The organism is Slackia sp. CM382 (assembly GCF_000293015.1).
GTDB lineage: Bacteria > Actinomycetota > Coriobacteriia > Coriobacteriales > Eggerthellaceae > Slackia > Slackia exigua.
Genome location: NZ_ALNO01000016.1, coordinates 170,723 through 228,393, shown reverse-complemented (window position 1 = coordinate 228,393; position 57,671 = coordinate 170,723). Strand labels below are relative to the sequence as shown.

Below are 57,671 nucleotides of genomic sequence, written 5' to 3'. Positions count from 1 at the left end.
CACGATTTGCCTGCGACCGAAACGCATGAGGCAATTACGTGCACGAACTGTCACGCTATGCATTCCAAGCAAACCGACCTCGACGGGGATGCAAAGGCGTACTGCACAAGCTGCCATCATGCCGACGTGTTCGAGTGCTACACGTGCCACCAGCACAGCTAAAAGCGTGAGATTCAACCTTGGCGTGTGCCAAGGTTGAAGCAAAAGCGCACCGCGGGTGCACGAAATTGAAAGGAGAACGCAATGGAAGAGAATGAAATGGGTCTTTCTCGTCGCAATTTCTTTAAGGGCGCGGGCCTTGCCGCAATCGGCGCGGCAGCCGTAACCGGCCTTGCTGGTTGCGGTTCTTCAGGGAACAAAGCCGACTGGATGCCCTCTAAATGGGACTTCGAAACCGACGTTTTAGTCATCGGCTATGGCGGTGCCGGCCTGTGGGCTGCGGTTACCGCGAAAGACGAGGGTAATTCCGACGTTTTGGTCCTCGAGAAGGCTCCGACGCGCGGCGGCGGAAACAGCTCCATCAACATGGGCGAATACACCTGGATTGATGACGTTGATGAGGCTGTGAAATACATTACGGGCTTCACTAAGGGTCATACACCCGAAGATATTGCTCGTGCGTGGGCCGAGGAATGCTACAACAACATGGACTATTGCGACCGTTGGGGAGTGAAAACCGAGAAGAAGAAGGGCACGAACGCCTCTGGTGGAGCGTCAAGCTGCGAATATCCGTGGATTGATGGCGCGAAGGCCATGCATGTGTGCTCGTTCGGCGATGCCACCAAGGGCGGAAACGAGGGTTGGCATACGCTCGACCAGGCTCGCACCGACTTGGGCATTGAAGTGAAATTCAGTTGTCATGATGAAACGCTGATCCAAAATCCCGATACCAAGGAAATCGTTGGCGCCTACACCTACATCGGCGACGATGGCAATCAATATGCGATTAAGGCGCGCAAGGGCGTTATCATGACAATCGGCGGCTTTGAGTTCAATGACGAGTTGAAGAACACGTACTGCAAGTGCTATCCGATGAACGGTTTCTACGGCTGGCCGTTCAACACGGGTGATGGCATCAAAATGGTTCAGGATGTAGGTGCCCAGCTGTGGCACATGAACAACGTCATCGGCTCGTATAACGCCTGGTTCAAGGACTTCGAGTGGAAGTATGCATTCACGTTGATGCCGCAGGCGAACAACTACGTAATGCTCGACCGTTTGGGCAATCGCTGGATCGCTGAGTCGACGTTCTTGAGCCCGCATGTTGGTTGGCATGAGTTCGATAAGTTCAACGATGCGACACTTGCCGACTTCGAACGCATTCCTACGTGGGTTATCCTCGACCAGAACGTTATTGACGCCGGTCCACTTGGGGCGACTGCAGGCGGCGCGCTGAATACGCCGGGCGGTTCTACGACTATTGGCATGACCTTGAGCGACATCCCTGAAGAATGCGGTCAATATCCCGGCTGGAGTCAGGACAATTCGATCGAGATTCAAAAGGACTGGATCCTGAAGGCCGACACCATCGATGAGCTGGTGAAAAAGATGGCCGAAGTCGACAACGCTCCCGATGTCGAGGCCGTGAAGGCAACCATCGAGAAGTATAATGGCTACTGCACAGCAGGTGCTGACCCCGATTTCGATCGTGATTCTGCAACGCTTGCTCCCGTGTCTACGGCGCCATTCTACGCTTACCCACTATATCCCGGCGGCTGCTCCACCCTGGGTGGCCCGAAGAAGGATGTCAATGCGCAGGTGCTCGACATGGATGACAAGCCCATTGGCCGCCTGTATGCGGCCGGTTGCTTCGGCAATATGGCAAGCCACACGTACGGCATCTCAGGCGGCAACAACGCCGAGAACATGGTTTGGGGCCGTATTGCCGCGCGCTCAGCGTCGGCGAACAAAGCTTGGGACACGAAATAATCTAGGCAGCGAGGCTCGCCCTCTTTCGCTTCCTTGAGCTTCGCATGACTTTATTCTTTCCGACGACGGAGGCGGCGCAAGTGCGCCGCCTCCGTCGTCTTTTTTGCCAAAAGTAGGCTCGAATTGTACAGGAGTCTCGTTTAGAATCTTGGCCTTGTCGCTGCGGGGACATCTTCGCCCCGCGCATATGTTGCACATTATGGACCGAGAAACGCGTAAATTGAATTCTCATAGATGATGAATTTTACCTATGAGAATTCAATTTACGGCCGTGCGGCTATCAGCACGTCATGCAACGCCGCACGGCTTGAAATGCAGGCTTCCCTTTTCGGGGAGATTCCTAGTCGATCGGATCGGGACCCTCGAGCGGCAGGTTGTCCGCCTCAGCGGATTCCTTGCCGTCGCCAGGCGCCTCGGTGCCGTCGAACGCCTTCACGGTTTCATGCCCCGGCAGAACGATGTTCATGATGATGCCGACGAGCGATCCGATCGCCAAGCCGGACAGGGAAATCGTGATGGATCCGACCGGGATGACGATCGCGCCCGCTGCGCTGTAGGCAATGCCGATGGACAGCACGATGATGAGCGCCGTGATGACGATGTTGCGGCTCTTGGTGAAATCGACATGGTTCTCGACGAGGTTACGGATGCCGACCGCAGAGATCATGCCGTAGAGGATCAGCGACACGCCGCCGATGACGCATGCGGGCATGATCTCGATGATCGCGGAGAACTTCGGGCAGAACGAGAAGATGATCGCGAACACGGCCGCCAGACGGATGACGCGTGGGTCGAAGACCCTGGTGAGCGCCAGCACCCCGGTATTCTCTCCATAGGTGGTGTTCGCCGGGGCACCGAACAGCGAGGCCAGAATGGTTGCGAGGCCGTCTCCTAAGAGCGTGCGATGCAGGCCGGGCTCGGCGATGTAATTGCGGTTGCAGGTGGAGCTGATGGCAGAAATGTCGCCGATATGCTCGATCATAGTCGCGAACGCGAGCGGCATGATGGTGATGATGGCGGTAATCGCGATTCCGGCGTTGAAGCCGTCGCCGAAGAGGGAGAAGACCGTGTTGTGCCAGAGCACGGGAAGGCCGACCCATGAAGCGTCGGCAACGCGCGAGAAGTCCACCTCCCCCATCGCAGCGGCGACGAGATACGATACGATAACGCCCAGGAGGATCGGAATGATCTTCACCATGCCTTTGCCCCAGATGTTGCACACGATGATGGTGACGATCGCCACGATGGCGATGAACCAGTTCGTCGAAGCGTTCTGGATGGCCGAGCTTGCCAGCGTCAGGCCGATCGCGATGACGATGGGCCCGGTGACGACCGGCGGGAAGAAGCGCATGACGCGTGCGGCGCCGAATGCCTTGAACAGCGCCGAAAGCACGAGATACAGAAGGCCTGCGCAGGCGACGCCTAGGCAGGCGTACGGAAGCAGCTCGACGTTCGCAACGGCAAGATTGCCTGCTTCATCGGGCAGCATCGGCGCTATTGCGGCATATCCCGCGATGAACGCGAAGGACGAGCCGAGAAACGCCGGAACCTTCCCCTTGGAAATAAGATGGAACAGCAGCGTGCCCAATCCTGCGAACAGGAGCGTCGCGGATACGGAAAGCCCGGTCAGGGTCGGCACTAGAATGGTGGCGCCGAACATCGCGAACATATGCTGCAGACCGAAGACGAGCATCTTCGGCGTTCCCAACGTGCGGGCATCGTATACCGCGTCGGGGCTATCCTGGGCGCCCATCGTCGGAACGGTCTTTTGATCCATGCGTGCACATACCTTTCTCTCATGCGGGAAACCCGCCCTTATACACCGATATGAATGAATCCTTCGCATAAAAAAACAGGTTCTCGATTTCCGGGAACCTGTTTTCGTTACCTCATCAGCACCTCTACATCAGCACGAACATGACGGCGAATGCGATGGTCGCCACCCACATAAGCGGCGATATCTCTTTTATGCGTCCTTGGAAGATCATGATGACCACATAGGATATGAAGCCGAAGCCGATGCCGTTTGTGATCGAATACGTCAGCGGGATGCCGATGATCGTGGCGAAGGCCGGGAACGCGAATTCGATCTTGTCCCATTCGATGAGCCCGATATCCGACATCATCAGATAGCCGACGACCACGAGGGCGCCGCAGGTGGCCGAGCTGGATACCATGCCGACGATCGGCGAGAGAAACGCGAAGACGACGAACGCGATGCCGATGACCATGTTGGACAGGCCGGTCCTCGCGCCTGCGGCGGCACCCGATGCGGATTCGACGAACGTGGTGATGGAGCTCGCGCCCATGATGCCGCCCACGGCGGCTGCGGCGGAGTCGACGACGAGGATGCTCTGGATGTCTTCGACGTCTCCGTTCTCATCGACGAAGTCGCCCTGCTGGCCGACGGCCACGACGGTGCCCATGGTGTCGAAGAAGTCGCTCATGAGCAGCGAGAAGACGAACAAGAGCAGCAGGGGCTGCATGAAGACCTCGATGATGGCCATCGTGCCGGTTGCCGGGTCGGTCTGGAACGGCGCGGCGAAGGCGCTGAAGTCGACGCCGAAGTTCCATGCGCTCGGCATGGGAGAGACGCCCAGGGGGATGCCGACGATCGTCGCGACGATGATCGAGATGAGCAGCGCTCCTTTGACGTGGCGCGTCTGCAGGACGACGGCGACGGCGATGGAGATGATGGCGACGATGGACGCCGGCGTCGTGACATCGCCGAATGCGAGGATCGTAGAGTCGTTCGGAACGACGAGCCCCGAACCCTTCAAGCCAATGAAGGCGATGAACAGGCCGATGCCGATGCCGATGGCGCGACGGAGATTCACCGGGATGGCGTCCATGATCGCCTTGCGCAGGCCGCACAGAACGAGCACGAGGATGACGATGCCTTCAAGCAGGACGACGGCCATGGCGACGCGCCAGTCGACGGCGGGAGCGCCGAGGCAGAGCGTGTACGCGACGATGGCGTTGATGCCCATGCCCGATGCGAGCGCGAGCGGCTTATTGGCGATCAGACCCATCGCGATCGTCATGATGGCCGCGCCGAAGCAGGTCGCGGTCAGCGCTGCGTCGAACGGCACGCCGGCATCCGAAAGAATCGCCGGGTTGACGGCGATGATGTAAGCCATCGCAAGAAACGTCGTCAGACCGCCGACGACCTCGTTCGCGACGGTGCTGCCGCGCTGCGAGACCTTGAAGAACGTATCCACTGATACGACCTCCTCTATCCCCTCGTGGATTTCATTACAGCTTCGGAATTCTAACAGAATGGCAACGGGCGCCGTACGTCAGGAGATTCTGTTCACGCAGCGTTCATCGTCCTTCGCTATTTCGCTCCAACGAGCGCTTGACCGAGCAAGCGGCCTGCGGCGACGGCGATACAACAGAAGACGAGGTTTCCCGCTACGCTCGCACCAGCCATCCCCCATGCCCCTCTGTCCATGAGCGAAAGCGTTTCGAGCCCGAAGGTCGAAAACGTCGTGAAGCCTCCGGTGAATCCCGTGATGGCGAACAGACGAGCCGAATCGGCGGCTTGGCTGGACAGCAGCGCGGACAGGATACCGATGACGAATCCGCCCAGGACGTTGACGATAAACGTCGAAAGAGGGAAAGGCCCGATCGTCTGCATCAATGCCTCGTTCGACCCGACGGCGACGCCCATCAGGTAGCGGCATGCCGCGCCGATGCCTCCTCCAACCGCCACCAAGATCACGTTCAATCCCATATCATGGAATCCTTTCGAACGCCTGCACACGCTCTTTTCCGTGCAAAGTTATAAGATAGCTCAGTATGCCGCAGACGAAGGGGTGATCCGCATGGCGAAGGACACGATCGTTGATTTCCTGAAGACGCATCAGGAAGGCTTCGATGCCGTTCCCTTCTCCCCCGTCGACAGCCTCGTGCTCTCGACGCTGTCGTACCTCGAATTCGACGAATATCCTTACGGCGACGCGTCGGCCGCCGAGCGCATTCCGCTCATCGATCTTATGCGGTTCATTCCCCAGGAACGCATCATCCGCCTCGCCTGGCTCAAGGAAGACGGTCTCATGCCTGCATTCGTCGAGGCCGTCATGCGCAGCCATCGCTACGCCGACGCGACCGTGCGCTTCTTCAAGAAGGAAGATTCGCCCGTCATCGAAAAGCAGTTCTGCGCATGCCTCTTCGAATTCTCGAACTGCGCATACGTTGCCTATCGCGGTACCGATGGCACGCTTACCGGGTGGAAGGAGGATTTCAACCTGTGCTTCCAGGACGTCATTCCCTCCCAGCTTTCCGCCACGCACTTCCTCAATGCGGTCGCCTGCGAAATCGCGCCTGATGCGCAGCTGTACATCGGCGGTCATTCAAAGGGTGGAAACCTTGCCGAATACGCGCTCGCCTGCTGCAACGACTGGGTCTACGACCGTGTCGTCGCCGCATTCGACCACGACGGGCCGAGCTTCCTGAGCCCTCCCTCCCCTCGTTTCGGCACCGAAGGATTCCGCGCGCGCATGCAGAAGACCGTTCCGGCCTCGTCTATCTTCGGCATGATCATGGAGGAAGGACGCGCGTACCGCGTCGTCGAATCGAACGCGACCGGGGTATTCCAGCATAACCCGCTGAGCTGGTGCGTCAAAGGCACCGACTTCATCTATCAGGAAGGTCTCAACCAGGGTTCGCTCGTTATCAACGAAACGCTGGACTCATGGCTCTCGAAATGCACGATCGAACAGCGCGCGTTGTTCATCAATACCATTTTCGGCCTTTTGACCTCGAATGATGCTGATTCATGGGGCGATATCGTCGCGGATTTCCGTGCGAATGCGGCCGCAGCCATCAAGGACGGATCCGGAATAGACGCATCGACCCGCGATGCGCTCCAGAAGACCATGCAGTCGCTCGGCGATGCCATAGGAGACGTCGCCCGAAAACGCATGCGGTCGTTCGCCGGAAGCTCGAAGGCGGCCCTTGAGGCTCAGGCCGAAGAAAGAAGGAACCGATGAGACAGAGCGACGCACGTTTCGAGCCGTTCACGCCGAAGCTCATGTGGCAGGAAGCGGCGCCTCATACCTGGCCTGCCGCGATCATTCCCGTGTTGCTCGCCGTGGCCCTCTGCGCCGGCCCGACCGCGCACATAGACGTTATCACCGTCAACGTTCTGCTCGCGATCTGCGTGCTCATGCAAGCGTCCGTCAACACGTTCAACGACTATTACGACTACATCAAGGGCGCCGATACGGTGGAGAACTCCTCCGACGACGCATCCGACGCGATCTTCGTCCATTACAACATCGACCCGAAAAGCGGCCTCGCCTTCGCGGTCGGCCTGCTTGCCGCGGCATTCGCGCTCGGCATATACATAATCGCCATCGCCGGCGCCGTGCCTTTCGCCATCGCGCTCGTCGGCGCCTTCTTCGTCGCTGCGTATTCGGCGGGAAAGACGCCTCTCTCCTACTATCCCGTAGGCGAGGCGGTCAGCGGCTTCGTCATGGGTGGGCTCATCACGCTCGCCTGCGTCTATGTCCTGTCCGGCACGCTTGATTCGAGCGTGCTGCTCTATGCGCTGCCTTGCATCATAGGCATCGGGCTCATCATGATGACGAACAATACCTGCGATATCGAGAAGGATATCGACGCTCATCGACGCACGCTTCCGGTCGTGCTCGGTCGGCAGCGTGCGGTCAAGGCATACCATGCGCTTCTTGCGCTTTGGGTCTCCTGCCTCATCATCCTTTCATTCGCTCACGCCCGAGCATCTGGATACGATTTCGCAGACGCACTCGCGGCTGGGCTCATCACCATTCCCGCAACACTGCTCATCGCCTATCCGACGTTTCGCGCGATCGGGGTGAATCCCCTCATCGCACGAACGCGGGATGCTGCCATGCCCCAGATCCTGAACCTGAACGTGACGCTCGGCCTCGGCTACATCGTAACGTTGCTGATGCCGAGCGTCTTTTCGATCGGCTGGTTCTAGAACCTGCTCCGCCGCCCGCGCGCACGGCGCGCCGCCGCGGCAAGAAGGACGCTTGAGGACAGGAACATTGCCGCGCCTGCGGCCGTCAGTGCCTGGGTGCCGTCGCCTGTCGACGGAATCCTCTGCGAAGATTCGGAATGCAGGGCTCCTGCGTTTTCGCGCGCGAAACCGCAGGATCCGGCACCCGGCTCCTGCGTTGCATCCGCCTGCCGCGCGTCGTCGGAAGCATCCTGTCCCTGGCCTTCGGGCTGTACGCCTTCGCCCGGCGAAGGCGTCGGATCCGGCGTGGGATCGGGGGACGGCTCCGGGTCGGGATCAGGTCCAGGTTCAGGCCCCGGGCCTGGATCCGGCTCGGGATCGGGCGGCGTCGGAGCGGTGCCTCGGTGCAGCGTCAACGTCCCGTTGAACCTGAAATCGTCCGTGGCGAACGGGATGGCGAGCTCGTCGCCGTCCTGGGATCCCGGCCACGAGTAGGTGCCGTCTTCGTTGCGCACAAGCGCGCTCGAAGAAAGCACCAGGGGCTTTCCGTCCTTGTCCTTCAGAGGGCTTTCGAAGGAATCTCCCTCGACGTAGGCCTCCGACTGCTGCATGAGCGCATTGATGGTGTAGCTCCCGCTTGCCGCGATGGCGCGCCCGAGGGGCGAGAAGTCCTTCACCCGATTGCCGGTCAGATAGCAGCTCGTGAGCGTATCGTTTTCGGAAAGCGGCGATATATCCGCGATGCGGTTGCCGCCGAGGAAGGCCTTCGACAGCTCGGGCATGGACGCGAGCGCCTCGATGGATTCGATGGCGTTATCCGTCAGGTCGAGCGTATCGAGCTTCGTGAAGCGCGCAAGCGACGAGATGTCCGCGATGCCGTCATGCGTGAGCCGAAGCGTCTTGAGCCCCGGCATAGCAGGAAGGCGCGCGGGATCGAATCCAGGCGTCCGCTCTATGCCTACGTTGTTCAGCAAGGGTGCCTCGCCCAAGGGCGCGAGCTCGAGGTTTTCCGGAAGTTCGGCCATGGAGATCGAGCAGAGATTCGGAAGCTTCGCGAGGTCCGAAAGCGTCGCGATGCCCGTCAAAGGCTCGTCCTTGGATCCGAGGGCCGTGACCTCCTGAAGCCGGGACTCGGGAATCGAGGAACCTTCCGGAAGATGGAGCGCCTCTGCGACCGCACGCGCGACGATCGCGTCCTCGAATGCGACGCCTGGCTGATCGGGAGGCTGAGGACCGACGTTTTCCCCTTCGAACGTTATGCGCAGCGTGCCCGACAGCACGCCGTCGGCCGAATCGAAGGAGGTTTCGTACGTCGTGTTCTTCTGCGGATGCGTGATCGTGACGACGTTTCCCTCGACCGCAAGATCGTCGGTTGCAACGATGCGTGCTTGGGAGCCGTCAAGGCTGGTCAAGGGAATTGCGATGCTCGTCTGGTCGGTCGTCTTCGCGATCCGCTGATGCAAGGCGCTGATGCGGCCTATGTCCGACGAAGCAAGGACGCTTACGTCTTCGATGCGGTTGCCGTCGAGCACAAGATCGGCGACGGACGCCTTCCCGTCCGCCTTGCTCGCGAAATCGTCGGCGGATATCCGGGCGATGTCGTTATCGGTCAGGTCGAGCTCTTTGAGGTTCCGAAGGCTCTTCGCGAACGATGCCGAATCCAGCTTCTTGTTGACGAGTCCGAGCTTCTCGAGATGCGAGAGCTTCGGCAGAAGCGAGGTGCTGTAGAGCATGCCGTCTTTCAGGTGAAGCGACGTAAGCGCGGGAAGGTCTTCGAGCCCCTTGAGGTTGCCGACGTTCAGGATGGGGTTCTCAGGCGTGCCGAGCTCGTCGATGAGGTGGACGTTCTTGTCGGTGATCTTGTCGTACGGACCGATGCCCGCCTTCGCATGCGCCGCTTCGTTCAGGGCGTAATCGACGATCACGTAGGTGACCGTCGTGGACTTCCTGAGGTTGAAGACAACATGCTCGGTCTTCTTGCCGGGCCCGACTTCGATCTCGATTTCGGTCGGGTCGAGCTCGACGTCGTCCTTCCAATACCCATGGAGCTTCGCGCTCAGCGTGTAGCGTCCGGGAACGAGATGCGCAGGATCGAGTTCCGCCTCCCCCGCTGCGTTCGTGAGGGTCACGTCCACCTGGATGGCCGGATCCTTGCCCGTCGTATCGTTGATCTCGTAGGTGATCGAGCAGAGGTCGTCGGCGCCGACAAGCTCCGAGACGGTTCGCGTCGTGGCATTGTAGGCGCAATCGGTTGCGGTCACATCGATGTCGGACGGCTCGACGCCGGCGGGAACATCGAGAACGTACGACCCATTCCGCAGGCTCACGGGAACCTTCGCCCCCGAGCCCTTGACCGTGGCGACAAGATCTCTGATACCGCTTCCGTCGTCCGTCGCATCGACGAGAGCCTCGTCGGGCGCACCTCCCGACGCTTTGGTCAGAATCGGAGGCTTCGTGTCCACGATGACGGGCTTCACGAGCGTCTGGTATTCATCGCCTGCGAGCGGACGCGCTTTGAGGGCGACGTAGTAGGTCCCATCCTCGACGTTCAAACGCGCATCGTCTATACCGGTCCAGTACAGAAGATTGCTCTTAAGGTATTTGCCGATGGAGGCATAGCCTTGCATGCCTCCGAAGTTCTTCCGGCCTTCCCTTTCGTACGGATTTCCCGTATACACCTTCTCGGTCAGAGCGGCATCGGCATACACGCCGACCTCCAAGTCGCGATAGTTGCGAAGAAGCACCGCAGAGAGCTCGAGGTAGTCGCCCTGGCGGTCTCCGTTCGGAGAGAACGCGATCGTGCTCGAGAAGCTTCGATGCGTCGCCCCTTCGGGCGTGAGCTCGCCGACGACGACGCGCTTGACGCGCCCGAAGCCGCCCTGCTGCTCGACGTTGACGCCGGTCTTGAAATGGGTGAACAGATCGACATCCTTATTCGTGGGATCGGAAGGGGCGGTCTCCAGGCGGTCGTAGAGCGGATGCTTCGAGCCCGTGAAGGTGTCGACGAAGTCCTCGAACAGAGGCACCTTCTCCCAGCTGCCTCGGAACCCGACGAATGGAATCACGAGCTTTGAGGAGTCTTCCCTGCTCGTCGCTATGACATACCCCTCGAGGAAGTACCCGTTGGGCATTTGCGCGGACAGATCGGCCTCAGATGCGGTCACGTCGAATGAGACAGAGGCCTTGCCCGTGCCTCCCTCGCCGATCGAAAGCGTGCCTGCCGCCGCGCTGGAAAGGCGGTTGGGTTCGAAGGTGAAGCGCCCCTCGTCCACACCGTCGGTGCCGACATAGACCGCAAGGTCGTATTCGCGGGCCTGCCCGTCGAGAGAGCGGCCCTCGATGTCGAAGGTCGCCTCGCCCTTCGATAGATTGCCGAGCATGATCTTGGATTCGCCCGTGCGTGGATCGACAAGATACGCCTTGGCCGCAAGGGCGGCGGAAAGATCCATCTGCCCCGCCCCTTGCTTGCGCGGGCTGTAATAGACATCCTCGGCGTTTTTCGTCGGAACCGCCGTCGACATGAGCACGTTCTTGGCCGTGAGCGAGAGATTCGCCTTATCGACCCCCATGTGCGACAGATGCGCCCGCAGCAGCGCGACCGATCCTGCAACCTGCGGAGACGCCATGCTCGTTCCCTGGAGATCCGTGTAGCCGCCGTTGTTGTCGAGCGAGAACACGTGTCCGCCCGTCGCCATGATCTCGGGCTTGAGGTCGAACTCCGGGCTTACGCCCCATGCCGAGAACGAGCTCGGCTTTCCCGCCGTATCGAGCGATGCGCTCACATAGCCTTCGCTGACGCGCCACGTCGCCGCAGGATCGGCCGCAAGGGCGAGCCCGACGTTCTGCGGCACCGCGATGATGCTGATCGCCGTAGTCTCTACTCCGGGCGCGAACAGCTCCGTGCTCTCGGCGTCGTAGACGATGACGCCTGCCGCTCCGGCGGCAAGGGCGTTCTCTGCCTTGGCCTGGAACGTCAAACGGACCCCGTTCTCGGTTCCTCCGCGCTTGACCAAGGCATACTGATTCGGCCCGAACGTCTTTCCTTTGAAATCGGCGGTCGATCCGAAATTGCAGTCGAGTATTCCGTAGTCGGTGTCGAAGGCGACCGGCTTTCCCTTGGGCATGCAGGCGTAGACGCCCTTGACTTCGCCGTCGCCGGACGTGAGGCGCAATGCATTGCGTATGACCATGGAGTCGTTATCCGACGACGCGACCGCGATGGCCCTGCCTGCGATGGAGGGCGAGGCCACGACGCCGTAGTCGGGATCGGTGCTCGGCACGTCGACCGCGCCCAATCCCATGCGCGATTCGTTTCCCGCCGAAACGGCGACCGATACGCCTTGGGCCTGCGCCGCTTCGAGAGCCCGGTCGAGCCCGCGTTCGTTGCCGCTCTGCCCGGCTGCCGGAAGCCCGATGCTCATATTGATCGCATCGACGTCGAGCTTGAGCGCATCGTCGATGGCCTTGACGTATCCCGCCGATCCGCCGGAGTCGTTGTCGCCGAATATCTTCATGATGACGAGCTGCGCCTCGGGGGCGACGCCCTGGACCTTCCCCGAGTTCGCCGCAACGATGCCTGCGACGTGCATCCCATGGTTGTTGCCCGGATTGAAGACGTCGGCATCGCGTCCCGCATAGTCGTACACATACGGAACCTTCGCGTTGCCGTATGCCCCGCCGAGGCCCTTCTCGGATTTCAGACGATCGATATCGGCTTCGGTCAAGCGGCCCGTGGAATCGTCGGTCAAGCGCAGCGCCTCGTGATCGATCTGGGCACCCGAGTCGATGACGGCGACGACAAGGCCTTTTCCCTGGCCGTTCGACGTCAGGTTCCCTTCGGGATCGGCGGCCGAGCGCAGGCTCTGCATGGAAACGGCATCCTCTGCGGGAGCAGGCTCGGGAGCCGCGTATTCATGCTCGACGAAGGCGTTCGCGAGCAACGGGACGTATGCGAGCTCGAAGGCCTCTTCGTAGGTCAGCGTGACGGCGCATCCGATGAACACCGCGTCGTAGGTCTCTTCGGCCTCGACCGTTCGCCCGAGCGCCTTGGAGACGTCTTCGAGCCCCGCATCGCGCACAGCCTGAGCGTCAAGACCGTCTTGCGATGACGCGAACTCGAGGATGACGCGCACGGAATCCGTCGACGACGGTTCGGAGGCGCTTGCCGTGAGCTCGGATGAGAATGCATCGAACCATGCGTGCGGCGCGCCGGAAGCGCTTCCCTTCGCGGCCGGCATTCCATGCGGATCGTCGTCCGCACGCGCGAGTCCGCTTAATGGCGCGGCGCACATAGTCGCCGCGAGTGCAAGGGCCATGAATATCGCGGCCGCCCGTCGAGAGACGCAATCGATCATGCTGGATTCTCCTCGGTATTCCCTGCTTCCTTATAATCCAGCGTGAAATTGTAATATAAGGTTAACTTCTTATGGACAAGAATCTGCTTCGCGCGAGAACCCGAATGAAACGTCAGAGGCCGAGAAGCTCCGAGCCTATCGTCGCCGACGGGCGGCAGCAGGATTTTTCATTCCAGACGCAGGCGAGCTCTTCGAGCGAAACGGCGAAAACGGGCGCGGGTGAATCGGGCGATCGTCCGTCCAACAGGCCTGTTGCAGCGGCAATGGCTCCCCAGAGGCGCTCGGGAGACTTGAAGCGCTCCTTCAAGGCGTCCATGCCTACGTCGCCTGAGCGCTTGGAAAGACGGCGTCCCGTCGCATCGACGAGGAGCGGCGCATGGAAGTACGTCGGTCGTGCATAGGCGAGCGCATCCTGGAGCGCCGCCTGCACAGGCACTGACCTTATGAGGTCGCTTCCACGTACGACCTGGGTGATTCCCTCGTCCGCATCGTCGACGACCACGGCGAGCTGATACGCGAACGCCTGGTCTGAGCGCATCACGACGGCGTCTCCCACATCGCGCTGCATATCGAAGGTCTGAAGGCCCTGGAATGCGTCGTCGTATGAGAACGCACCCTCCCCGACGTAGAAACGCTGGGCGAACGGACGATGCGCCTCGGACGTTCGTCGAACCCGCACATCGTCGGGGAGAAGCCGGCAGGTGCCCGGATAGACGAATCCCTCGCCTGCATGAGGAGCGCTTGCCGCATGCCACGCGGCGCGGGTGCAGAAGCAGGGGTAGGTACGTCCTGCACGACGCAGCCTCTCGAACGCCTCGCGATACGTATCCAGGCGATCATGCTGATAGATAGGACCTTCATCCCAGGTGAGCCCGAGCCATTCGAAATCGCGCATGATCGCATCGGCCCATGACTGCTTGCAGCGCGCCTCATCGAGATCCTCGATGCGCAGCACGAGCGAGGCGCCGGTCGATTTCGCGACGAGCCATGCGACGAGGAAGCTGTAGAGGTTGCCGATGTGCATGCGCCCCGAAGGGGACGGTGCGAACCGCCCCTTTTCCCGACGGCTTGCGCCGTCGATCGTCAAGGCGCCTCCCAGAGCATCGCTCCCGACGATGCCCGAGGGATGCGTGTCGCCGCGCGATACGGGCATGTCAGCCCATCTGCCCGGCGCGGTCGCGCGCGAACGACCTTCCGAGCGAGAACGCCTTGAGGTTCATGTCGACGAACCGCTCGGGCACGCGGCCGCGTATGACATCGAGCCAGACAGCCTCATCGTAGTCGAGGAAGGTGGAAAGCACGCCGAGAAGCACGACGTTGACGCTCTTGACGCTGCCGGCCTGGCGGGCGAATAGCTCGGCGGGCGTGACGAGGGCGCCGAAACCCGAAAGCGTCTTGCGGGCGCCGCGTGGCATGGGGACGCGTCCCGTGAGCGCCGTCAGGGGTTTGATGGTCTCGTCGCTCACGATGGCGATTCCGTCCTGCTTGAGATACGCGATGTTGCGCAGGGCTTCGGTGGTCTCGAACGAGATGAGGAAATCGGCATCGCCGATGTCGGCGACCATGGTCCCGACCGCGCGTCCGACGCGCACGACGGTCGTCACGGCGCCGCCGCGCTGGGCCATGCCGTGGATTTCCGAGAGCTTCACGTCGTCTCCCGACGCAATGGCGGCGCGCGCCAGCAGATCGGCGGCGAGAATGGTGCCCTGTCCGCCGACGCCGCAGAGCAGGATGGTTTTCGCTGAATCGCTCATCGGGCCTCGCTCTCTTTCACGATCACGGAAAACGGGCAGACCTGAGCGCATTGCGAGCATCCGACGCAGAGCGCGGGATCTATCGAGGCCACGTTGGACGAAAGGTCGAAGGAGATGGAGGGGCAGCCGATCTGAACGCACATCTTGCATCCCCGGCAGTCGGGCTTGACGGCATACCTCTCACGCTGCGCGCGCTCGAGCAGCACGCAGGGCGATTTGAAAACGATGACCGAGAGCGCATCGGCAGCCTTTGTCGCACGGACGAGCGCCTCGTGGACGGCTTTGACGTCCTGGGGATCGACGAGCTGAAGGTCTTCGATGCCGATGGCTTCCATGAGCTTCATGAGGTCGAGCTCTCGGCTCGGACGGTTCTGAAGCGTCACGCCGTTGACCGGATTGCCCTGGCGCCCCGTCATGGCGGTCGTACGGTTGTCGAGGATGCAGACGGTGCCTGCCCCCTGGTTGTACACGGTGGAGATAAGCGATGTCAGTCCCGAATGGGCGAACGTCGAATCGCCGATGACGGCGACGACCGGACGATGCTTCGTGCCTTCCATCGCAAGCTCGAACCCGTGCGACATGGAAACCGATGCCCCCATGCACAGGCTCGTATCCATCGCGGAAAGCGGCGCGAGGGCCCCGAGCGTGTAGCAGCCGATGTCGCCCGTGACGATGGCACGCATGCGATGCAGCTCGCGGAAGACCGGACGATGGGGGCAGCCGGGGCACAGCGCCGGAGGGCGTCCGGGTATCCCTTCGGGCGCATCGATGTGCGCCGGCACCTCGGCGCCGAACGCGACGCGGATATCGCCCGGCGTGAGTTCGCCGGCACGCGGAAGCGGGCGCTTCGGCGCAGACGGCACGATGCCTGCGGCCTTGACCGCATCGGAGAGATAGGCGGATGCCTCTTCGATGACGTAGACGTCGTCGACCGAGGCGGCGAACTCATGCAGGAGCTTTTCAGGAAGCGGCCAGGAAAGCCCGAGCTTCAGAACGGACGCGTCGGGCAATGCTTCGCGCACGTGCTGATAGGTGGCGCCGGCGCAGACGATGCCGATTCGAGCGTCCCGTTTCTCCACGACGTTGTACGGGCATTCGTCCGCCCAGGCCCGCAGCGCTTCGTCCCGTTCGATCAGATTCACGCGGCGCGGCCGCGCGAACGCGGGCATCATGACCCACTTCGACTCGTCCTTCGCATACGGCTTCTTCTCGACGTCTGTGCGGGGACCGACGTCGGTCGGACACTTCGCATGGGAGATGCGCACCGTCGAGCGGATGAAGAAGGGCACGTCGAACCGTTCGGACAGATCGTACGCATCGCGCGTGAAGGCGCGCGCCTCGGCGCTATCCGCCGGCTCGAGCAGAGGAATGTGCGCCGCCATCGCGTAGTAGCGCGAATCCTGCTCGTCTTGGGACGAATGCATGCCGGGATCGTCGGCCGCCAGGACGACGAGGCCGCCGCCGACGCCCGTGTAGGCCGCCGTGAACAGAGGATCGGCCGCGACGTTGACGCCGACGTGCTTCATCGTGACCAAGACGCGCGCGCCCGCGGCGGATGCGCCGACGCCGACCTCGACGGCGACCTTCTCGTTCGTGGCCCATTCGGCGTAGACGCCGGGCATCCGCGCGAAAACCTCCATCGTTTCCGTGGAGGGCGTGCCCGGATACGCGACGCCGATGTGCGCGCCGGCCTCCCACGCGCCGCGGGCTATCGCTTCGTTGCCGGAAAGCAGTTCCATGATTCGGTTCCCCCTTGCAAGCACCTTGAGCTAGCGCGTCGGATCCATCGGGGAGAACGCCAGGCTGAACGTGCCGATCTGGATGACGTCGCCGTCGTACAGGCGGGTCTCGCGAACGTTTCGGTTATTGACCCAGAGTCCGTTGAAGGAATCGAGGTCGACAATATGGAACACGCCGTTCACACGCCTGATCTCGGCATGGGAGCGGGATACCGTCATATCGTTGAGGAAGATGTCGCATTGCGGGCTGCGGCCGATGGTGATGACGTCGGCCGCGAGACGAAAGACGTTGCCGACCTGAGGGCCGCGCACGATGCGCAGCCTGGCTTCGTCGAAGATGGGAGAAGAGGCCGACGCCTGGGCATCGGAAGCGATGGGCTTGAAGGCCTGCGTCTTGCCGAGAAGCTTGAATCCGCAGGTCGGACACGCATTCGCCCCTTCGGGCAGAGGCGCCATGCATACGGGGCAGGTTGAGGCCATGAGACTTCCTTTCCTTACAGCCTGAAAGGGTTATCTATCCATGATAGGGGTCGGAACGTTATAGCATGCCGACGCAGCGACGGACGGCTGTCCCTGCAGGTCTGCGACCAGTCGCGCGAACCAGATGCCGAAGCCCTCGAAGATGTTCGGGGCGGCGACGTCCTCGGCGGCGATGAGGTCGACGGATGCGATGCGCTCGGAGCCTTGGAAGAAGTCTATCGCGCCGACCTTGTCGCCCGACTTCACGGCTCCCGACGGCTCGTCGTACGACACGTCTTGGGTGATGGTGCCCGAAGCCGCGAAGATGCGCGTGAGCGCATCGGGATCGGCGACGGTGGCGCGCACGGTCTTATCGGGCCAGGCGGTGCAGGCGACCTCTGCGACGACGGGGACGTTTGCGCCCGAACGATCGAGCGCATACGGCGAATTGATCAGATCGACGTCCTGGATATTGTCGAAGGCCCAGTCGAGCAGCGATGTGGTGGCGTCGAATCGGCCTTCTTCGGTCGAACTGCCGAGCACGACGGTGTAGATGCTGTCTTCCGTGCGCTCGCAGGCGCCGGCGAAGCAGTTGAGGGCGACGTCGCCCGTGCCGGTCTTCACGCCGACCATGCCGTCGTAAACGCCGAGGAGCTCGTCGGTCGAGATGAGCGTGATCGCGCGCTGGGTTCCGTCTTTCTGCGTGACGGTGACGGTGACGTCTCCCCCACCGACGATCGAGCGGAACGTGTCGTTCTGCATGGCATACGCGGTCATCTTCGCGACGTCGTGCGCAGTCGAATGCGCATCGCTCTCGTAGCCGTCGGAATCGAGCCCATGAGGATTCGTGAACAGGGTGTCGGTGCAGCCGATCTCCGCCGCCCTGGCGTTCATCGCATCGACGAAGGCTCCTTCAGGATCGGGCTGGGCATCGGTCACGAGACGCGCGCCCACGGTTTCGGCGATGGCGACGGCCGCGTCGTTTCCCGAGGGGACGAGCAGGCCTTGAAGCGCCGTCTTGAGCGACATCGTGTCGCCAGGCCGCAGCTGGGCGGACGAACCGATCGTCGTGCCCGCCTTGTCGCTCACGGTGATCGTGTCGGTGAGCGATGCGTTGTCGAGCGCGACGATCGCGGTCATGATCTTGGTGATGGATGCGATCTTGTATTCGGAATCGGCGTTGCGCGCGAAGAGCTCGCGCCCGTCGTAGGTGACGGCAAGGGCCGCCTCGGCATCGATGTCGGGGGAATTGTCGATGGAAAGCCCCCGGCTCGCTTCGGTGGAGCCGAGGACAAGGTCGGTCGACGGGCGCACATCGGCCCAGGCAGGAGATGCGATGCCGATCGCAAGAACGAGGGCGGCGACGATGCCAAGCACGCAGCGGCGCATCGATGGGCCGCTGCCGAACGAACGCGCGATCATAGCGAACCCCCGGCCGAAGGTCCTTCGGGGCAATCCTGCGCGTCGGGCTTGGGACCGAACACGGCATTGGCGATGCGCTCGGACCCTGTGCCGACGGAGGCCTTCTCCGTATGGCGGATGATCCCGACCCCGGCGCAGATGTAGTACACGGACGAGATGAGCGATACGGCAAGGCCCGCATACACGAACCAGATACCCCACGAGGATACCTGGCCGTTCAATCCCGGAAGCCAGGAGGCATCCACAAGATGGATGCCTGCGACCTGCGGAATGTTCAGCATCAGGCCTGCGAAGCCGATATAGAGGAGCGTGGTCGCGACCTTGCCGAGCATGATGACGTCGACATGTCGGCCGTAGTGATAGACGAGATGCGCGTCGCCGGCAACCAGAACGAGATCGCGGACCACGACGAGCACGATGATCCACACAGGAAGCCGTCCGAGGATAAGCAGGCAGATGACGCCCGTCACGAGCAGCATGCGATCGACGAAGGGATCGAGAAGCTTGCCGAGCCTGGACACCGCATTCGTCCTGCGGGCGATGTATCCGTCAAGGAAATCGCTCGAAGCGGCGAAGGCGTAGATGAAGGTGGCGACGACGCCATGCCCGCAGAAGAGCACGGCTACGAAAACCGGAATCAAGCAGAGACGGATGCACGATATGACATTCGGAACCGTAAGAACGCGATTCGAAATCTTTTGTTCCTGAGCAGGCATCAGGCTCCCTTACAGGTATCGGGCGAGAAGGCATGCGGCGCATGCAACCTGTGATTCTATCAGGTAAATGAAGGGAAGCCGTGCGATGCGCGGATTAACACCGTCTGGTTACATACGCGAGGAGCCGGCACGCGGCCGGCTCCTCACACGAAACATAGGACGACGACGGGCCTATTTTCCGCCCTCTCCTTCAGCCTCCTTGGCCTTCTCGGCCTCACGTGCGGCCTTCGCGGCGAGGGCGGCGGCGACGCGCTCCTTCTTCTTGCGTTCGCGTTCGGCCTTCTCCTCGGGAGATTCGACCTCAACCGCCACAGGATGCAGGAATTTCTGCTGCGCGGCCTCGAGGCGGGCGGTATGCATGTCAAGCGCGTCGTGCGGACAGGCGCGCACGCATTCTCCGCAGATGACGCAGCTGAACCAGTTGATGGTCCACGATGCGCCCTTCTTGTCCACGACGATCGAATCCGTCGGGCAGACGCGCTGGCAGATCGAGCACAGCACGCATTTCTGCGGTTCGACGTCCACGTGCCCGCGCATCGCGGCGTAAGGTTCGGGGGATTCGAGGGGGTACATGATGGTCTCGGGCTTCTTGAACAGCGACCGGATCGTCATCTTCCCCAGCTTGAAGTTCGGCATAATGCATCCCTACCTTTCCGAGCAGCTGATGCAGGGGTCGATCGTGAGGATGATGTTCGGGACATCGGCTAAGTCGGAGCCCTCGAGCGCCTTCACCATGCCGGCGAGGTTCTGCGTGGTGGGAGTCCGCATGCGCATGCGGTCGAGGTTCTTGGAGCCGTTGCCGCGCGCATAATAGAAGCACTCGCCGCGCGGCTGCTCGAGCAGGTTGACCGCTTCGACCCCGTCGCCCGGGCGAAGCTTCGTGCGCTCGCCGATGCCGTCGTGGGGAATCTTCGCGATGAGCTCTTCGATGATGTCGATGGATTGCAGGACCTCGAGGCCGCGCACCTTGACGCGCGCGTAGCAGTCGCCCTGATCGTCCAGGATGGGCTGGAAGTCCTCAAGGTCGCCGTACGCCCCGTTGCCGAGCATGCGCGCATCGTAGGCGATGTTGGAAGCGCGACCGAACGGACCGACCATCGAGGTGGCCGCCGCATCGTCGCACGACAGATGCCCGATGCCCACGAGACGGCTCTTGACCGACGAATCTTTGAGGAAGGTGTTCAGAACCTCGCGATATTCGTCCTTGATGCCTTCGAGGCGCGTGATGATGGTCGAGAGAACCGTGCCGTCGATATCGCTGTTCACACCGCCGACATTGACATAGGACAGGATCACGCGGCCGCCGGTGGTCTCTTGGAAGATGTCGAGCACGCGCTCGCGCAGACGCCACGTATGCATGAAGAGGCTCTCGAAGCCGAACGCGTCGGCGGCAAGGCCCATCCAGAGCAGGTGGGAATGCATGCGGGACAGCTCGTGCATGATAACGCGCAAATACTCTGCCCGCTTGGGGATCTCAAGCCCCATCGCCTTCTCGACCGTCTCCACGTAGCCGAGCGAATGGCCGAAGCTGCAGATGCCGCAGATGCGTTCGGCCACGTAGACGAACTTATGGATGTCGTGGGAATCCACGAGCTTCTCAAGCCCGCGATGGATGAACCCGATCTGCGGAATCGCCTCGATGACATGTTCGTCCTCGACGACAAGGTCGAGATGGAGAGGTTCAGGCAGCACCGGATGCTGCGGGCCGAACGGGATGACCGTCGCCTTTCCCATCGTTACTCACCGTCCTTCGCGGACTCGCGCGCGACGCGCGCCTCGAATGCCGCGCGTACCTTGGCGGCCTTTTCGGGATCCATGCCGACGACGCGGGCCTCCATGGCTGCGCGCTGCTCTTCCACGGTCTTCTTGGGCGCAGGCGCCGCAGATACGCTCTTCGAAGCGTCCGATGCCGTCTGCACCTTCGGCTCCTCCTTGGCCTTCGCGGCCCGCGCCGCTTTCGCGGCGGCGAGTTTCGCGGCCTTGTCGCGCGCCGCCTTCTGCGCAGGCGACAGCACGGTCATAGGCTTGTCGACGGCGACGTCGTAGAATGCGCCGGCGAAATCGATCACGATGCCTTCGACGTTCAACCCGAAAAGGTCGTGCGCCTCGTTTTCGTTCGCAAACGCAGCCATGAACAGGTCTGATATGGAAGGAACCGCCTGCGTCTCGGAATTGACCGAGCGCAGGGCGTAGTTCTCGACCGCGCCGTCCTTCATGAAGGTGTAGATGACGTCGATGCCGGGATCGGCCATGCGGCAGAGCATCTGCACGAAGCGGAACCCTTCGTCATGCTTCTCCTGCGCGACCGCATGCAGCCGATCGACGGGGATATCGACGAACGTCGAATCGAATGCCATCTTCTAGGCTCCTTTCCTCGCCGAGGCGAGCTCGGCGGCCTTCTGCTCGAGCACCGCCACGCCACGCACGACGCCGTCGATGATATTCTCGGGGCTCGCCGCGCAGCCGGGGACGTAGACGTCGACCGGAATGGCCTGATCGACGCCTCCGATCACGTTGTAGCAATCATGGAAGATGCCGCCCGAGCAGGCGCAGATGCCCACCGCGACGACCACCTTGGGGTCGACCATCTGGTCGTAGATCTCTTGGATGACCTTGATGTTGCGCTCGTTGACCGAGCCGGTCACCAGGAAGATGTCGGCATGCTTGGGGTTGCCGGTGTTGATGACGCCGAAGCGTTCGGCGTCGTAGAGCGGCGTCAAGGACGCGAGCACTTCGATGTCGCAGCCGTTGCAGCTGCTCGCGTCGTAGTGGATGACCCAGGGCGATTTGGATACGTAGCTCATATCAGACTCCCTAGAAGACGATGAAGGCGCACAGCGCGGCGATGTTGCCGATGCCGAGCACGCCGCCGACGATCCACGCCCATTTGAGCATGGCCTGCCATTTCACGCGTGCGAAATTGTTGTCTATGAAGATCTCGAGCAGCCAGGCGGCAAGCGCGGCCGCGACGGCGAGAACATAGGAGACGGGATTGCCCCACACGAAGAACATGCCGACCCATCCGAGGAAGAGCACGCTTTCGCACCAGTGCATGACCTCGACCTTCGCGAGCGTGCGTCCGCTCATCTCGGTGGTGATGCCCTTGACGATCTCCTGGTGCCCATGATGCGAATAGGACAGGTCGAAGGGCGACTTGCGCAGCTTGATGGTGAGCACGAACATCAGCGCGAGGAATACAGGGATGCAGACGACGATCAGCGGACGGCTGTAGAGCGCAACGCCCGCGACATCGAAGGTGCCGATCGCGAGGAACATGCAGACCGCCATGAAAAGGATGACCGGCTCATAAGCCATGACCTGCACCGTTTCGCGATCGGCGCCGATTTCCGCATAGGGAGAGCGCGTGGAATACGCGGCCAGGATGAAGAAGAGCGCCGACAGCGTGATCAGAAACGCGCACATCAGGAAATTCCCGCCGCCGAAGAACGCGCCCCCGGAAAGCAATGCGAAAATGAGCGCGCAGGTGACATAGACGTCTTCCACGGAATTGACCGCGACGTCGTCTTTCATGAGCAGCTTGCGCACGTCGTAGTAAGGCTGCAGCAGCGGCGGGCCGACGCGACCCTGCATGCGCGCGGTGACGATGCGGTCGGCTCCCGCGAGAAGGCAGCCGACGACAGGACCGAGAACGGCGAAGGCGACCGTGCCGATCAAGGTTCGCAGCAGGTCGTCGCCGACCGTGCCGACCGAGGCGTACATCGGAAGCGCGATGGCCGTCTCGAAGGAAGCCACGGAAAACGCCGCCGAAGCCGCAAGCCCGACCACGACCGCGATTGCGGAGATGACGGTGGCCGGCTTGTCAAGGATGCGCTCGCCGAAGATGTCTTCGAGATACCAGTTGCGCGCGGTCGCCTGACGAGGCTTGGACATGGAGTCGCGGAACGTGCGCGCCGACTTGTCGATCGTGACGCCGCCCAGATAGATCGGAACGATGCGCTTGCGGGCATGTCCGAGCGCGCCGAACATCACGGCGACGATGAAGGCCGACGAGATGCTCGTGATGAGCATGTTGTCGGCGCCGATCACGTCGCCTGCCATCGCATAGGTGGAAGCGAGATACGGCTCGACGAAGCCGGCGGACAGCAGCGGCATGAACACGGCGCACCCGACGGTGAGCACGGCCATGAGGCCGATGGTCGCCCATTCGCTCCGATGGATCTTCATCTCCTGGTTTTCCGCATGCGCGGCGACGCCGGAAAGCTTCCCGATGAACTTGGCCCAGAACATGAACGTGGCGGCAGAGCCGAACGCGAGCATGCCGAGCAGAAGGACCTGGCCAGTCGAGGCGAACGACACGAGCGAAGCCCATTTGGAGATGAGCATGCCGAACGGGGCGATGAACATGCCCATGCAGCCGAGCATCATGTAGCGCGCAAGGCGCGGCATGCGGTCGAACAGGCCGTCCATGGATTCGATATCGCGGGAGCCGATCTGGTGCTCGGCAGAGCCGACGCAGAGGAACAGCAGGCTCTTCGCCGCGGCATGGAAGATGATCAGGAAGATGGCCGCCCAGACCGCCTCGGGCGTGCCGACGCCGGCGCAGGCCGCGATCAGGCCGAGGTTGCCGATGGTCGAGTACGCGAGCACGCGCTTGGCATTGGATTGCGAGATGGCGAGCAGCGACGACATCAGGAACGTGAAGCCGCCCACGGCGATGACCATGGCCGATGCGGTCGGATAGACGAGGAAGAGAGGCGCGAGCTTGATGAGCAGGAAGACGCCGGCCTTGACCATCGTGGAGGAATGCAGAAGCGCGCTCGTGGGCGTGGGCGCGACCATGGCGCCGAGCAACCAGGTATGGAAGGGCATCTGCGCGGCTTTCGTCATGCCGGCGAACGCGAGCAGCGCCACGGGCAGGGCGAAGAGGGCCGATCCTTGCGCGCCCTGCGCGAGAAAGGCGCTCATGGTGAGCGGAAGCCCTTCGATGCACAGATACGCGATGGCGGCCTGGAATGCGATGCCTCCGAGCATGTTCATGACGATCTGGCGAAACGCATTATCTATCGCTTCTTCGGTCTTCGTGAAGCCGATCAGGAGGAACGAGCACAGCGTGGTGATCTCCCAGGCGGTGTACATCCACGACAGGTTATCGACGAGCACGACGTTGTACATGGCCGAGAGGAACGCGAAGATGACCGCGAAGAACCACGGGCGGCGGTCCTTCTGGTCGGCATGGATGTCTTGGAAATCCTTCATGTAGCCTAGGGAATACACGCAGATGCCCGAGCCGATCACGCCGATGATGAGCACCATGACGACGGCGAGCGCGTCGATATGCATCGCCGTCGAGAACTCGACGCCGTCGGAAAGCGCCGCCTCGATGGCGATGGCGCCGACGATCTGCACGAGCACGAGCGCGGCCGCAAGCGTTCGCTTGTAGCGCACCGCATAGGCCAGAATGAACGCTCCGACCACAAGATCGAGCACGAACCCTATGCCGCCGAGCGCGGACGCGTACGACGCGGGAAGCTCGACCGACACGGACCCCTGAGGCAGGTAGACGGCCGCGAACGCGACGGAAAGCGCGGCGATGATCGCGGCGAACGACGCCGACAGGACCGCACGCGCCTTGTCCTGCCTGATGAAGAGCATGACCAACGCGGCGAAGCAGGGCATGAGGATAAGCGCCGAGATCAGTTCCACGAATGCCTTCTTTCGAATGTCGTGCCGCCGCGAGGCGACGATCGGTCCCCGGCGCGCCGGCGGGGCGCGCAATTCGGAATGGTAGCAACGAAAGAGTACGCGTGACAACGCATGGGCGGATGAGCGGGACCATCCGCGCGGCGATACACCGCTTCGCGCCGACGGTTTTCGACGCTCCCCCTTTCGGTGCGAAATGCAACCGCATCACCTGCAATATACCTGTCGCCGACGTCTGCATCCGCGAGATGCGACGCGAGCGGCAGAGAAAAGCACATGCCGGTCATCATTCCATCCATAGTGGATATGGTGGAAATGTACCTATAGGTTGTGGGGGTCCCGTGATGCGCGGACCCGTGTGTCGCAAGGCGCGGGCGAACGGCAGGTTTTCGGTCGAATCGCCGCGAACGGCATGATTCCGCGATCGAACGGCGCCTGAACCTATTCGAGCGGCGATTTCAGGATGAAATGGCTGCGTCGCGCATCGAGAAGCCCCTCGCGCTGCATCTTTCCGATCTCGCTTGAAAGGGCGCTGCGGTCGACCGAGAGGTAGTCGGCCAGGCGTTGGCGGTCGTACGGAATGTCGAATTCGTTCGATCCGTGCTTCGTGGCTTCGTACGAAAGATACGAGACGAGGCGCGCGCGGATGGTCTTGGGAGTCGAATGCATGATGCGCCGCGAAAGCCCGAGGTTCTTCTGAGCGAAGGTGAGCACGAGATTGCGCGTCACCTGCATCCCCGTCGCATCATCGACGCCGTCCCCCGCCAGAATGCGCGCGACGTCCAGGAACACGATGCGGCAATCATCGTCCGCGACGACGTCGACCATGAGCGGCGTGTCGCGCACGGCGGCGTAGGTCTCGGCGAACACCGATCCGGGCTTGCCGCTTCCGATCAGGTTCGTATTGCCCCATACGTCGGTGCTTTCGATGCGCACGCGCCCTTCGAGCACGATGCCCATGGATTTGACGATGTCGCCCTGACGATAGACGTACGAACCCTTCGCATACGTCTTTTCTCGGGCGGCGGCAGAATGCAGGACCGCGTCGATGGATGCGAGATCCACGTCCTTGAAGACGCTGCAGCTGGAAAGGATGCCGATATCCATGATTCTCCTCCTTACGTCGTCTGCTCGAGGAATGCGGCGATCGCTGCAAGGAGCTGGGCGTCTCCCTCGGCATTGAAATACTTGACGGGCACGACCAGGCGCTTGGCCGCCGCGACGAAACGGCCGCCGTGGCGCCTGAGATCCTTCATCGTTTCGGGCGAAAGCGCGATGGGTTCCACGTTGAGCCTGCCTGCTACCACGTTCACGAGGCGCACGCCGTGCTCGCCGCACCAGGCGCGGATGCGGGCGCGCGTGATCAGGGCGAGGCATTCCTCGGGCATCTCGCCGTGAGCCTCCACGATGGCGGCCGCAAGGTCGTCCACGGCGCCTGGCGTGTCGGCGAATGCCGCGCGTCGGTACAAAAGCACGCGCTCGTCGGTGTCGGGCACATAGTCTTCCGAGATGAACGCGCTGCCGGGCACGTTGAGCGTGATGTCGGAAAGCGCTTGCGGCGCCCTATCGTCCAACGGCCTGCCCTCTCGGGCGTCGTTGAACGCGGTCGCGAGCATCTGGGCGAACAGATCGAAGCCGACGGCGCTCACCGACCCGCTCTGCTCCGCGCCCAGAAGGCTGCCGGCTCCCCGGATCTCGAGGTCGCGCATGGCGACCTGCATGCCGCTCCCGAGTTCGCGATGCTCGTCGATGGCTTGCAGGCGCGCGGTGGCCTCTTCGGTCAACGGAACCTCGCTCGGGAACATGAAATAGGCGTAGGCCTGCAGCGAGCTGCGCCCGACACGTCCTTTGAGCTGGTACATCTGCGCTAGCCCCAAACGCTGCGAATCTTCGATGACAAGCGTGTTGGTATGCGGGTTGTCGATGCCGCTTTCGATGATCGTCGTCGCAACGAGCACGTCTATGGCCCCCGCCGCGAAATCCTCCATGACGGCTTCGAGCTCTTCCTTGCCCATCTTGCCGTGGGCCGCGCCGATGCGCGCCTCGGGAGCCGCGTCCCGCACGCGATCGAGCGCGTCCTCGATCGTCCTCACGCGGTTCGACACGTAGTACACCTGGCCCCCGCGCTGCATCTCGCGCCTGATGGCGTCGGACACGATGTCGGGGTCCCACTCCCCCACGTGCACCTCGACCGGCCGGCGCTCGTCAGGCGGCGTGAGGATCAGGCTCGTATCGCGCACGCCCGACAGGCTCATCTGCAGCGTGCGCGGAATGGGCGTGGCGGAAAGCGTCAGCACATCGATATGCTCGCGCAGGTTCTTGAGCTGCTCCTTATGTCCCACGCCGAAGCGCTGCTCCTCGTCGATGATGACGAGTCCCAGATCACGTGGATTCACGTCGCGCGACAGCAGGCGATGCGTGCCCACGAGCACGTCGACGGTCCCGTCGGCGAATCCGGCAAGCGTTTCCTTCTGCTCGGCAGGCGTTCTGAAGCGCGAGAGCACCTCGACGCTCACATGGAACGGCTCGAAGCGGTCCTTGAACGTGGCGTAGTGCTGCTGCGCGAGGATGGTGGTCGGACAGAGCACCATGACCTGCTTGCCGTCCTGGACGGCTTTGAACGCCGCGCGCAGAGCGACCTCGGTCTTGCCGAATCCCACGTCGCCGCAGACCAGACGATCCATAGGCCGCGAAGACTGCATGTCGGCCTTGACCTCTGCGATGGCGGAAAGCTGGTCGGGCGTCTCGGCGTAGGGAAACGCGTCTTCCATCTCCTTCTGCCAGGGATTGTCGGGGGAATAGCGGAAGCCCGGCACGGACGAGCGGCGCGTATAGACGTCCACCAGGTCGAACGCGAGCTGCTTGGTGGATGCGCGCGCCTTGGACATCGCACGCGACCAGTCCGACGTGTTCAGGCGCGTCAGACGCGGGCTGCTGCCCTCGGGACCCACATAGCGCGTGATGCGGTCGAGCTGTTCGACGGGAACGAAGAGCTTGTCGTTCTCCGCATATTCGAGCTGCAGGTAGTCGCGCATCGTGCCGCCGACGTCCTGACGCACCAGACCGCGGAAGAACGCGACGCCATGGGCGGCGTGAACGACGTAATCGCCCGGATTGAACGGAAACGTGATCTCGGTCGCATCAACGCGACGGCGCCGCGCGACGGCGGATGCGCGGCCTTGGAGGTCGTGGATCGACACGATGGCGAGCTTGGACTTGGGAATGACCATGCCGAGCGGCACGTCCACGTCCACGACGTTCACCACGCCGCGTTTCAGAGGGTGCCGATCCCCTCCTGCCGCATCGAGCGCCTCGACGATAGGCAGCCCCGCATCGACGAACAGAAGCTTCATGTCCTGGCGGGCCCGATACTGCGGCACGCAGAAGGCCACGGTGTATCGCTGGTCGATGAGCGAGCGCAGCTTGGCGATCAGCTTGTCGCCGTCGCCGGCGACATCGGTGCGCTTGACCGGGAGCTCCTCGTCGAGCATGCCGCCGACACGCATGATGGACGCCAGGGTGAAGCGAGGCGCGGCGCCGAAATCGAGGTCGGACGCCTCGGCGTACAGCCCGGTCGCAGGGATATGGCTTCCTTGGGCGCGCCGGGCGGCATCGTCTGCGGCATGGGCCGCGTCATCGATCAGGCTGCGCGGCTCGCTGAGGACCACGAGCGCATCGGGACGCACGTAGGCGCCGAGCGTGTCGGTGCGCGCGTACAGATGAGGAAGCAACGCGTCGGCCCCTTCGAAATCGACGCCTTCTCCCAGCTTGTCGTAGAGGTCTCGCCACACGGGATCGGTGGCGGCCCGAGAGGCGACGGCATCCGACGCCCGTTTGACGGCGCGCGAGGACAGGCGGTATTCGCGCACGGGGAAGATGGAAAACGACGCGAGCGACGAGATGGATTGGCCGGTGCCCGGCACGACGCGGCGTATCTCGTCTATCTCGTCTCCGAAGAAATCGACGCGCACGGGAAACACCCCGGTGCCCGGGAAGACGTCCACGGTGCCGCCGCGCACGCAGAACGTGCCCGGCCCGTCGAGCTCTCCGGCATTCTCGAACCCGCGGGCGACGAGCGCATCGGCGAAGGCGGCGAAATCGAGCGCCTCCCCGGTCGAAGGATCGACGGGCTCGCGGCCCGGCGCAAGCTCGATCGGCGCGAAGACGCCCGCGTCGCTCGGCGGAAGGCGGCGCACCATGGACGCGGCGCTCGCTACCACGACGACGGGCTCGCCCGATGCAAGGGCCCATGCCGCCCGCGTGCGCAGGGCGACCGTCTTGGCATTCGCCTTCTTGGGCGCGAACGGATAATCCTCACGCAATGGGAAGCGCGCGACCGCGGCATCCCCGATGTAGGCGGAAAGGCTCGAGGCGAATGCGGATGCGCCTTCTTCGCCCGGAACGATGACGAGCATGCTCTGCGGCTTCATCGCATAGCGCGCGGCCACGATGAAAGGACGCGCGGATGCAGCGACGCCGAGGGCGGCGTCCTGCCCCGCATCGAGCTTTGCCGCGACGGCGGCGAGCGCGTCGGCGTCGAAGAGGGCTTTCGCAAGGGAATGGATCAGCATACGTTCGCTTTCGGTCTGAATGATGGCGCGCCTGAGGATGCGCCGCTGAGATTTTACGGAAGAATCGGCGGCGCGGACGTTGACAGCGCCCGTCCTTCTTCGAGAATACGTAGAAAGAACCGCGTCGGCATATCCGATCCGACGCCTGAGGGGGAACGCATGGCACGAGAGAACCTGACGGATAAGCGGGCGCGCGCCGCCGAGATCGAACGGCGCATGTTCGAGCGCTACGGCGAGGGCGCATGCTCGCTCGACCACATGGATCCGTTCACGCTTACCATCGCCGTCGTCCTCTCGGCGCAATGCACCGACGCCGCCGTCAACAAGGTGACGCCGATCCTGTTCGCCGAATTCCCCGATGCCTACGCATTGGCGAACGCCCCGCTCGCCCGCATCGAAGAGATCATCCATCCGCTCGGGTTCTTCCGCACCAAGGCCAAGAAGATCATCGGGTGCGCGCAGACCGTGGTCTCCGACTTCGGCGGCGTCGTGCCGCGCACGATGGATGAGCTGACACGCCTTCCGGGCGTCGGCCGCAAGACCGCGAACGTCGTCATGGCGCAGGCGTTTCGCGATGCCCAAGGCATCGCCGTGGACACGCACGTCTTCCGCATCGCGCATCGGCTCGGATTCGCCACCCGCAACGACGACACGCCCGAGAAGGTCGAATCGAAGCTCCTGCGCATCTATCCGAAACCCGACTGGCTCTTCATCAACCATCAGTGGGTCCACTTCGGCCGCGAGTTCTGCCAGGCGCGGAATCCTCGATGCGCGGAATGCTTCGTGGCGGACGTCTGCCCGTTTCCTGCGAAGCGATAGGGCGACGGACGGCTAGCGCCGAGGCGCGTCCAGAACCGCCAGGACCGCAGCGACCATGTCGTCGACAGGAGCGAGCGGTCCGCGGCCGATATCGCCCGATGCGAGACGCCCCTTCCCCGGACCGACAAGCCGCACGCCGCGTGCGGCAAGCGTGCCCAGATTCTTCTCGACCGACGGATTGCGGTACATATCCGCATGCATGGCGGGACAGACGATGATCGGACACGTCGTCGCGAGCAGCGTGGATGAGACCATGTCGTCGGCGATGCCGCATGCCATCTTCGCGATGACGTCGGCGGTCGCAGGCGCCACGATCGCCGCCTCGGCCTCTTGCGCGAAGACGATATGCTTGATCGATGCGTCGTCGCTGTAATCGAACGTATCAGAATAGACCTTCTTGCCGGTCAGGGCTTCGAACGTGAGCGGCCCCACGAACTTCGTCGCTTCAGGCGTCATGATGACGCGCACCGAGCAGCCGCGTCCCACGAGCGCCGAGACGGCTTCGCACGCCTTATAGGCGGCGATGCCCGCGCTCACGGCGACGAGCACGCGTCTTCCTTCGTAATCCACAGATCCGCTCCCTTCTTCGCTCAGCGCCTCATCGTGACATCATAGACCTCCAGGTCTTGCAGCGCACGGATGGAAAACCCGTCGGGAGCGTCGGCCGCGGCCTCGAGCGCCGCGACGAACGCGCTCGCGCCGGAGAGGGCCGTGACGCATGTGACCCCGTGCTTGACCGCCTCGGTGCGCAGCGCATAGCCGTCGGAGCGCGTCGTACGGCCGAAGGGCGTGTTCACCATGAAGGACACCTCGCCTGCCGCCAAGGCGTCGCCGATGTTCGGATGCGCCTCGGAGATCTTACGCAGCGTCTCGCAGGCGACGTTGCCGCCCCGCAACGCTCGGGCCGTCCCTTCGGTCGCCGCTATCCTGAAGCCGAGTCGCTGAATGGCCCGCGCGATCGGCAGGATATGCCGCTTGTCGCGGTCGCATACGGAAATGAACGCGGTTCCGGAACGCGGAAGAGCGTACGCGATGGCGATCTGCGTTTTCGCGAATGCCTCAGGGTACGTGTCGGCGATGCCCATGACCTCGCCGGTGGATTTCATCTCAGGTCCGAGCACGATGTCGGCACCAGGGAAGCGTCCCCACGGCATGACGGCCTCCTTGACGCAGAAGTGCTTCAGGCGTCGATCGTCGGGCGGAAGCCCCAGATCGGCGATCTTCCACCCCGCCATGACGAGCGCGGCGCACTTCGCAAGAGGCACGCCCGTCGCCTTCGATACGAACGGCACCGTGCGGCTTGCGCGCGGATTGGCCTCGATGACATGGATCGTATCGCCCTTCACGGCGTACTGCACGTTGATGAGGCCGCGCACGCCCAGCTCGAGCGCAAGCGTGCGCGTGAGGTCGCGCAGCCGGCCCACCACGCGATCCGAGAAGGAGAACGGCGGGATGCACGATGCGGAATCTCCCGAATGGATGCCTGCTTCCTCGATATGCTCGAGGACGCCGCCGATGTAGACCTCCTGTCCGTCGCACAGCGCGTCGACGTCGCATTCGCAGGCATCTTCAAGGAATCTGTCCAGATAGACCGGATGCTCTGGCGAAATGCGCACGGCTTGGTCCATATAGTCGGATAAGGACGCGGCGTCGTAGGAGATGACCATGCCTCGACCGCCGAGCACGTAGCTCGGACGCACGAGCAATGGAAACCCGATGCGCCGCGCCACCGTGCGAGCCTCGTCGAGACTCGACGCCATGCCGGCATCCGGATAGGCCGCGCCGATGCGATCGAGCACGGCCGCGAAACGTTCGCGATCCTCGGCCAAGTCGATCGCCTCGGGCTGCGTGCCCATGATGCGCACGCCCGACTCGGCAAGCATGCGCGCGAGCTTGAGCGGGGTCTGGCCTCCGAGCGTCACGACGACGCCCGCGGGTTGCTCGACGTCTACGATATCCATGACATCCTCGTAGGTGAGAGGCTCGAAGTACAGGCGGTCGGACGTGTCGTAGTCGGTCGAGACCGTTTCGGGGTTGCAGTTGACCATGACGGTCTCGAAACCCGCGTCGTGCAGCGCATAGGCCGCATGCACGCAGCAGTAGTCGAACTCGATGCCCTGGCCGATGCGGTTCGGACCGGCGCCGAGAATCATCGCGCGCGGGCGGTCGCACGGCGCGATCTCGGGATCGTCCTGGCGCGCGACGCAGGCGCCAGGGCTCAGATAAGGCTCTTCGTAGGTCTTGTAGTGGTATTCGGTGCGTCCTTCGAACTCGGCCGCGCAGGTATCCACGGTCTTGAACGTCGGCGTGACGCCCAAGCCTTTGCGAAACGCCCGAACGATCCGTTCCTCCGACCCGGTCAGCTGCGCGATCTGCGCATCGGAAAGCCCCAGGCGCTTGACGGCGCGCATCGTGCGGGCATCGAACTCCTCGAGACGACGCCCGTCGACGACGCGTGCGGCCCTCATCACGTCACGGATGCGCGAGAGGAACCAGGGGTCGATCCCGCAGGCGTCGTGCACGTCCGCCACCGTCCATCCGCGACGAAGCGCCTCGGCGACGTAGAAGATGCGGTCTTCGGTCGGACGGCCGACGAATTCGGCGAAGCGGCTCTCGTCGAAGGCATCCGCACCATCGACGCCCATGCCCGCACGGCCGTTCTCAAGCGAGCGCATGGCCTTGCCGAACGCCTCCTCGAAGCTGCGCCCGATCGCCATGATCTCGCCGACCGCCTTCATGCGGGTGGAAAGCGTGGTGTCGGCACCCTTGAACTTCTCGAAGGCGAAACGGGGCGCCTTCACGACGCAGTAGTCGATCGACGGCTCGAAGCAGGCGGGCGTCGCCTTCGTGATGTCGTTCATGATCTCGTCGAGCGTGTATCCGACCGCCAGCCGCGCCGCCGCCTTCGCGATAGGAAAGCCCGTCGCCTTCGATGCGAGCGCGCTTGAACGGGACACACGCGGGTTCATCTCGATCACGATGAGGCGTCCGTCCGTCGGATTGACGGCGAACTGCACGTTCGAGCCGCCGGTCTCGACGCCGACGCGCTCGAGGATGGCAAGCGATGCGGCGCGCATGCGCTGGTACTCGATGTCGGACAGCGTCTGGGCGGGAGCGACGGTGATCGAGTCGCCCGTATGCACGCCCATAGGATCGAGGTTCTCGATAGAGCACACGATAATGCCGTTGCCGGCCGTATCGCGCATGACCTCCATCTCGTATTCCTTCCACCCCTCGATGCTCTCTTCGACGAGCACCTCGCCTGTGGGCGAAAGCTCGAGGCCCTGCGAGACGATGTCACGCAGCTCGTTCGCATCGTGAGCGATGCCGCCGCCCGCGCCGCCGAGCGTGAACGAGGGACGGAGCACCACGGGATATCCGATCGATTCGGCAAGGGCGAGCGCATCGTCGAGCGCATAGGCATAGCCGCTTCGAGCGATTTCGACGCCGATATCGGCCATAGCCTCGGCGAAGAGCTTACGATCCTCGCCGGTTTCGATGGCGGGAAGGTCGCAGCCGATGAGTTCGACGCCGAAGCGCTCGAGCACGCCGGATCTCGCGAGCGACACCGCGGCGTTCAACGCCGTCTGCCCCCCTATCGTGGCCAGGAGCGCGTCGGGACGCTCCGCCTCGATGATCCTCTCGATGAATTCCGGCGTGATGGGCTCGACATAGGTGCGGTCCACGAGCGCAGGGTCGGTCATGATGGTGGCGGGATTCGAATTCACGAGGACGACCTTATAGCCCTCGTCCTTGAGCACCTTGCATGCCTGCGTTCCCGAATAATCGAATTCGCAGGCCTGGCCTATGACGATCGGACCCGATCCGATGACGAGGATTTTGGAGATGTCGGTGCGTTTAGGCATGGAAAGCCTCCGTATCCTGAGTAAACGACCATTCGCCTAGGCGGTCGGCGGCGCTGTCGATACCGAGATAGGCCTCGTCGCCGTCCATAAGGCGCATGAAGGCCGTGAACAGGTAGTGCGCATCGGTCGGCCCGGGCGACGCCTCGGGATGGTATTGGACGCTGAAGCAGGGATGATCGAGCATCGCGATGCCTTCGCAGGTACCGTCGTTGAGGTTGACGTGCGTCAGGCGGATGCGCCCGAAGCGCTCGTTCTCGACGACGGGCGCGATACGGCGACGCGACCAGAAGCGCAGATCGCCTACATGGTCGGACGCACCGCCCGAAAGCTCGGGCACAAGCGGGCCGAGCGAAGGGAACACGAGGCCGAACCCATGGTTCTGCGCCGTGATCTCGACACGTCCGGTCACGAGGTTCATCACCGGGTGGTTGCCGCCGCGATGTCCGAACTTGAGCTTTTCCATCGCAGCGCCCGCTGCGAGCGACACCATCTGATGCCCGAGGCAGATGCCGAAGACGGGAACCCTGCCGATAAGGCGTTCGACCTGGATGTAGGTTTCCTTGACCGCATCCGGGTCGCCAGGCCCGTTGCTGAGGAATACGCCGTCGGGCTTCATGGCTGCAACGTCATCGGCCGGCATATCCCACGGCACGACCGTCACCTCGCATCCGGCGCGCGCAAGCCCTTCGAGGATGGAACGTTTGACGCCGCAGTGGTAGGCGACGACGCGATGGCGCGCAGGAGAAGCCAAAGCCTGGGCGAACGCATGCGCGCGAACGTCGGGAGCGAAGCGGCGGGGCGTCTCGCAGCTCGCCGAGCGCACGAGGTTTTCACCTGCGATCGAGGGTGCGGCCTGCGCCTTGGCGCGCAACGATTCAGGATTGAGATCCGTCGTCGAGATGACGGCCGCCTGGGCGCCTGTCGAGCGGATGCGGCGCACGAGCGCGCGCGTATCGATGCCTTCGACGCCGATGACCCCTTCGATGCGCAGATATTCGCCCAAGGACAGATCGCTTCGCCAATTCGAGGGTTCGACGCACAGGTCGGCGACGACGAGTCCGCGCAAGGCAGGATGCGCGGCCTGCGCATCGGCGAGCGCGACGCCGTAGTTCCCGATCTGAGGATAGGTGAGCGCAACGATCTGCCCGGCATAGGATGGGTCGGTGATGATCTCGAGATAGCCTTCGAGCGAGGTATTGAAGCATATCTCTCCGAGCGCCTCGCCCGACGCGCCGCATGCGCGGCCGAAAAAGACGGTGCCGTCGGCAAGCGCGAGAGCCGCAGGACGCATCCTGCCCTTGGATGTAGCCTCCTCGAGAGCGCGCGCAAGATCTGCAGACGATTCGGGTGCGACGGTATGGCGGTAGGATAGGGTATCCACGTGTTTCTCCTTTTCGGTCTCTCGGTACCGGCTTAAAGGATGCATGCGCCAGATGCGGCGCACATCTTCTGGGAAGCCGCATGGCGAAAGTATAGGAACGTATTCTTTCCGTCGTGTTACCTATGAATAGAAAAACGATAAGAACAGATTTTCAAGGGAGAATATGCAAAATTCCGCATATAGCACGGAAGAATATGCAAGGTACAACGCGCGAAGGGGTGCAAGGCGAGGCGGAAGAGCGCTTAGAGCAGGGCCGCCGGAACGGAAGAGAGGGCGGCAAGCGCGCCCACGCCGACGACGATGCACCAGGCCATGGATTTCGTCTTGATGCCGACGACCGCGACGATGGCCGCAGCGATGAGCGGGGCTATCCACGTCCATGCGTCGCCAACGAACAAATCAGGTTTGAACAGGTCGTTCGCAACAAGTGCAGCAAAGGCGGCGGGCGGGATGAACCCGAGGGCCGTCACGAAGCCCGGCGGCAGCTCCTTGCCTTTGAGCGCGAATACCGGTGCGACGCGGCAAAGGATCATCGTCGCGGCGCACAGCACGAGTATGACGAGGAAGTCGGATACGGGCACGCCTATCCCCCCATCCTGATGTCGGTCGCGCCGGAAGCGCCGGAAGGCCCGCGCGTCGTGCGACGGGAGAAGACGACCGCGGCGGCGACGCCGATGAGGGCGCCGGCGAGGATGGCCGGACCCGCAAGGCCGACCGATTTGCACAGCACGACGCCCGCAACGGCCCCGCCGATGGCCACGAAGTTCTCGGGCGAAGCCTTCTGCATGGAAAGCAAGCAGATGAACAGCGAGGTCATGGCGAACGAGGCAAGCGCGGTCGGAACCGAGATCGCGGCGCCCACGACGGCGCCAGCGACATTGGAGAGGATCCAAGAGCTCTGGGAAAGCACGTTCACACGCAGCGCATCGGAGACGCTCCAGCCGCCGTTCATGAAACGCGCGAGGTTCACGCCGAAGCTTTCGTCGGTGACGGTTGCGCCGAACAGGCAGGCAAGGCGTTTCGACGCCGCATCGCAGAACTGCGAGAGCGACGCGCCGTACAAGGTCTGCCTCGAGTTGACGAGCGATACGCTGAGCACGATGGCGCCGATGGGGCTGCCGGCGAGCCACATGTTCGGAATCATGTACTGCCCTGCTCCCGAGTAGAACAGGATGCTCATGGCGGCGACCATCCATACGTCCATGCCGGCCGCGACGCCCAGAATGCCGCAGGGCAGGCCCAGCACGACGTACCCGGCCATGATGGGCCAGGCTGCCTTGAACGGATCTTTCCAGGAATCAAGCGTCATGAGGCGAGATTATAGCCTTCTTGCAGGCCGTTCGAAACACCGGGCCGTCTCCATGGAAAAACGCCCGCATCTGCTCGAAAGAATGAAGGCCGTGCCCCCGCCTGTGCGTGCGGGGCATTGCTACGGACGTCGCGCGAACGGGATGCGGCTGCGCGGGATGAAGAGCTCTTCGAAGACGCCGCGGGCATACCGGTCGGTCATGCTCGCCACATAGTCGGTCGCGGCGCGCACATCGTCGTTCGGCGATATCGCACGGTATTCCGACGGCACGTCCTCGATATGCGCGACGAAGTATTCGAAGAGCTCGGAGAGGACATGGACGGCCTTGTCGACCTGCGCCATAACCGAAGGGGCGGTGTAGACGGCCTGGAACAGGAACGTGCGCAGCTCGTTCATGGCGGCCCCGACGTCGTCGCTCAGGCGGATGTCGCCCTCGTGCGCCGAGGTCTCGACCATATTGACGACGAGCGTCTCGATACGGCTCGAGTGATCGCACCCGAGCAAGGCATGCGTACGCTCCGGAAGCTCCGATTCCTTGAGAATGCCTGCCCTGATCGCATCGTCGATATCATGGTTCACGTAGGCGATGCGATCGGCGATGGCGACGACGCGGCCTTCAAGCGTCTTCGCGCGCAGCTTCCCCGTATGGCGCACGATGCCGTCGCACACCTCCGCCGTGAGGTTCAGGCCGCGACCGCCGCCCTCGATGACCTCGAGGACGCGCAGGCTCTGCTCGTTGTGGCGGAAGAGACCGGGCACGCGCGCATCATCCGACGCCATGCCCCTATGACGTGCGATGCACGCGCGCAAAGCGCGCTCCCCCGCGTGGCCGAACGGCGTATGCCCCAGGTCGTGGCCAAGCGAGATGGCTTCGGCCAGATCCTCGTTCAGTCCGAGCGCCCGCGCGATCGTGCGCGCGACCTGGGCCACTTCGAGCGTATGCGTGAGGCGCGTACGGAAATGGTCGCCCTCGACGGCGATGAAGACCTGCGTCTTATGCGATAGGCGCCGAAAGCTCTTGGTATGGAGGATCTTGTCGCGGTCGCGCTGGAATTCGGTGCGCAGGCGATCGGGGGCGGCGGGCGCATCGCGTCCTTCGCTTCGCGCGGCCCGCGCAGCATCCGCGGACAGGGCGCCGCCCTCCCGATCTTCCAGGTCCTCGCGTGTCACGATGCGCATTCCGGCCTCCTTCGCCATGCGATGCCGTTTCCCTTGGAGTGTAGCAAAAGCGCGTAGACGAGAAGGAGGGCGAAACGCATCCGCCCTCCTTCCGCAACTCCTTCGATGGCCGGCTGTCGGGAAACGTCGTCGCTACGGCGTCGGCCCGCCCCCTCCTCCAGGCCGATCGCCGGCGGAACCGCCGTCCGGCATGCCGCCGCCCATGCCGGACGGCACCGTCGTCGACGCCGAAGCCGTGACGTCCGTCGCCGTGCCGCCCGAAAGAACCCCGCCCGACGTGACGGCGGCCGCAAGGCTTGACAACGATGATGCGCCGCTCGCCTCGCCTCCGACGACGATGCAGGCCTCGGAGCCTTCGTCCAGCTTGTCGGATGCGGCGATGACGGACTGGAACGCCTTATCGGAGGCAAGCGATGCAAGAACGTTTCCCTCCGCGTCGACGAGAGAGACCGCGTCTCCCGCGTCGCCGTCGACATCGGCTGCGGCCCAGGCACCCGAAGCGCCGGAGAACCCCTGCGCCATGCCCGAACTGCCGACTGCGAGCACGGTTCCGCCTTCGTACGTGCCTGCAAGAGAGTAATCGAGCGCTCCGTTGCCGCCGTCCTCGGGGCCGGACACGACCGTCGTCCCGCCGCCTATGAAGAGATTGCCGTTGCTGTCGAGGCCGTCGCCTGCGGCGTTCACGTAGAGGAAGCCGCCCGAAATGTCGATCAGGCAGGATGCATCGGAATCCTCCATGCCGCCCGGAAAACCTCCTGCCGACGCCATGCCTCCTCCGCCGAGATGGATCTCTTCGGCATCGGAGGGCGAGGCCGGATCATAGGCGGCCGTGCGCGAGGATCCATCCTTCTCAGCCTCGGGCGTCGAAGCGTTCAGGCCGTCGTCGCTCGATGTGACGGCCGTTTCCCCGCCATGCACGTAGATGGCCTGGGCTTCAAGCCCTTCTTCGCTTCGATCCACATCGTTTCGACCCGCGGCGACTTCGAGCACGTATTCGCCATGCACGCCGTCATCGCCTGCGGAAATCATGAGCGTGCTTCCCGCGAGGGCGACGTCCCCGTCGCTATGGATGCCGTCGTCTTCGGCCGTGACGGACACGGATCCCCCGCCGAGGCGAACGTAGTGCGCGGCCTGGATGCCGTCGTCTGCAGCGTCTATCGACAGCGTTCCGCCGTCGATGCTTACGAACCCGCGCCCTTCGTCCTCGTCGTTGCTGGATTTAATTCCATCGGCGCCGGCTTCGACCGTCAGATCGCCATCGGCTATCTTGACGCAATCCTTGCCTGAAAGGCCGTCGTCCGCCGCGGCCACGGCATACGTGCCGCCCGTTACGACAAGGCCGTCGGTCGAATGAATGCCCTTGCCGTAAGGCGCGCTCACATCGAGCGCGCCCGTTCCGTTCAAGGTGAGGTCGGCCGTGCTGTACAGGGCGGCGTCGGCCTCGTCTTCCACGCTCGCTCCGGAGGCCACGACGTTCGAGGTTCCTTCGGCAAGCGTGATGACGCATTGTTCGGCTGATTCGACGGAGATCGCCGGCGCCGCTTCGTTTTCAATGCGCACGCCCGCAAGCACGATCCGGACCTTCGCCGCATCGGCGTCGGCGGCCACGACGATCTGGGCATCGGACGCGGAGCCCGACACGATATAGGTTCCTTCGCCGGATATGGTCACGACCGATCCGTCCGCCGTCGCTCCCGTCCCGTCGACCGCCGCCGATTCCTCGGAGAACGCGATCTTCGTCGACGACGCCTCATCGTATGAAGCATCCAGGTCGTGATCGGAATACTCGAGATCGTACGGGCTTTGGTCCACGTATTCGACCGAAGCGGCCGCCGTCGCCTGGGACGCGACGTCATCCGTCGAGGTCGAGGCGGCTCCTGAAACCTCCTGCGGGCTTCCCGAGGTCGTGCATCCTGCAAGCATGCCCGCGCATGCGACGATCGCGACGGCCGATGCGAAGCGCGAAGAGAACACATAGGCGGCATGCGCGCCGCTCATCCTGCGCGCGAACGTCTCAACGAGAGGAAATCGATTCGTCATGGATAGAGCGCCTCCCTCTGGGCCGCCGCGGCTCCGAGCGTGATCTTGAGGTTGCCGTTCAGGCACCGCAGCTCGTCTATGAGCTTCTTCTCAAGGCCGCGTTCGCGCAACGTGATGTCGTAGCGCAGCTGAAACAGGCTGCCCATGTTCGTGGTCTGGATGGATGAAAGCTCGAAGCTCGACGCATACCTCTCGATGGGCTCGTCGAAGACGCCGTCGAATTCGAGGTCCTCGGGAACGCTGATCGTGAGCGTCTTGCGGGAAGCCGGCGTCGCGCCGAATCCGGAGCGCACGTATACGATGTTCACGATGCCAACGATCACGGCGAACAGCACGGCGAGCCCGATGAAGCCCATGCCCGTCGCCAGACCGACCGCCATCGCAAGGAACACGCTTCCGATCTCTTTGGCCGTGTCGGGAATGGAGCGGAACCTCACGAGGTTGAACACGCCCATGACCGCGACGCCGACGCCCAGATTGCCGTTGACGAGCATGATGACCATCTGCACGATCAAGGGCAGCAAAGCGAGCGTGACCACGAAGCTTTTCGAGTAATCCGTCTTGTACCGGTAGATGAGGGCGCAGACGAGCCCGAGGATTATGGATGTCGCGCAGCACGCGAGAAACGAGGCCGCCGTCACGCTCGCGGCGGTCGATTCGGCGGTGCCGAGTATCGAGGAGAATACGAGATCTTGCACGAGAGGTCCTTTCAACAGAACGGTTCACCGAGCACGATGCGGGTTCCGCGTTGCGCGGCCGGCGGGTCATGCGGCAGGTGCATTCGACGGAAGGCGCCCTTCCGCTCCCATGCCCTTGATGCACCGATAGGCTTCACCGTACTTCGAAAACGAGGTCGGATAGGCCTCGACGGCGTCGAGCGCGCGCACGAGCCAAAGCGGGTACGATCCTGTGACCTTGATCTCCATGATCGCTTCGCCGGAGTTCAGAAGCTCGGTCCAACCTGCATCGAGCATCCTTGAATCGCGATAGAAGATGGAACGGTCGAATGTGATGCGGACCGCCGGCTCCTCATCCGTCTCCGCCGAGGCCAGGGCGATGCGGTCGACGGCGATGTCCATCGAGGGCGTCAGGACGTCCCATCGATCCATGAACGCCTCTATCTCGTGCGCGATCTGCGTCGATCGGATCGTAGGTTCGATATCCCGCGCGCTTTCGTCGCCACGGGCGCACGCTAACGCCTCGTCGTACGGCAAGCCGCCGAGAAAGCGTTCGGCCGAACGGGGCGTCATCGCGATGCGCCGCTTGTAGACGATGCCCTTGAACTTCTTCTTGAGCTCGACGAACGCGCGATCGGCATCGGTTCCGTACGTCCGGACCCGCAGCTTCTCCTTGTACAAGGGCTTTTCAAGGGAACGTGCGATGAGGCTTCTTTCCTCGGTATCGAAATACCTGCTCGTCACCAAGGAGCGTCCGAAGGAATCCTCCTGCATGCGCTCGCCGAAGGCTGCACGCAGCATGCGGTACTGACGGCGCGAGATACGATACTTGACTTCCTTGCGTTCGAAGACATCGGCAAACGCGTTCATGGCATCCTCCTGGTTCTCGTGATGGACGCATCGTACGAACGCAGCCTGAAAGGCATCTGAAAGTCTTTCGAGGCTTTTCAGATTCGCTTCAGCGTTGCGCATACAATGGGAGCCATACGATTTCGAACCTCGTGACAAGGAGCGACACATGCAGGCATTGATCGTCGAGGACGATGTCAGGCTCGCCTCCGCCCTCGCCCGCATACTGAATGAGAACGGGTATGTCGCCGATGTCGTGCACGACGGGCAGGACGGCTACGATTACGCGAGCTCCGGCATCTACGACGTCGTCATCCTCGACGTGATGCTGCCGCGCAAGAACGGATGCCGGGTGGTCGAGGAGCTTCGACGAGCGCGCATCGACACGCCCGTGCTCATGCTTACCGCCCGCAGCGAGATACCCGACAAGATCGAGGGCCTCGATTCAGGCGCCGACGACTACATGACCAAGCCCTTCTCCCCCGCCGAGCTGCTTGCCCATCTGCGTGCGCTCACGCGGCGTCAAGGCCAGGTCGTCTTCGAGCGCATCGAGGCCGGCGACCTCTCGCTCAATATCGAGAGCCGAGATCTGAGCTGCAACGGCAAGTCCATCGCGTTGAGCTTCAAGGAATTCGAGCTCGCGCGCATTCTGTTTTCGAATCCCGGCCAGATCGTGTCCAAGGACACGCTGATATCGAAGGTCTGGGGCGTCGAATCCACTGCGGTCGACAACAACGTCGAGGCGTACGTATCGTTCCTCCGCAAGAAGATCCGCTTTCTGAGCTCAGGCGTCTCGATCGACACGATCCGCAAAGCGGGATACCGCGTGAACCTGGGAGACGACGATGCTCGATCGGCTTAGGGCTCAGTTCATCGTCATCACGATGGCGCTCGTCACGACCGTCGTCATAGCTTCGTTCGCAGGAATCGTCGCGATCGAATACCAGCATGGCATCAAAGCCGTGCACGAGGCCCTCGATGCGGGAATCGGGCATGATGCCCAAGCACAGGACAAGGACGGCGAGAGAAAGCCCCCCGACGACGATCGCGACGATGCCGAGGACCGCGATGACGAGCATGGCGATCGGGACGAAGAAGGCTACCTGCCGCCTCGCATCGGCGGGCCGGCGCGCCAAGGAGGCTTCATTCCCGTCGCTGTATACGCCATCTCGAACGACGGAACCGCGACCATGGTATCGTCGCGCACGAATGCGAGCATAGACGAAAGCATCGAATCGGAGGTGTGCAAGACGGTGCTGTCCTCTTCGGACGGGTACGGCTCGCTTCCCGTCGAAGGGCTGTACTACAAGAAGATGACGACGGAAGACGGCGCCCTCGTCGCGTTCGCGGACATGGCGAGCGCCTCCGGGTGGCGGCGCACCGCGGCCACCATGTCCATCATAGGCGTCGCAGCCCTAGGAGCCTTGCTCGTCATCACGGTCTTCCTTGCCCGATGGGCCCTGCGCCCGGTCGAGAAGGCCTGGCGCGCGCAGAAGCAGTTCGTCGCCGATGCATCGCATGAGCTGAAGACCCCATTGACCGTCATGCTCGCCAACACCTCGATTCTGCTGAGGCATCCCGATCATACGATCGCCGAGGAAAGCCAGTGGCTTGAAAGCACGCGAATCGAAGGCGAGCGCATGCAAAGCCTGGTCGGCGATATGCTCACGCTCGCAAAGGTCGAGTCTTCCGGTGCCGTCCCCTTATGCGGACCCGTCGATATAAGCGAGATGACCGACGGCCTGATATTGCAGTTCGAATCGATCGCATTCGAACGCTCCATCGATCTGACGTGCGATATCGAAGGAGATATCGTCGTTTCCGGCGATGCCGGAAAGCTCGAGAAGATGGTCGCGACGCTTTTGGAGAATGCCTGCAAGTACGCAGGCGCCGACGGGCAGGTGCATGTCGTGCTCGCCCGCTCCGCGCGAAGCGGACTGGCGACGCTTTCGATCCGCAACTCGGGCGACGCCATCCCTGCGGCCGATCTCCCGCATATCTTCGACCGATTCTATCGGTCGAACGAGGCTCGCACGCACACCGACGATGACATGAGCTTCGGACTGGGACTCGCCATCGCGCGTTCGATCGCCCGTGCGCACCACGGAGACATCAAGGCGGAAAGCACCGCGGCGGACGGCACGGTCTTCACCGTCACGCTGCCTTTGAGGAAATAGAGACCACGAAACGAAAGGCCTGTTCAAAATTTGACCGACGAGCGATCCTTCTTGCAATCATCGCTCGTGCAAAGACAGGTCCTCTCCATCGACGACCGATAAGAGCTGTTGCTGCGTGTGCACGCCCAGCTTCCGGTAAATGCTCTTGCGATGGGTCGTGACCGTGCTTTTGGCGATCGTCAATCGTTCAGCGACGTACGCCGCATCTCTTCCCCGTGCAAAAAACGCAAGAACTTCCGCTTCGCGCGGGGAAAGCTCGAAGCGCCGCGCCACCTCTTCACAACGGCGCTCGAGCGTCGCCCTCTCGAGCTTGAGCACATGCGGCATCATACGCTCAAGCATGGACTCCGGAAATACGAACGCATAGGCGATTCCTACAGCCATAAGGCAGAGCAAGACGATGAAACCTTCGAGACGAGCGTTTGACGATCCGAGCGCGATCGCGCACGCGAAACCGACCAGCTGCCCGAGAAACATGCTGCCGAGCACTTCGCCTGCGGACTGCCGTGCATTAAGAGGAGCAACGGCCGATATACCGAGCGCAAGGATTATCAGCACGGGAACCATCAGGGAAAATGCAATGTACATGCCGATGTAGGACGCAACGTGCCACGACCTCGCGATTCCAATGGATCCAATGCATGCAAGGCAGATGACGAAAAACGTCCGGTAGAAGAGATCGACACGATAGCCCTCCATGCTGTTCATAATGCGAATGATCATGGCGAACACGGCGAACACGGCAACCATGACGAAGAAGAAGAGCATGGAGAACGCCGCCGGATCGAGCGGCACATCAATGCCGTGCACGAAATACGTGATGAGGAACTGAACGATGGTCGAAAGAATGAAGGCTGCCGCAACCATGCGAAAAAGACGCACGGCAGTGCGAGCGTTGACGGGCGTCCCATGCTCCTCAGCATCAGAGCCGCACGAGCGTGCCACGGAAATGATGGAAACGAAGAGCAGGATCGCAACGAACACAGGGCGCACGATCAACGGCATGACGGGGATAACGATCATAACCGCCCATTGAAGGCTGAATGTGGGCATCAAGGCAACGAGCGTCTGTCTGAGATCAAGCTCGGCGAATATGCCGCAGAAGCGTAGGAGCATCCATGCGCATGCTGCACCGCAGCATGCTCCGCATGCGAAAGACAGCCAAGGCGGCATGGATTCGGCACATAGAACCCCAAGAGCAGCTCCAAGCGTCCCGACTATCCCGAAGACGCCTGCGGTATACAAGGCAGGTCGGCCCTCAAGCGCGCAAGACGCCATAGGTCTATCGGCGTAGCGCGAGACAAGAACCGATGTTGCGCAGCCGAGCGCACCGAAAAGCGCAAAACCGACGAAAAACGGATCATGGACGATACCGCCGCCGTACATGACATCATCACGGAGGACGCCCTCGAAACAGAGAAGCGCCTCCATCCATGCAAGAAGCGCGGTAATGCCCACGATCGGCACGGCATGTTCACGAAACGTCATCCTTATCTCAGGGAAAAAAGCGTCGCCTCGTGGGAATCTCGTCCATCCGATTCCATTGTCCGCCATCGTCCGCATTTCCTTTCGTCATGAGATAGGACCTAGTGTAGCACGCATTTTTTACGGCAATGCTCCTGGTGGAATGCCTCTACCCTTCTCAAGGGTAGAGGCATTCCACCCCTTTTACCCCTCTCAAGGGGTTTTCGAGCATCCTGTGCAATGCGACAGTCGAATACGCCGACCGAGGCGAGCAATGCCAGCGCTCGCTCGAACATGGCAACGGCATCAAGATTATGAAGGAGGAATGCAGCATGAAAGATCAAGAAGGATTCTTGAAGGCGCTTTCCGGAGTTCGCGGCCGCATCGATTTCTCGCGTCGCGACTTCATCAAAGGGGCGGGCGTCATAGCCGCAGGAGCCACATCGATGAGCATCGTCGGATGCGCGCCGAAGGACTCCGCAGAACGCGTACGCGCGAATCAATCGGCTGCCGCATCCGCAACGGAAGCAGGAATGACGTTCTCTGGAAATGCCGGCAAAACCATGGGCGAGGTCATGGGCGCAGGCTGGCTCGGAAACGAACCCGACATCGCGCAAAACGATATCGCTGAAACCGTGGCATGCGACATCGTGATCTGCGGTGCCGGCCATGCAGGCACCGCATGCGCGCGCAAAGCAGCCGAGAAGGGCGCGAACGTCATAGTCGTGGAAATGCAGGCCGAAGATACGTTCTCTGTACTCGGAAACGACATCGGACACCTCAACTCATCCTGGCAGGTCGACTCGATCGGCATTCCCGCATACGATCCCGTGGACTTCATGAACGAGTACCAGATCTGCTGCGCAGGCCGTGCGCAACCGACATTGATAAGCAAGTTCGCGAATCGCTCCGGCGAGGCGTTCGACTGGTTCATTGACGGCTACACCGCTGACGAAGTCTCTGGACTTAAGGCCCCGAACTGGCCTGTTCCTGAAGGATATACCTATAAGAAGGGCATGTTCCATTCCTACGTAGGTACCTGCAACTTCGAATCCGGAAGCGTGTCGCTGCAAGATGCGTTGCTGCGTTCCCAACAGAAGGCCAAGGACGCCGGTGCGACGTTCCGTTTCGCGACGACCGCCGTCAAGCTCGTCCACGACGATGGCAACACTGTGGTCACAGGCGTTGTCTGCCAGAACGCCGACGGCAGCTATGTCGAATTCGACGCCAAGGCCGTCGTTCTCGCATGCGGCGATATCGGAAGCAATTCTCCGATGTACAACGCCATCTGCGCCGAAAACTACGCATTGGGAGAATACGCCGACTGCCAGTCGTTCTCGGGACGCGATGGCTCAGGTATCGCGATGGCCATGCGCATGGGCGCAAAGGTCGAAATCGCAACCGGAGGTGACATGGGAAGCCATGCCTCGATGATCCTCTCACCCATGGAAGCGGCCGAGACCATCTGGCTCGACCGTGCCGGAAAGCGGTTCTGCAACGAAGCGTTGGGCGGGCCTCTCCTCTCGGGATGCGCAGGGGCGCGGCAACCGGGTCAGGTCTTCTACAGCATCTGGGACGGGGATTGGAAAGAGGTGCTGCTTAACCAGATCGCAGGACACCTCTGCCTCAAGTACTGGGACGACGAAACGATCGCGAATATCGCCACCTATATGAACGATGCCGAGACGGCAGGCTCCGAAGGTTCCGACGCTTCAGGAAAATATCTCTTCTGCGCCGATACCCTCGATGAGCTCTTCGACTACATGGGTCTCGACGATGCGGCGAAGCGCAACGCGCTCGCCGCGATCGAGACCTGGAACGCGGCCGCCGCAGCAGGCCGAGACGATGAATTCGGACGCGATCCCGATATGCTCTGGCCGATCGTCACCCCGCCGTTCTACGGATTCGCCGCAAGCAAGCACGTCGGGGGCGGATCGCTCGTCTCCACATCCGGCCTCCTCGTAACCGGCGATCAGCAGGTGCAAGGTGTGGGCTTCGAGCCGATTCGCGGTCTCTACGCGACGGGCAACACCTCGGGAGGCCGCTTCCCCATGGGCTACAACGGCATCATGAACGGAGTGTCCATCGGCATGTGCTTGACGCTTGGCATGTGCCTGGGCGAATTCCTTGCGACCGGCGATCTTGAAGAAGCAACGGCGGCAGGTAGCGCAAGCGCTGCCCCTAAGCAATCCGACAAGGGCATGGGTCCCGGCGGCCCGATGTAAGCCGGCATCCGTTTTCCCATCCCGATCCCGGTCTCCGGCAGGACGCAGGCGACATCAGGACGAGAAGTCTCTCCCAGCATAGGGGCGTGTGCACGCGATCGCAGCGCACACGCCCCTCGATACCGGAATGCGATCCATCCCTCACTCCATGGTTTTGAACGCCTCCACCATATCGATCCTTCTGATCCTGCGGCATACAAGCCAGCTGATGAAGAACGAGAACGCCATGACGCACGCAAGGGCGAGGACGTAGTGGCCAGGCTCGATATACGGCACCCATTCGACGCCCTCCATGGAGACGGTTCTCACGTAGACGCGGAGGAAAGCCAGGCTCAGAGGTACGCCCAGGACGAGCCCCGAAACCACGTTGAGCAGCGTCTCTCTCAGCACGATGCCGTCGATCTCGCGATCGAGGAACCCCAGCACCCTCATGGCGGCGTATTCGCGAACCCTTTCAATGTATGACAGGATTCCCAGGTTGTAGAGCACCACGGCGCTGAGGACGAACGATGCGAGCATGAGGATGTACATGATCGAGCGAACGCTGCCCATCATCTCGTCGACGTTGGAGCGCTGGTGCTCGACGGACACCACGTCGCGTACATAGCCAAGGCTCCCCGCCTTCTTACGTGCCTCTTCGCTTCCGAGATAGATCGTATTCGGAATGAAGTCATCCACACGGTCGGAGCTGATGAACACGCCCTGGGGAACTCTCGCATCGACGATCGCCTCGATGATCACGTCCGTGTTTTCGGAAGCGTCATCCAGGCGGTACGACACCGTATCTCCGACGGTGACGCCGAGATCTTCGGCTGCCTTCCTCGACATTGCCGCCGAAACCGATGAGAGGTCCACTTCGCTGCCGTCATGCGCCGAGAAGAGGTGCAGCTGCTCTCCTTCGTCCAAGACGGTGAGAACGCCATCCATTTCCGCTTCTCCGCATGCGAGAGTCGCCGAGGCCACCTGCGAGAGCTGATACGGCTCGTCCCCGAGATCTTCCGCAACCGCTTTGGAAGAGATTCCTGCGAGGTTGCCGGCGTAACGGTAGCTGTACTCATGGTCGAAAACCTCGTCGTACGATGAGTTCAAAGAATCCCATACGCCTATGCCGGCAACCATGAGCATCAGACTGCCCGCAACCGAGATGACAGCCATCGCGAAGCGTACCGGATGGGCCGCGACGCTCCGACGCATCCAGAGGGTCCCATACGACATCTTGGAGCGCGCGTGCTTTCGCAAGCTTGCACGCTCCTCCTCCACGTGCCCCCTGATCGTCTGGGCGGGAGCATGACGGACGATTCTGCGTGCCGTCATGATGGCGGAAACGGTGCAGACTGCAAGGATGACGACGATGAGGACCGCGGTGTCGGGACCGATGATCCTATCCCATGACGGGAGCGTCAAGGTGGATTGCTTTATGGCCATCACCAAAGGTGCGACCACGACCAGCCCGAGCACGAGACCGAACGCGCTTCCCAGGAGCGCGACCAGCGTTCCGAACATTCCGTAATGAAGGTAGATGCTACCCCGCCCGTACCCCAGCGATCGCAGGGTTCCTATCTGCACGACCTGATTCCCGACAAGCCTGCTCATGGTCGTGTGCATGGAGAGCAGAGAGAGCAGCAGGAAGACCAGGGAGAACAGGGCCGCCATCTTCTGAATCTGTTCCATTTCCGAGTTCACCTGGTCGATAGTCGCCTTGTCCTCGCGCAGCTGCACGGAGCGCAGGGTATCCCCGAATATACCCTCGAGATCTTCCCTGAGTTCATCGCGAACGAGGTTCGTCCGAGCTGTCCCGTCGACGAAGCGAAGCCGCAGCTGGTTATAGGGAACCGCCCCGTAGATGTCTTCGGCGCACCCCTCGGTCATGTACGCATAGCAATTGTCGACGTGATCCGGCACCGTATCGACGTGGGAGGTGATGAAGTACAGGTATTCGGGATCGAGCACCGTACCCTTGACCTCAAGGGTTCTTACCGCCACGCCGAAATCGAGAGTCACGAGGTCGCCGACAGAGACGCTATGCGCGTTCGCATAGTCCTCGTCTATCCAGATACCTCCGTCCCCGCGCTCGAACGCATCTTGTCCAAGGGGCTCGCCCGAGCGCACGAGCGGGCTCATGACCTCAAGCGTGGCGTCATCGAAGGTGTTCACGTAAAAGGCGTTTTTCTCATCGGCCGCACCGCCCTCGGCACGAACGAGCAACGATCCGGCGGCCTTGCTCACGGAGGGAAGCCGTCGGACCTCTTCGATGGAATCCTCGGGAAAAGCCTCGCCTGCAGCGTAGGCATCGGCCAGATTGGTCTGTTCCGCATATGCCGCATAGGATCTGGCCATGCCGGTCCACACCGCGCTCATGCCCGAGTAGATGGTCACCGACACCGCTACCATCATGAATACCGAGAAGAACTGCGGGAGCAATGCCGCGAAGTCCCTGCGGAACTTCTTATTCAGATACCTCATCATAGAGCGACCTCTTCCATGGGAACGGGAGCATCGTTGTCAAGGACCGAATCTATACGACCGTCCTTGAGGCGGATGAGGCGATGTGCGGCCGGAGCAACGGCCGCGTTATGAGTGACGAGGACCACCGCGCTCCCGAAACGCGATGCCATGGACGGAAGCAGCGCGAGCACCCTCTTGCTCGTCACGCTATCGAGTGCGGCAGTGGGTTCGTCGCAGAGCAGCAGCTGCGGATTCTTGACAAGCGCACGGGCGATGGACACGCGCTGCAACTCGCCGCCCGAGAGCTGCGAAGGAAGATTGTTCGCGCGCGTCGAAAGACCTACCGCTTCCAGCGCCTCGTCCGCCGTCAACGGAGACTCCGTGAGCACGGACGCCATATCGACGTTCTCATATGCAGTCAACGTGGGGATGAGGTTATAGAACTGGAAGACGAAACCTATGTCGTGACGGCGATACAGGGTGAGCTCGCGCTCCGACAGATCGGATACCGCCCTCCCACCGACCCGAATCGTCCCTGCAGTCGGTCGATCCATGCCGCCGAGCAGATTGAGCAGCGTCGACTTGCCTGAACCCGAAGGCCCGAGCACCACCGTAAACGCACCCTTCTCAATATCCAGATCGACATCGTCAAGCGCCTTGATGCGGATGTTCCCGGAGCGATATTCGCGCGTGACATTCCTAAAGCTGATGTATCCCATGGTTGCTCCCTCCCGTCCATTTCCCAGGAGACGAAGCTCCCTGCGCACCTCGTCTCGCATACGTGAGTTCCTACAACATGAGTATTTACTCGTGTTTAAATCAAGGTAGCATCGTGCATATCGGCAGTCAACGAGTTTATGAGCTTTTACTCATGTTTTTTGCTGGGGTATCATGACGAAAAGAAGGCACGACGCTCGGATTGCGAAGTCGGAAAGGACAGAGAGGCAATGACCCAACCCCGCGTTCCCAGGCAAAAACGGAGCACGCAGATGAAAGAGCGGGTGGCGCAAGCTGCGCTCGAATTGTTCTCCGAATCGGGGTATTACAACGTCACCACCAACGATATAGCCAGACATGCCGGGGTATCGATCGGAACGCTGTACAGCTACTACGAAGATAAGAGGGACATCTACAGGGATCTTGTCGATAAGCTCTACCGCAATGTGCTCGACCGCATGGTGCCCGAAGAGGTCACGCCCGATAACTCGCCGTTCGATCTTATCCGCAAGTACGTGACCATAGTGCTCGAAAGCCACGCCTACATGACGGACTTCCAGAAGCAGATAACCGCCCTTTCCTATCAGGACGAGGAATTCCGCAAGCTCGAGGAGGCGGGACGCTCGTTCGCCTCCGAGAAGATAGAGGAACTCATCATGAACTACGGGGAATACCTGCAGGTGGATGACCTCGAAACCACATCGTTCATTGTGCGAACCACGCTCGAGGCCATTATCCATGAGCACATGTTCTTTCCCAACGACCTCGATACGCAGCGCGTGATAGACGAGACGTCCAAGGTCATCTACCGCTATCTCTTCTGCGACGCGCCCGCATCATGACATGCACCGTCCGGAACGCTCAGCGACACATATCATGCTCGTCGCGTGATTCGTGCGGCACCCGAAGCCTCTCCGCTCTCAAGGCAGTCGACGCCTGAGGATTCCATCATGCCGGTGAAAACCGCTGGGCGACCATCGCCCTTCAGGCCGCACCGGCGGTCGGCACGGATCGGAATCGGCGTCGTGGAACTTCCTGCATGTCGATCTCGCGGCTGATGATTGAGGTTTTCGAATGGAACTATAGAGCATCCCGAAACGAAGAAAGGAGCCCGAAGGCTCCTTTCTTTTGCGCCGCTTGAGAAGACGGCGATCTACTCCATGTCGGCGATGGCCGCCTGCGCTGCCGCAAGGCGCGCGAGGGGCACGCGATACGGCGAGCAGGACACGTAGTCAAGGCCGAGCGCGTGGAAGGTCTTGACGGAATCGGGGTCTCCGCCGTGCTCGCCGCAGACGCCGCAGACGAGATCGGGATTGCCCTCGTGGCCGAGCGTGACGCCCATCTCGACGAGCTTCGCCACGCCGGGATCGACGGTCGCGAACGGATTGTACGGGAGCAGCTTCTCGGACAGGTACTGCGGGACGAACTCGGCTTCGACGTCGTCACGGCTGAAGCCGAACGTCGTCTGCGTGAGGTCGTTCGTGCCGAAGCTGAAGAAGTCGGCCTGGGTGGCGATTTCATCGGCGGTGACGGCGGCGCGGGGAAGCTCGATCATCGTGCCGATGGGGATCTTGAGCGAGACGCCTTCGGCGGCCTCGACCTCGGCAATGACCTCCTCGGCGACCGCGCGGAGCTTCGCAAGCTCGTTGACGGTGGCCACGAGCGGGATCATGATCTCGGGCTTCGGGTCGAAGCCCTCCTTGACGAGCTTGGCCATGGCCGTGGCGATAGCACGCACCTGCATGCGCGGAAGCACGGGATAGACGATGGCCAGGCGGCAGCCGCGCAGGCCGAGCATCGGGTTCTGCTCCGCGAAACCGTCGATCTTGTCCATCAGGGTGCGCTTCTCGGCAAGGGTCGCCTCATCGGCGCCGGCGGCTTCGAGCTTGGCGATCTGAACGTCGAGGGCGCGGGCGTTGTCGAGGAACTCATGCAGGGGCGGATCGAGCAGACGCACGATGACCGGCAGCCCGTCCATGGCCTTGAACATGCCGTAGAAGTCGCCGGACTGCGCTTCGAACAGCGCTTCGACGGCCTTGGCACGGACGTCTTCGTCCTCGTTCAGGATGAAGGACTGGATGATCTGCTTGCGATCGCCCAGGAACATGTGCTCGGTGCGGTCGAGCCCGATGCCCTCGGCGCCGAATTCGCGGGAGAGCTGCGCATCGGCCGGATTGTCGGCGTTGGCGCGGATGCCCAGGCGACGATACTCGTCGGCCCATTCGAGCAGCGTGCCCAGATCGCCCGACATCTCAGGCTCGACCAGCTCGACGGCGCCGAGCATGACCTCGCCGGTCAGGCCGTCGATGGAAATGACGTCGCCTTCGTGCAGGACGATATCGGTGCCCGCGACGGCGACTTCCTTCTTCGCCGCATCGATCTTGAGCGCCTCGACGCCGCAGACGCAGGGGGCTCCCATGCCGCGCGCGATGACGGCCGCATGCGAGGTCTTGCCGCCATGGCTCGTGAGGATGCCTTCGGCCGCTATCATGCCGGCAAGGTCGTCGGGCGTGGTCTCCCAGCGGACGAGAACGGTCTTGCGACCCTCTTCCGCAGCGGCGACCGCCGCGTCGGCGGAAAACACGACTTCGCCGACCGCAGCGCCCGGCGAGGCGTTCAGACCGCGCGCGATGACGTTCTTCACGGCCGTCTTGGAGATCTGCGGATGGAGCAGCTGGTCGAGCTGCTCAGGAGCGACGCGCATGACCGCGGTCTTCTTATCGATCATGCCTTCGTGCACCATTTCGATGGCGATGCGCAGGGCGGCCGCGGCAGTGCGCTTGCCGACGCGCGTCTGGAGCATCCAGAGGCGGCCTTCCTCGATGGTGAATTCGATGTCCATCATGTCGCGGTAGTGGTCTTCAAGCAGATCGAAGATGCGCTCGAGCTCTTCGCCCGTCTCCTCGAGGCCCGGCGTGTGCTTGAGCTCGGCGATCGGAGATGTGTTGCGAATGCCGGCCACGACGTCTTCGCCCTGGGCGTTGACCAGGTAGTCGCCGTAGAATTCCTTCTTGCCGGTCGCGGCGTCACGCGTGAAGGCGACGCCCGTGGCGGAGGTTTCGCCCTTGTTGCCGAAGACCATGGCCTGGACGTTCACGGCCGTGCCCAGATCGTCGGCGATCTTGTTCTGCTTGCGATAGAGCGTCGCGCGCGGGTTGTTCCACGAGCCGAAGACGGCCTCCATGGCCAGGCGCAGCTGGGTGTCGGGATCCTGCGGGAACGCGACGGCGCCGTCGACGACGAGCTCGGGATGCGCTTCGGCGGAGACGTTCGCCGAGAAGATGCCCTTGAAGGTTTCCACGAGCGCCTGAAGGTCGTCGGCGGTCAGGTCGGTATCGTTGCGGATGCCGCGTTCGAGCTTCTTCGCGGTGATGGCGTTCTCGAACAGATCGCCTTCGAGGCCCATGACCACATTGGAGAACATCTGGATGAAACGGCGGTAGCTATCCCAGGAGAAACGCGGATTGCGGGTCTTTTCGATCAAGCCGTGGACGGACCGGTCGTTCAAACCCAGGTTCAGGACCGTATCCATCATGCCAGGCATGGAAAGAGGCGCGCCGGAACGGACGGAGACGAGCAGCGGATCGGTCGGATCGCCGATCTTCTTGCCGATGCGGCGCTCGAGGTCGAGGCGATATTCCTGAATCGTGTCGAGAGCCCCTTCGGGCCACGTGTTGCCGGCGTTCGCATATTCCATGCAGGTCTGGCAGGTGATCGTGAAGCCAGGAGGCACCGGGAGCCCGAGGACCGCCATCTCGGCGAGATTCGCGCCCTTACCGCCCAAGACCCCCTTCATGTCTTTGTTGCCCTCGGTCACGTTGTTCCCTTGGGCGTCCTTGCCGAATGCATAGACGCGCTTTACGTCTTCAGCCACTGGTGCAACTCCTTCAATCGACTGGCTACCTTACCTGTCGCCCCATCACTCGACGATCGACTTCTGCGAGGGGTGAGCGAGTTCATAGTAACGCAATATCTCCTGGGCCGTTTCCTCGATCGCGCGGTTGTCGGTATGAACCACCAGGCATCCAATCTTGCGCATGAGGGAACGCGCCTCTTCGAGATCCCGATAGACCATCTCGGGCTCGGCGTAGCTCGCAGCCACCTGCTGGGCAAGCCTGCCCGATCCGCCCAGACGCCTCTGCCGTATGCCGACGAGCACGTCGGGCGTGGTCACGAGCCCGTACACGCGCGTCGGGTCGCATTCGAAAACCTCCGGCGGACAGGGGGAGTCCAGCGCAAGCGGCACGTTCGCCACCTTGTAGCCCTGAAGCCCCAGGTAGATGGAGATGGGGGTCTTCGAAGACCGAGAGACGCCCAGAATGACGATATCGGCCTTCAGAAGATCCTGCGGGTTGCGCCCGTCATCGTGCTCGACGGTGAACTCCATCGCGTCGATGCGGCGGAAGTAGCTCTCGTCGGTCTGGCGATGCAGGCCGGGGTGCGTCGAAGGCAGCAGGCCCGATGCTTCCGACAACGTATCGAGGGGGCTTCCCATGAGATCGACCCCGCGCATATCGTGCGCGTCGAGGAACTCCGCAAGACGACGGCGGGCCTCCTTGTCGACGAGCGTGTAGAAAACGACCAAACGTGCGTCGACTCCCGCTTCGACATGACGCTTCTGGTGATTGAGCAGGAAGTTCGTGATCTGGTCGTAATCGCGCGCCTTCGGCAGCGTCTCTATGTAGGGTTCCGGCACGCCGAACTGGCCGGCGGCGGCCTTGGCGATGGCTTGGGCCGTCGCACCCACCGAATCGCTGATCACATGGATGGTGGGTAGCGGAGAGTCGTTGAAGACGTTCGCGGCTTCGCTCGTGAGATTCATGGCTTCCCTTCGTACGACGCGGCAGGGCGGCGCGATCGGTGCGCCGCCCTGCGGGATCGAGGCTATTTCGTCTTGGCGAGCAGACCGAAGTCCGCAACGTCGGAAAAGACGCCGACGAACCGATTGAGCAGGCGAATGCGGTTCCTGCGCACGTCGGGATCCTCGTCCATGACCATGACGTCGGTGAAGAAGGCGTCGATCGGCCGACGCAGGGCTGCAAGGCTCGTGAGCGCCCGGGCGAAATCGTCGTCGTCAAGCGCGGCGGCGACATCGGCGCGCGCGCGCGCCGTGGCGGCGAAGAGGGTGCGTTCGGCATCGTTGAACGCCCCTTCGTCGCAGGCATCGCCCGCCGCGGCGTCGCGCAGGTTGTTGGCTCGGGCGAAGGCGATCGCCAGATCCTCGAACGCCTCGGGCTCGGCGGCGCGCTGCATGTCGAGCGCGCGGGCGCGCTTCGCGATGGTCGCAGGCTCGACGACGCGCGCGGCGAGCACCGCATCGATCGCATCGGCGGAAACCCCTTCGTCGCGCAGGATGACCTTCGTGCGCGTGACGAAGAAGTCGACGATCGCTTTGGTGGCTTCGACACGGTCGAAGACGAGCCCGTCGGCTTCATACGAAGCGAGGGCCGCATCCACGGCGGCGCCGAGGGAGACCTCGAGGCCGTCGTTGAGAAGGCCGACGATGCCGATGGCGCTGCGGCGCAGAGCGAAGGGATCGGACGAGCCCGTCGGGGCCTGGTCGATGGCGAACAGGCCGCAGATGGTATCGAGCTTGTCGGCGAATGCGACGGCCCGGCCCGCGAAGCCCTGCGGAAGCCCATCGCCCGAGAAGCGCGGACGGTAGTGGTCGGCGATCGCACGGGCCACCTCGTCGGTCTCCCCCGCCGCCTTGGCGTAATAGGAGCCCATGATGCCCTGGACGCTCGTGAATTCGACGACGGCGCCGGTCACGAGGTCGGCCTTGCAAAGGAAGGCGGCACGGCGGGCGTCGGCCTTCTCCTGGTCGGTCGCCGTGGACGAGGAGTCGCACACGAAGGATGCAAGACGTTCGATACGCACGGTCTTCGCGAAAGTGGAGCCGAGCTTCTCTTGGAAGACGACGTGTTTCAGGTCGGGCACATACGCTTCGAGCGGACGCTTGAGGTCTTCGTCGTAGAAGAACTTGGCGTCGTACAGACGGGCGGCGACGACGCGTTCGTTGCCGTCGACGATGTTCGCCTCGAACTTCGGATTGCCGTTCGAGGTGATGAGGAACTTATTGGCCAATGTGCCGTCTGCATGGAACAGCGGGAAGTAGCGCTGATGGACGAGCATCGCGTCGACGATGATCTCTTTGGGGACCTTCAGGAAAAGCTCGTCGAAGCCTCCTACCATGACGGTGGGATGCTCGGTGAGGTTGACGACCTCCGCCATCGTGCGCGCAGGCAGGTCGGCCGTAAGCCCCGTCGCCTCTTCGACGGCCTGGACCTGGGAGCGGATGCGCGCTTCCCGCTCCGCCTCGCTCGGAACCACGAAGGCTCCGCGCAGCGTTTCGACCAGGTCGTCGGCGCATGCGAGCTCGATGCCCGCAGGGGCGAGGAAGCGATGCCCGTAGGTGGTGCGACCGGATTCGGCGCCGGCGAAGGACAGCGGCACGACGGCGTCGCCCAGAAGCGCCACGATCCAACGAACGGGACGGCTGAACTGCTCGCGATACGCCGCCCAACGCTGCGACTTGGGCCATGCGATCCCGGTGATCACCTCGTGGAGCACATCGGAAAGCAGGCCGGTGACGTCGAGCGACGGCGTCGTTTTCACGGCGTAGACGTACTCGACGCCGTTCTCGTCGCGCCGTTCGAGAGCCGACGCGTCGACGCCCTTGCCGCGCGCGAAGCCGAGCGCGGCCTTGGTCGGTTTCCCCTCGGCATCGAAGGCGATCTTAGCCGCAGGGCCGCGAAACGTCTCTTCGGAGGCCTCGGTCTTCTCAGGCACGTCATGCACGATGGCGATCAGGCGTCGCGGCGTGGAATAGGCCTCGATCCCGGCATGGGGGATCTTGGCGGCATCCATGAGCGAAGCGACGAGCTCGGGAAGCTTCTCCGTGGCGGCATGGAGCGCGAACGCAGGCAGCTCTTCCGTTCCGATCTCGAAGGCGAGCGTCTTATTCGCCA

At 62.5% G+C, this 57,671-nt stretch carries 43 protein-coding genes (3 of these 43 only partly in view); 10 read left to right on the top strand and 33 right to left on the bottom strand.

Annotated features, from left to right (window positions below):
* Together HMPREF1155_RS06250 and HMPREF1155_RS06245 are read left to right on the top strand one after the other, a co-directional pair.
* Positions 1–162, top strand: the final stretch of a protein-coding gene (locus tag HMPREF1155_RS06250) for a cytochrome c3 family protein (protein WP_050999274.1). 471 nt of this gene lie to the left of the window's left edge; 162 of the gene's 633 nt are visible here — the last part of the coding sequence; the start codon falls outside the window, past its left edge; the stop codon is at positions 160–162.
* Positions 163–243: 81 nt separating this feature from the next.
* Complete coding sequence (locus HMPREF1155_RS06245) at positions 244–1,929, top strand: FAD-binding protein (protein WP_009078306.1); 1,686 nt, start codon at positions 244–246, stop codon at positions 1,927–1,929.
* Positions 1,930–2,269: 340 nt separating this feature from the next.
* Here the strand turns inward: HMPREF1155_RS06245 and HMPREF1155_RS06240 are convergent, their stop codons facing one another.
* The 3 genes from HMPREF1155_RS06240 to crcB form a co-directional block, all read right to left on the bottom strand.
* On the bottom strand, positions 2,270–3,706 hold the full coding sequence (locus HMPREF1155_RS06240; RefSeq protein WP_009078185.1) for a uracil-xanthine permease family protein: 1,437 nt from the start codon (positions 3,704–3,706) through the stop codon (positions 2,270–2,272).
* 124 nt (positions 3,707–3,830) lie between these two features.
* Positions 3,831–5,150: an NCS2 family permease gene (locus HMPREF1155_RS06235; RefSeq protein WP_009078486.1), complete on the bottom strand. Its 1,320-nt coding sequence runs from the start codon at positions 5,148–5,150 to the stop codon at positions 3,831–3,833.
* A gap of 116 nt (positions 5,151–5,266) precedes the next feature.
* Complete coding sequence (gene crcB / locus HMPREF1155_RS06230) at positions 5,267–5,665, bottom strand: fluoride efflux transporter CrcB (RefSeq protein WP_009078301.1); 399 nt, start codon at positions 5,663–5,665, stop codon at positions 5,267–5,269.
* Between the two features lie 91 nt (positions 5,666–5,756).
* Here crcB and HMPREF1155_RS06225 point away from each other — a divergent pair, with 91 nt between their 5' ends.
* Positions 5,757–6,923 carry an Mbeg1-like protein gene (locus tag HMPREF1155_RS06225; RefSeq protein WP_238319131.1) on the top strand — a complete coding sequence of 389 codons (1,167 nt, stop codon included), beginning with the start codon at positions 5,757–5,759 and terminating at the stop codon, positions 6,921–6,923.
* Positions 6,920–7,897, top strand: a complete 978-nt coding sequence (locus tag HMPREF1155_RS06220; protein ID WP_009078325.1) for a prenyltransferase — start codon at positions 6,920–6,922, stop codon at positions 7,895–7,897. Before HMPREF1155_RS06225 ends, HMPREF1155_RS06220 begins: the two co-directional genes overlap by 4 nt.
* Here HMPREF1155_RS06220 and HMPREF1155_RS06215 read toward each other — a convergent pair.
* The 14 genes from HMPREF1155_RS06215 to mfd form a co-directional block, all read right to left on the bottom strand.
* On the bottom strand, positions 7,894–13,230 hold the full coding sequence (locus HMPREF1155_RS06215; protein ID WP_009078199.1) for a S8 family serine peptidase: 5,337 nt from the start codon (positions 13,228–13,230) through the stop codon (positions 7,894–7,896). The two genes, HMPREF1155_RS06220 and HMPREF1155_RS06215, sit on opposite strands and share 4 nt — an antisense overlap.
* 112 nt (positions 13,231–13,342) lie before the next feature.
* Positions 13,343–14,383, bottom strand: coding sequence for a tRNA glutamyl-Q(34) synthetase GluQRS (gene gluQRS / locus HMPREF1155_RS06210; protein WP_009078145.1), 1,041 nt, complete (start codon positions 14,381–14,383; stop codon positions 13,343–13,345).
* A gap of 1 nt (position 14,384) precedes the next feature.
* A complete protein-coding gene (locus HMPREF1155_RS06205) occupies positions 14,385–14,984 on the bottom strand; it encodes an indolepyruvate oxidoreductase subunit beta (protein WP_009078195.1) in 600 nt (199 codons plus the stop codon).
* On the bottom strand, positions 14,981–16,723 hold the full coding sequence (locus tag HMPREF1155_RS06200; RefSeq protein WP_009078705.1) for a thiamine pyrophosphate-dependent enzyme: 1,743 nt from the start codon (positions 16,721–16,723) through the stop codon (positions 14,981–14,983). The genes HMPREF1155_RS06205 and HMPREF1155_RS06200 overlap by 4 nt, the downstream gene beginning before the upstream one ends.
* Positions 16,724–16,753: 30 nt before the next feature.
* The gene (locus HMPREF1155_RS06195) at positions 16,754–17,203 is read right to left on the bottom strand and encodes an FHA domain-containing protein (RefSeq protein ID WP_009078491.1); all 450 of its coding nucleotides are present in this window, start codon (positions 17,201–17,203) and stop codon (positions 16,754–16,756) included.
* A gap of 30 nt (positions 17,204–17,233) precedes the next feature.
* Positions 17,234–18,604: a D-alanyl-D-alanine carboxypeptidase family protein gene (locus HMPREF1155_RS06190; protein WP_039993451.1), complete on the bottom strand. Its 1,371-nt coding sequence runs from the start codon at positions 18,602–18,604 to the stop codon at positions 17,234–17,236.
* The gene (locus HMPREF1155_RS06185; RefSeq protein ID WP_009078723.1) at positions 18,601–19,320 is read right to left on the bottom strand and encodes a CDP-alcohol phosphatidyltransferase family protein; all 720 of its coding nucleotides are present in this window, start codon (positions 19,318–19,320) and stop codon (positions 18,601–18,603) included. Before HMPREF1155_RS06185 ends, HMPREF1155_RS06190 begins: the two co-directional genes overlap by 4 nt.
* Positions 19,321–19,491: 171 nt before the next feature.
* On the bottom strand, positions 19,492–19,956 hold the full coding sequence (locus HMPREF1155_RS06180) for a 4Fe-4S dicluster domain-containing protein (protein WP_009078169.1): 465 nt from the start codon (positions 19,954–19,956) through the stop codon (positions 19,492–19,494).
* Positions 19,957–19,965: 9 nt separating this feature from the next.
* Positions 19,966–21,054, bottom strand: a complete 1,089-nt coding sequence (locus tag HMPREF1155_RS06175; protein ID WP_009078628.1) for a nickel-dependent hydrogenase large subunit — start codon at positions 21,052–21,054, stop codon at positions 19,966–19,968.
* 2 nt (positions 21,055–21,056) lie between these two features.
* On the bottom strand, positions 21,057–21,677 hold the full coding sequence (locus tag HMPREF1155_RS06170) for an NADH-quinone oxidoreductase subunit C (RefSeq protein ID WP_009078477.1): 621 nt from the start codon (positions 21,675–21,677) through the stop codon (positions 21,057–21,059).
* 3 nt (positions 21,678–21,680) lie between these two features.
* A complete protein-coding gene (locus HMPREF1155_RS06165) occupies positions 21,681–22,124 on the bottom strand; it encodes an NADH-quinone oxidoreductase subunit B family protein (RefSeq protein ID WP_006361429.1) in 444 nt (147 codons plus the stop codon).
* 10 nt (positions 22,125–22,134) lie between these two features.
* Positions 22,135–24,984, bottom strand: coding sequence for a proton-conducting transporter membrane subunit (locus tag HMPREF1155_RS06160; RefSeq protein ID WP_009078192.1), 2,850 nt, complete (start codon positions 24,982–24,984; stop codon positions 22,135–22,137).
* Positions 24,985–25,422: 438 nt separating this feature from the next.
* Positions 25,423–26,088, bottom strand: a complete 666-nt coding sequence (locus HMPREF1155_RS06150) for a Crp/Fnr family transcriptional regulator (RefSeq protein WP_009078388.1) — start codon at positions 26,086–26,088, stop codon at positions 25,423–25,425.
* Between the two features lie 11 nt (positions 26,089–26,099).
* Positions 26,100–29,552: a transcription-repair coupling factor gene (mfd, locus tag HMPREF1155_RS06145; protein ID WP_009078635.1), complete on the bottom strand. Its 3,453-nt coding sequence runs from the start codon at positions 29,550–29,552 to the stop codon at positions 26,100–26,102.
* A gap of 159 nt (positions 29,553–29,711) precedes the next feature.
* Here mfd and nth point away from each other — a divergent pair, with 159 nt between their 5' ends.
* The gene (gene nth / locus HMPREF1155_RS06140; RefSeq protein ID WP_039993449.1) at positions 29,712–30,371 is read left to right on the top strand and encodes an endonuclease III; all 660 of its coding nucleotides are present in this window, start codon (positions 29,712–29,714) and stop codon (positions 30,369–30,371) included.
* A gap of 12 nt (positions 30,372–30,383) precedes the next feature.
* Here nth and HMPREF1155_RS06135 read toward each other — a convergent pair whose 3' ends face one another.
* The 9 genes from HMPREF1155_RS06135 to HMPREF1155_RS06095 form a co-directional block, all read right to left on the bottom strand.
* A complete protein-coding gene (locus HMPREF1155_RS06135; RefSeq protein WP_009078147.1) occupies positions 30,384–30,941 on the bottom strand; it encodes a flavoprotein in 558 nt (185 codons plus the stop codon).
* A 20-nt stretch (positions 30,942–30,961) separates the two neighbouring features.
* Positions 30,962–34,237, bottom strand: a complete 3,276-nt coding sequence (carB, locus tag HMPREF1155_RS06130) for a carbamoyl-phosphate synthase large subunit (protein WP_009078667.1) — start codon at positions 34,235–34,237, stop codon at positions 30,962–30,964.
* The gene (gene carA, locus HMPREF1155_RS06125; protein ID WP_009078685.1) at positions 34,230–35,618 is read right to left on the bottom strand and encodes a glutamine-hydrolyzing carbamoyl-phosphate synthase small subunit; all 1,389 of its coding nucleotides are present in this window, start codon (positions 35,616–35,618) and stop codon (positions 34,230–34,232) included. Before carA ends, carB begins: the two co-directional genes overlap by 8 nt.
* A 242-nt stretch (positions 35,619–35,860) precedes the next feature.
* On the bottom strand, positions 35,861–36,199 hold the full coding sequence (locus HMPREF1155_RS06120; protein WP_009078431.1) for an AzlD domain-containing protein: 339 nt from the start codon (positions 36,197–36,199) through the stop codon (positions 35,861–35,863).
* Between the two features lie 2 nt (positions 36,200–36,201).
* On the bottom strand, positions 36,202–36,927 hold the full coding sequence (locus HMPREF1155_RS06115; protein WP_009078569.1) for an AzlC family ABC transporter permease: 726 nt from the start codon (positions 36,925–36,927) through the stop codon (positions 36,202–36,204).
* Positions 36,928–37,047: 120 nt separating this feature from the next.
* Positions 37,048–38,106: a deoxyguanosinetriphosphate triphosphohydrolase gene (locus HMPREF1155_RS06110; protein WP_009078690.1), complete on the bottom strand. Its 1,059-nt coding sequence runs from the start codon at positions 38,104–38,106 to the stop codon at positions 37,048–37,050.
* 132 nt (positions 38,107–38,238) lie between these two features.
* Positions 38,239–40,146: a carbohydrate-binding domain-containing protein gene (locus tag HMPREF1155_RS06105; protein ID WP_009078286.1), complete on the bottom strand. Its 1,908-nt coding sequence runs from the start codon at positions 40,144–40,146 to the stop codon at positions 38,239–38,241.
* Positions 40,143–40,844: a DUF4956 domain-containing protein gene (locus tag HMPREF1155_RS06100; RefSeq protein ID WP_009078327.1), complete on the bottom strand. Its 702-nt coding sequence runs from the start codon at positions 40,842–40,844 to the stop codon at positions 40,143–40,145. Before HMPREF1155_RS06100 ends, HMPREF1155_RS06105 begins: the two co-directional genes overlap by 4 nt.
* A 66-nt stretch (positions 40,845–40,910) precedes the next feature.
* On the bottom strand, positions 40,911–41,693 hold the full coding sequence (locus HMPREF1155_RS06095) for a polyphosphate polymerase domain-containing protein (protein WP_238319129.1): 783 nt from the start codon (positions 41,691–41,693) through the stop codon (positions 40,911–40,913).
* Positions 41,694–41,841: 148 nt separating this feature from the next.
* On the opposite strand from HMPREF1155_RS06095, the gene HMPREF1155_RS06090 reads away from it, so the two are divergent.
* Together HMPREF1155_RS06090 and HMPREF1155_RS06085 are read left to right on the top strand one after the other, a co-directional pair.
* A complete protein-coding gene (locus tag HMPREF1155_RS06090) occupies positions 41,842–42,534 on the top strand; it encodes a response regulator transcription factor (RefSeq protein WP_009078745.1) in 693 nt (230 codons plus the stop codon).
* Entirely contained in the window at positions 42,518–43,849 is a 1,332-nt protein-coding gene (locus tag HMPREF1155_RS06085) for a cell wall metabolism sensor histidine kinase WalK (RefSeq protein WP_039993448.1), read from the top strand. The genes HMPREF1155_RS06090 and HMPREF1155_RS06085 overlap by 17 nt, the downstream gene beginning before the upstream one ends.
* A 57-nt stretch (positions 43,850–43,906) precedes the next feature.
* Here the strand turns inward: HMPREF1155_RS06085 and HMPREF1155_RS09040 are convergent, their stop codons facing one another.
* Entirely contained in the window at positions 43,907–44,872 is a 966-nt protein-coding gene (locus HMPREF1155_RS09040; protein WP_162130809.1) for a helix-turn-helix transcriptional regulator, read from the bottom strand.
* A gap of 339 nt (positions 44,873–45,211) precedes the next feature.
* Here HMPREF1155_RS09040 and HMPREF1155_RS09035 point away from each other — a divergent pair, with 339 nt between their 5' ends.
* A complete protein-coding gene (locus HMPREF1155_RS09035) occupies positions 45,212–45,427 on the top strand; it encodes a hypothetical protein (RefSeq protein ID WP_162130808.1) in 216 nt (71 codons plus the stop codon).
* A gap of 218 nt (positions 45,428–45,645) precedes the next feature.
* Positions 45,646–47,538 (top strand): FAD-dependent oxidoreductase, encoded by a 1,893-nt coding sequence (locus tag HMPREF1155_RS06075; RefSeq protein WP_009078337.1) that lies wholly within the window; start codon positions 45,646–45,648, stop codon positions 47,536–47,538.
* Between the two features lie 141 nt (positions 47,539–47,679).
* Here HMPREF1155_RS06075 and HMPREF1155_RS06070 read toward each other — a convergent pair whose 3' ends face one another.
* Positions 47,680–50,004 (bottom strand): ABC transporter permease, encoded by a 2,325-nt coding sequence (locus HMPREF1155_RS06070; protein WP_009078214.1) that lies wholly within the window; start codon positions 50,002–50,004, stop codon positions 47,680–47,682.
* The gene (locus HMPREF1155_RS06065; RefSeq protein ID WP_202898213.1) at positions 50,001–50,702 is read right to left on the bottom strand and encodes an ABC transporter ATP-binding protein; all 702 of its coding nucleotides are present in this window, start codon (positions 50,700–50,702) and stop codon (positions 50,001–50,003) included. Before HMPREF1155_RS06065 ends, HMPREF1155_RS06070 begins: the two co-directional genes overlap by 4 nt.
* A gap of 270 nt (positions 50,703–50,972) precedes the next feature.
* Here HMPREF1155_RS06065 and HMPREF1155_RS06060 point away from each other — a divergent pair, with 270 nt between their 5' ends.
* Entirely contained in the window at positions 50,973–51,542 is a 570-nt protein-coding gene (locus HMPREF1155_RS06060) for a TetR/AcrR family transcriptional regulator (RefSeq protein WP_009078593.1), read from the top strand.
* Positions 51,543–51,853: 311 nt separating this feature from the next.
* On the opposite strand, the gene ppdK is transcribed toward HMPREF1155_RS06060, so the two are convergent.
* Positions 51,854–54,574 (bottom strand): pyruvate, phosphate dikinase, encoded by a 2,721-nt coding sequence (gene ppdK, locus HMPREF1155_RS06055; protein ID WP_009078216.1) that lies wholly within the window; start codon positions 54,572–54,574, stop codon positions 51,854–51,856.
* Positions 54,575–54,619: 45 nt separating this feature from the next.
* A complete protein-coding gene (locus HMPREF1155_RS06050) occupies positions 54,620–55,522 on the bottom strand; it encodes a pyruvate, water dikinase regulatory protein (protein WP_006361453.1) in 903 nt (300 codons plus the stop codon).
* Between the two features lie 62 nt (positions 55,523–55,584).
* Positions 55,585–57,671: the 3' portion of a glycine--tRNA ligase subunit beta gene (gene glyS, locus HMPREF1155_RS06045; protein WP_009078679.1), read on the bottom strand. The gene runs 1 nt beyond the window's last position; the window shows 2,087 of its 2,088 coding nt (coding positions 2–2,088); its start codon straddles the right edge of the window (only 2 of its three bases are visible, at positions 57,670–57,671); it ends in the stop codon at positions 55,585–55,587.
* Positions 57,662–57,671: the end of a glycine--tRNA ligase subunit alpha gene (locus HMPREF1155_RS06040; protein WP_039993444.1), read on the bottom strand. The gene runs 914 nt beyond the window's last position; 10 of the gene's 924 nt are visible here — the last part of the coding sequence; its start codon lies beyond the right edge, outside the window; its stop codon occupies positions 57,662–57,664. Before HMPREF1155_RS06040 ends, glyS begins: the two co-directional genes overlap by 11 nt.

Coding starts and splice junctions, on each gene's coding strand:
- HMPREF1155_RS09040 (WP_162130809.1), bottom strand. CDS start 44,872: ATGATCGTTATCCCCGTCATGCCGTTGATCGTGCGCCCTGTGTTCGTT.
- HMPREF1155_RS06070 (WP_009078214.1), bottom strand. CDS start 50,004: ATGATGAGGTATCTGAATAAGAAGTTCCGCAGGGACTTCGCGGCATTG.
- HMPREF1155_RS06185 (WP_009078723.1), bottom strand. CDS start 19,320: ATGCCTGCTCAGGAACAAAAGATTTCGAATCGCGTTCTTACGGTTCCG.
- HMPREF1155_RS06075 (WP_009078337.1), top strand. CDS start 45,646: ATGAAAGATCAAGAAGGATTCTTGAAGGCGCTTTCCGGAGTTCGCGGC.
- HMPREF1155_RS09035 (WP_162130808.1), top strand. CDS start 45,212: ATGGACGATACCGCCGCCGTACATGACATCATCACGGAGGACGCCCTC.
- nth (WP_039993449.1), top strand. CDS start 29,712: ATGGCACGAGAGAACCTGACGGATAAGCGGGCGCGCGCCGCCGAGATC.
- HMPREF1155_RS06060 (WP_009078593.1), top strand. CDS start 50,973: ATGAAAGAGCGGGTGGCGCAAGCTGCGCTCGAATTGTTCTCCGAATCG.
- HMPREF1155_RS06190 (WP_039993451.1), bottom strand. CDS start 18,604: ATGATCGCGCGTTCGTTCGGCAGCGGCCCATCGATGCGCCGCTGCGTG.
- HMPREF1155_RS06150 (WP_009078388.1), bottom strand. CDS start 26,088: ATGGATATCGGCATCCTTTCCAGCTGCAGCGTCTTCAAGGACGTGGAT.
- crcB (WP_009078301.1), bottom strand. CDS start 5,665: ATGGGATTGAACGTGATCTTGGTGGCGGTTGGAGGAGGCATCGGCGCG.
- HMPREF1155_RS06110 (WP_009078690.1), bottom strand. CDS start 38,106: ATGCGCATCGTGACACGCGAGGACCTGGAAGATCGGGAGGGCGGCGCC.
- HMPREF1155_RS06095 (WP_238319129.1), bottom strand. CDS start 41,693: ATGAACGCGTTTGCCGATGTCTTCGAACGCAAGGAAGTCAAGTATCGT.
- HMPREF1155_RS06215 (WP_009078199.1), bottom strand. CDS start 13,230: ATGATCGATTGCGTCTCTCGACGGGCGGCCGCGATATTCATGGCCCTT.
- HMPREF1155_RS06050 (WP_006361453.1), bottom strand. CDS start 55,522: ATGAATCTCACGAGCGAAGCCGCGAACGTCTTCAACGACTCTCCGCTA.
- HMPREF1155_RS06065 (WP_202898213.1), bottom strand. CDS start 50,702: ATGGGATACATCAGCTTTAGGAATGTCACGCGCGAATATCGCTCCGGG.
- HMPREF1155_RS06195 (WP_009078491.1), bottom strand. CDS start 17,203: ATGGCCTCAACCTGCCCCGTATGCATGGCGCCTCTGCCCGAAGGGGCG.
- HMPREF1155_RS06085 (WP_039993448.1), top strand. CDS start 42,518: ATGCTCGATCGGCTTAGGGCTCAGTTCATCGTCATCACGATGGCGCTC.
- HMPREF1155_RS06105 (WP_009078286.1), bottom strand. CDS start 40,146: ATGACGAATCGATTTCCTCTCGTTGAGACGTTCGCGCGCAGGATGAGC.
- HMPREF1155_RS06245 (WP_009078306.1), top strand. CDS start 244: ATGGAAGAGAATGAAATGGGTCTTTCTCGTCGCAATTTCTTTAAGGGC.
- HMPREF1155_RS06090 (WP_009078745.1), top strand. CDS start 41,842: ATGCAGGCATTGATCGTCGAGGACGATGTCAGGCTCGCCTCCGCCCTC.
- mfd (WP_009078635.1), bottom strand. CDS start 29,552: ATGCTGATCCATTCCCTTGCGAAAGCCCTCTTCGACGCCGACGCGCTC.
- HMPREF1155_RS06240 (WP_009078185.1), bottom strand. CDS start 3,706: ATGGATCAAAAGACCGTTCCGACGATGGGCGCCCAGGATAGCCCCGAC.
- HMPREF1155_RS06205 (WP_009078195.1), bottom strand. CDS start 14,984: ATGAGCGATTCAGCGAAAACCATCCTGCTCTGCGGCGTCGGCGGACAG.
- HMPREF1155_RS06220 (WP_009078325.1), top strand. CDS start 6,920: ATGAGACAGAGCGACGCACGTTTCGAGCCGTTCACGCCGAAGCTCATG.
- HMPREF1155_RS06180 (WP_009078169.1), bottom strand. CDS start 19,956: ATGCCGAACTTCAAGCTGGGGAAGATGACGATCCGGTCGCTGTTCAAG.
- HMPREF1155_RS06175 (WP_009078628.1), bottom strand. CDS start 21,054: ATGGGAAAGGCGACGGTCATCCCGTTCGGCCCGCAGCATCCGGTGCTG.
- HMPREF1155_RS06165 (WP_006361429.1), bottom strand. CDS start 22,124: ATGAGCTACGTATCCAAATCGCCCTGGGTCATCCACTACGACGCGAGC.
- gluQRS (WP_009078145.1), bottom strand. CDS start 14,383: ATGCCCGTATCGCGCGGCGACACGCATCCCTCGGGCATCGTCGGGAGC.
- HMPREF1155_RS06170 (WP_009078477.1), bottom strand. CDS start 21,677: ATGGCATTCGATTCGACGTTCGTCGATATCCCCGTCGATCGGCTGCAT.
- HMPREF1155_RS06200 (WP_009078705.1), bottom strand. CDS start 16,723: ATGGAACTGCTTTCCGGCAACGAAGCGATAGCCCGCGGCGCGTGGGAG.
- carB (WP_009078667.1), bottom strand. CDS start 34,237: ATGCCTAAACGCACCGACATCTCCAAAATCCTCGTCATCGGATCGGGT.
- HMPREF1155_RS06115 (WP_009078569.1), bottom strand. CDS start 36,927: ATGACGCTTGATTCCTGGAAAGATCCGTTCAAGGCAGCCTGGCCCATC.
- HMPREF1155_RS06225 (WP_238319131.1), top strand. CDS start 5,757: ATGGCGAAGGACACGATCGTTGATTTCCTGAAGACGCATCAGGAAGGC.